Source organism: Rhodococcus sp. GXMU-t2271, from assembly GCF_041414735.1.
GTDB lineage: Bacteria > Actinomycetota > Actinomycetes > Mycobacteriales > Mycobacteriaceae > Rhodococcus > Rhodococcus indonesiensis.
On record NZ_JAUIZP010000009.1, the window covers coordinates 115,343 to 169,674 of the forward strand.

The following is a 54,332-nucleotide window of genomic DNA, read 5'->3' on the forward strand; positions in this document are numbered from 1 at the left end:
GGCGGACTCGGCCACCGTCTCGTTCTCGTCGCCCGACTCCGCGGTGGCCGCGCCCGGAGCACCGGAGGCGTCCTCCGCGGCTGCGTCCGACTGCTCCGGTTCCGACGGGGCCTCCTCGGCCTCGGACCCCGCCATCGCGTACGAGAACAGGGACGCATCCCCGTCGAACGCACCGTCGAAAGCCTTGCCGTAGGGGTCGAGCAGCAGCTTGCTCGGATCACAGCGCAGACCCTGCGCCGGATCGTAGGGGCCGTGGACCCGGTAACCGTAGCGCTGGCCGGGGGTCACCGTGGGTAGGTAGACGTGCCAGACGTTGCCGTCGACCTCCTCGATCGGCACGCGGGTCTCGGTGCCGTCCTTGGCGATCAGGCACAGTTCGACCTTCTCGGCGACCTCGGAGAAGAGGGCGAAGTTCGTCCCCGCCCCGTCGTAGGTCGCGCCGAGCGGATATGCGTTCCCCGGCCACACCGGGATCTCGGCCGGGAGGGCCTCGGTGGACGTGCTCGGCTCGGTGGGTTCCATGACCGCAACCCTAGCCGGATCCGCGGTCGTGCACGGACCGAGCGAGCCGGTCCGGCGCAGGTGCCGGCCGGGCCCGCGGCGCCGACGCCTACAGTCGATCCCCGTGACCGCCCGCCGCCTGAATCCCGACGAGGTCGCCGCGCTCGACGCGGCGCACCTGTGGCATCCCTACGGAGCCGTGCCCGCATCGACCGTCCCGCTCGTCGTCGACGAGGCACACGGCACCCGGCTGCGGCTGGGCGACGGCCGCGAACTCGTCGACGGCATGAGCTCGTGGTGGGCCGCCGTGCACGGATACCGCCACCCCGTCCTCGACGCGGCGGTCACGCGCCAGCTGGGGCGGATGAGCCACGTCATGTTCGGCGGGCTCACCCACGAGCCGGCCGCGCGACTCGCGGAGCTGCTCGTGCAGATCACCCCCGACGGCCTGGACAAGGTCTTCCTCGCCGATTCCGGGTCGGTGTCGGTGGAGGTCGCGGTCAAACTCGCCCTGCAGTACCAGCGCGCGGTGGGCCGGCCGGGGCGGCACCGGCTCATGACCTGGCGCGGCGGCTACCACGGCGACACGTTCGCGCCGATGAGCGTGTGCGACCCCGACGGCGGCATGCACTCGATGTGGACCGGAGTACTGCAGCGGCAGGTGTTCGCGCCGGCGCCCCCGCGCGAGTTCGACCCGGCGTACGTCGCCGAGTTCGAAGCCACGCTCGAGGCACACACCGACGAGCTCGCCGCCGTGATCGTCGAACCGGTGGTGCAGGGCGCGGGCGGCATGCGCTTCCACGATCCCCGCTACCTGACCGAGTTGCGCCGGATGTGCGACACCCACGGCCTGCTGCTGATCTTCGACGAGATCGCCACCGGGTTCGGCCGCACCGGCGAGCTGTTCGCCGCCGATCACGCGGCCGTCGCGCCGGACGTCATGTGCGTGGGCAAGGCGTTGACCGGCGGGTATCTGACGCTGGCGGCGGTGCTGTGCACCTCGGCGGTCGCCGAGGCGGTCAGCGCGGGCGAGGGCGGCGGCATCATGCACGGCCCGACGTTCATGGGCAATCCGCTCGCGTGCGCGGTGGCCGTCGCCGCCGTGGAGCTGCTGCTCTCGCGCGATTGGCGCGGCGAGGTGGCCGCGCTCGGCGAGGGCCTCGAAGCGGGTCTGGCGCCGGCGCGGGAGCTGCCGGGCGTGGTGGACGCGCGGGTGCTCGGTGGTATCGGCGTGCTCGAACTGGACCGACCGGTGGACATGCGCGCCGCGACGGCGGCCGCCGTCGCGGCCGGCGTGTGGCTGCGCCCGTTCCGCAACCTGATCTACGCGATGCCGCCGTACATCTGCACGGACGACGACATGCGGACGATCACCGCGGGGATGTGCGCCGCCGCCCGGACCTGACCCGGCGGCGGGGTGCCGGGCGAGCCGGTAACGCGCCCGCATTCCGACTTGAACAGTGTTCAGGTATGGTCTGCGGGCATGACCGTCTTCGCCAGCCTGGAATGGCTCGACGACGTCGCCGATGCCCGGCGCGCGGCGGGCCTGCGCCGCACCCTGCATCCGCGCACCCCGGCGCCGGGCATCGTCGACCTCGCCTCCAACGACTACCTCGGCCTCGTCCGGCACCCCGAGGTCCTCGCCGCCGCGACCGCCGCGCTGCGCCGCTGGGGCGGTGGCGCCACCGGGTCCCGCCTCGTCACCGGCACCACCAGCGAGCACGAACTGCTCGAGCGTGAACTCGCCGAGTTCACCGGCGCCGAGTCCGGTCTCGTGTTCGCCAGCGGGTACGCCGCCAACCTCGGCGCCGTCACCGCCCTCGCCGACCGCGACACCCTGATCGTCTCCGACGCGGGCTGCCACGCGTCCCTGGTCGACGCGTGCCGCCTCGCACGCGCACGGGTGCAGATCGCCCCGCACGCCGACGTCGACTTCGTACGGACGGCACTCGCGACCCGCATCGAGCGGCGTGCCCTCGTGCTCACCGACTCCGTCTTCAGCGCCGACGGGGACCTCGCGCCACTGCAGCAACTGCATGCGGCGTGCCGGGCGCACGACGCGCTGCTGCTCGTCGACGAGGCCCACGGGGTGGGAGTCCGGGGCGAGGGCGGCCGCGGACTCGTCCACGAGGCGGGGCTCGCCGGTGAACCGGACGTCGTGGTCACTGCGACGCTCTCGAAGTCCCTCGCGTCACAGGGAGGCGTGGTGCTCGCCGATGCTCGCGTGCGGGCACACCTGATCGACGCCGCCCGCACCTTCATCTTCGACACCGGTCTCGCGCCCGCCGCCGTCGGCGCCGCCCGCGGTGCGCTGCGCGTGCTGCGTGACGAGCCGCACCGGGCCCGAGCCGTGCTCGAGCGGGCCGCCGACCTGGCCAGGATCACCGGGGTCGCCACCCCCACGTCGGCGGTCGTGTCGGTGGTGCTCGGGGACCCACAGGTCGCGTTCGATGCCGCGCAGGCGTGCCGCAGCCGGGGAGTCCACGTCGGATGCTTCCGGCCGCCGTCCGTTCCCGAGGGCACGTCGCGGCTGCGGCTGACCGCCCGCGCGAACCTGGACGCCGACGAACTCGCCCACATCGACGACGTCCTCACCGATGTGCTGTCCGGAGCACGAGCATGACCGTCCTCTGTGTGACCGGCACGTCCACCGACGTGGGCAAGACCGTCGTCACGGCGGCCTACGCCGCGGTGGCCGCGGCGGCGGGGCTTCGGGTCGCCGTGTGCAAGCCGGCACAGACCGGAGTGGCCGACGACGCTCCCGGCGACCTCGCCGAGATCACCCGGCTCACCGGGGGCCGCGTGCACACCGTGGAGCTGGCCCGCTACCCGGAGCCCCTGGCGCCGGACACCGCGGCGCGGCGCAGCGGACGGCCGCTGCTGCGCCTGCCCGTCGTCGTCGCCGCCGTGCGCGCGCTCGCCGACGAGTACGACCTCGTTCTCGTCGAGGGCGCCGGGGGGCTGCTCGTCCGGCTGGGCAGGGACGGATTCACCCTCCTCGATGTCGCCGCCGCGGCGAGCGCTCCGGCCGTGGTGGTGGCGGCGCCCGCCCTGGGGACCCTGAACCACAGCGCGCTGACCGTCGCCGCGTTGAAGGCCGGAGGGGTCGACTGCGCAGGCGTGGTGATCGGTGCGTGGCCGGAGCAGCCCGGTCTGGCCGAGCAGTGCAATCTGCAGGATCTACCCGAGGTCACCGGGGTGCCCCTCCTCGGGCGCATTCCGGCGGGCAGTGGCGCCCTCGACGCCGTGTCCTTCGCCGAGCAGGCCACCCGCTGGCTGCCTGCCGACCGGCTCGGGATGCCGGTTCGGACCTGACCCCCTCCCCGCAGCGGCCGGCCTTGCGTACCGCCGCGCGTGCCGTAGGTGAACGAATGTGCGAAGACGGCGAGTTCGGGTAGGGTGTCCGATGCGGTTGAGACACCAGCCGTAGTGCCTGTGAGGACGCGTTCCGACGACGCGTCCCTACGTCAGTGCTACGCAGTGCTCGCCGCGTCCGGTGTCGACCGCTGCGTATCACCGACCGAGGCAGACCGGAAGTCGGTGTAGGAGACAGCGCAAGCGATGAGGGTGCTCGATCACCAGCAGTGCGGGACGGCCCACGAGCGGGCAGTCTCGCCCGACCACATTCTCGACGGCCCGCTCGGCCGGAACACCCCGTCCCGGTCCGGGACGCCGGGGGCAACGGTGTCGATCGTCGACGCCGACCCCACCACACCCGTCACCACCACGGACGGTCGCCGGCTCGGCACCGTCGCGCCCGATCGGCCCGGAGCCGGGGGAGGCCCTGTTGCTCCCCGCCGACGGGCTCACCCGGGCCGGCCCCGACGAACGGGAGAGATTCGGGGAAGAGAGCGACGTCGGATTCCCTGCGACGAGCGCGCCGGACTCCACCCCCGCCCGGCTCGTCGCCGAACTTTCGAAACCGGTTCCCGCCCGGCGCCCAGGACGACATCGTCCTGCTCGCCGTAGGTATACCCCCTCGACTCCGACCCTCGGGATCGGACCCGCTATCGCACAGGAGGACAGTGTCTTGCATGATGGACAGATGAACGAAGCGACTTCCGAACAGCCGATCATGGCCGTTTCCCAAGCGTGGAGCGGCGACATCGCGGTGCTGTCGGTGGCCGGTGACGTGGATCTGGTCAGCGCCCCGCAGCTCGAGGAGGAAGCCGTCGCCACCCTGGGCAACGACAAGTGCCGGGGCCTGATCGTGGACCTCGGTGCTGTGAACTTCCTCGCCTCGGTGGGCATCGCCGTACTGGTCGACCTGTCGAAGAAGACCGCGGGCACGACTCCCTACGCCGTCGTCGCGCAGGGTTCGGCCACCGCCCGGCCGCTGTCACTGCTCGGGCTGGACGAGGTGTTCCCGATCCACAGCCGCCTCGACGAGGCGCTGGCCGCTCTGCAGGCCGACAAAGCCGGCACGGAGGCGTGAGCCGGTCGAGCCGCGCAGGCTCGACCGGACGTGTCCGGGGCGTGATCCTGTCGGACCTGGCGACGACGAGGGAACGAGGATGCAGACGCGAGGCGTAGCACCGGCCTTTCTGGCGACCGGCCTGTATTTCCGCGGGGTCCGTGCCGAGGCCTCACAGGTGACGATGCTGCGGCAGGCGCTCGACCGCTGGCTCAGCGGCTTGCGGCTCGCCGAGGTCGGTGGTCAGGACGTGCTGCTGGCCAGTTACGAGGCGCTCGCGAACGCCGTGGAGCACGCGTACGTCGCGACCGACGGTGACGGCACGGTCGACCTGGAGGCGAAGTACTCGCCGCAGGACCGGTGTGTGGAGATCGTCGTCACCGATCACGGGCACTGGCGGGAGTCGGACACCCCGGCGGCCGGTACCTCCCGGGGACACGGCCTGGCTCTGATCCGGAATCTGGCCGCGGATACCGACCTGGCCGTCAACCCCGACGGCACGCAGGTGGCGATGCGCTGGCAGCTGCCCTAGGGGAGTTCGACGGTCACCGGCCGACGCGAGTCGGGTGGGCGCCCTCGTCACCACGAACGGATTCCGGCCCCGACGCTTCGCGCGTCGGGGCCGGAATCCGTTCCGGGAAGAAACCTCAGGCAGGTTGCGGGTGCCGACGGCTGCCGGCGTCGCCGCTCGCGGCGAACACCGAGGTGCACACGGTCCCGAGGGGGGCCGTCACGTCTCGCGCCGGAGAGGCCCCCACATCGGCCGGCACGCCGCGACCGGCGAGTGCGGCGAGTATCCGTTCGGGAGCGTCGTGCACGCAGACGCACGGAACGCCTGCGGCGCGCACGGCCTGCATCGTCATCGCCTCGGCAGCGGAGCACGCGCCGTCGAGCACTTCCTCGGCGACGATCGCGCACACCACCCGGCCTCCGGCGAAGGCATCGGTGAGTCCGAATCCGTGCTCCCGTGCCCAGCTCCGCAGCTCGGCCCCGCGGGCGCCGTCGAGCACCCGGGAGCAGTCGCCGACGATCAGCAGTTCGCCGGCCGATCCCCCCTCGAACGATCCTGAAGTCATCTGATCCCCTGCTTTCCGTATCGACGTCGTCGACCTCATGCGCGTCCGGTTCCGGCCGACTGCTCGTCGGTGCGTGGTTCGGCGAACATCGCCTCGATGTGGCGCTTGATCTCCTCGGTGCTCATGGCCGAGCCGGCAGTGGCCGTTGCTCGGCGGGAGGCGGCGGAGGCGAACAAGGTGGTCTGCATGACGTTTCTCTGTCCTAACTCTCTTCAGCGCGTGCTGCTTTCACAGTGGCATCCAAGTCTTCCCGGAGCGCGGGTTTTCGAAACCTGTAACGGACATTTCACATTTTCTGGCCCGTTCTGTCCGGATCCGGCTCGGCGCCCCGTGCGGTCACGACGCGTGCGCGTCGATGGCCGGATTCGCATGCGAGGCCGCACGAATGTCGTACTGTGATAGCTGTCACATCGAGTCGGCAGGTGTCGACGTGCCGACGACCTCTCGGAGGTACGAATGTCCACCACCGAAATGCAGGAACTGCACCGCACCATCGGTCACCTGCGGCACTGTCTGACCTCGCTCCGGTCGAGGTACGGCGACGCCGCCGCCGTGCGTCGTCTGGTCAACGACGTGGACCGGCTCGACATCGACGCGCAGGACCTGGCGGCCTCCCCACCGCGTGAGGCGTCTCGGCCGGTCGGCGAGCGGATCCCGATCCCCGACACCCCGTACGACGAGATCTTCCGCGGCGTCGACTGCGACGACGAGGGGCTCGGCGGCCTGCACGGCTCGCGGTGAGCGTGCCGGCGGCAGGCACCGGCGTGCGCTCCGCGACGCGGGCTCGGATCGCGGCGCGCACGCTACGTACCGACCGGTGGTGGCAACCGCCGCTGCTCACCACGCTGGGACTGGCCGTCTTCGTCGTGTACGCGACGATCCGGTCGTTCGTGCGCACCGCGTACTGGGTCGAGGAGTACCACTACCTCACGCCGTTCTACTCACCGTGCGTCAGTGCGTCGTGCGTGCCCGGCGCCCGGCACTTCGGCACATGGGTGGGTGAGCTGCCCATGTGGATCCCGCTGGCGTTCCTGTCGCTGCCGTTCCTGCTCGGGTTCCGGCTGACGTGCTACTACTACCGCAAGGCCTACTACCGCTCGATCTGGCTGGCGCCGCCGGCCTGCGCCGTCGCCGAGCCGCATGCCCGGTACACGGGGGAGACGCGGTTGCCGCTGCTGATCCAGAACTCGCACCGCTACTTCTTCTATGCCGCGCTCGTCATCTCGGCGATCAACACCTACGACGCGATCCTCGCGTTCCACGGCGCCGGGGGCGGCTTCGGGTTCGGGCTCGGCAACGTCATCCTGGTGGTGAACGTCGTACTGCTGTGGGCATACACCGTCTCGTGCCACTCGTGCCGGCACGTCACCGGCGGCCGGCTCAAACATTTCTCGAAACACCCGCTGCGCTACCGGATCTGGACGTTCGTCTCCAGACTCAACACCCGGCACATGCAGCTGGCGTGGACCACGCTGGGCACCCTGATGATCACGGATTTCTACATCATGCTCGTGGCGAGCGGCACCATTTCGGACCTGCGGTTCGTCGGCTGAGCTACGACGCCGGCCCGGGCGCCTGCCGCGGGCGGTTCGGCAGCAGAGGAGGACTGGATGGCGGACGTCGAACGGCACAGCTACGACGTAGTGGTCATCGGCGCGGGTGGGGCGGGGCTGCGTGCCGTCATCGAGGCGCGTCAGCGCGGACTGCGGGTCGCGGTCGTGTGCAAGTCGCTGTTCGGCAAGGCCCACACCGTCATGGCGGAAGGCGGCTGCGCCGCCGCGATGGGCAACGCCAACCCGCACGACTCGTGGCAGGTGCACTTCCAGGACACCATGCGCGGAGGGAAGTTCCTCAACAACTGGCGCATGGCCGAGCTCCATGCGCGCGAGGCCCCCGACCGGGTGTGGGAACTCGAGACCTACGGTGCGTTGTTCGACCGCACCCCCGACGGCCGGATCAGCCAGCGCAACTTCGGTGGTCACACCTACCCTCGGCTCGCGCACGTCGGCGACCGCACCGGGCTCGAGCTGATCCGCACGATGCAGCAGAAGATCGTGTCGCTCCAGCAGGAGGACTACGCCGCCACCGGCGACTACGACGCCCGTGTGCGGGTGTTCGCCGAGTGCACCGTCACCGAACTGCTGAAGGACGGCGAGGGCCGCATCGCCGGTGCGTTCGGGTACTGGCGCGAGTCCGGCCGGTTCGTGCTGTTCGAGGCCCCCGCCGTCGTCCTCGCCACCGGCGGGATCGGCAAGTCCTGGAAGGTCACGTCGAATTCGTGGGAGTACACCGGCGACGGTCATGCGCTTGCGCTGCGGGCCGGGGCCGCCCTGATCAACATGGAGTTCGTCCAGTTCCACCCCACCGGGATGGTGTGGCCGCCGAGCGTCAAGGGCATCCTCGTCACCGAGGGGGTGCGCGGTGACGGTGGGGTGCTGAAGAACTCCGAGGACGAACGGTTCATGTTCTCCTACATTCCGCCGGTGTTCAAAGGCCAGTACGCCGAGACGGAGGAAGAGGCCGACCGCTGGTACACCGACCAGGAGAACAATCGCCGCACCCCGGACCTGTTGCCGCGCGACGAGGTGGCCCGCGCCATCAATTCCGAGGTCAAGGCCGGTCGTGGCACCCCGCACGGCGGGGTGTTCCTCGACATCGCCTCGCGCATGCCCGCCGAGGAGATCGTCCGGCGACTGCCGTCGATGCACCACCAGTTCAAGGAACTCGCCGACGTCGACATCACCGCCGAGGCGATGGAGGTCGGTCCCACCTGCCACTACGTGATGGGCGGGATCGAGGTCGATCCCGAGACCGGGGCCGCGTCCGTGCCCGGCCTGTTCGCCGCCGGCGAGTGCTCCGGCGGGATGCACGGATCGAACCGGCTCGGCGGCAACTCCCTGTCGGATCTGCTGGTGTTCGGTCGGCGCGCCGGTCTCGGCGCCGCCGACTACGTGCAGGGCCTCGGACACCGTCCACGCATCGCGGAGGCGGACGTCGCCGCGGCGGCGCGCACGGCGCTGGCCCCCTTCGATCCCGCCGAGCCCGCGACGGCGGAGAACCCGTACACCCTGCACACCGGGTTGCAGCAGTGCATGCAGGACCTGGTGGGCATCATCCGGCGCGCCGACGAGATCGCCCGCGCCCTCGACGATCTCGCTGCGTTGCGGGCACGGATCCGCAGCGTCGCCGTGGAGGGTCACCGGCAGTTCAATCCCGGCTGGCACCTCGCGCTGGATCTACGCAACATGCTGCTGGTGAGCGAGTGCGTGGCCCGGGCGGCGTTGCTGCGCACCGAGAGCCGGGGCGGGCACACCCGCGACGACCACCCGTCGATGGACCCGAACTGGCGCCGGACGCTGCTGGTGTGCCGCACGGGCGACGGCGGCGGATCGATCCCGGATGTCACCGTCGCGCCCGAGCGTCAGGTGCCCATGCGTCCGGACCTGTTGGCACTCTTCGATGTCGAGGAACTCGCCAAGTACTACACCGACGACGAACTCGCGGAACATCCGGGACGGAGGCCGTAGCCATGGGCTACCGAGCGGCATTCAGGATCTGGCGCGGCGACGACGGGGGCGGCGAACTGCGCGACTACGCCGTCGAGGTGAACGAGGGGGAGGTCGTTCTCGACATCGTCCACCGGTTGCAGGCCACCCAGGCCCCCGACCTGGCGGTGCGATGGAACTGCAAGGCGGGCAAGTGCGGGTCCTGCTCGGCGGAGGTCAACGGCCGTCCACGGCTGCTGTGCATGACCCGGATGTCGGTCTTCGCGGAGGACGAGGTGGTGACCGTGACTCCGCTGCGCACCTTCCCGGTGATCCGGGACCTGGTCACCGACGTGTCCTTCAACTACGCCAAGGCCCGGGAGATCCCGGCGTTCGCGCCCCCGCCCGACCTGGCGCCCGGGGAGTACCGGATGCAGCAGATCGACGTGCAGCGGTCGCAGGAGTTCCGCAAGTGCATCGAGTGCTTCCTGTGCCAGAACGTCTGCCACGTGGTGCGCGACCACGAGGAGAACAAGGAGGCGTTCGCCGGGCCCCGGTACCTGATGCGGATCGCCGAACTCGAGATGCATCCGCTCGACGTGGCCGACCGGCGCACCTCCGCTCAGGAAGAGCACGGACTGGGGCTGTGCAACATCACCAAGTGCTGCACCGAGGTGTGCCCGGAGAACATCCACATCACGGACAACGCGCTGATCCCGATGAAGGAACGCGTCGTCGACCGTCGCTACGACCCGATCGTCTGGCTCGGAAACAAGCTGTTCCGGCGCTGAACGGCCCGCCCGAATGTCACATTCGTTCAGTTGGACTGCACCGGTGTGACATTCGGTCCGGGCGACGTGGCGCCGCCCGTGTGCAAGCGGGTGCGGATGCCGTCGACGAACAGGGTCAAGCCGAAATCGAAGCGCACGGCCGGATCCCCGTCCAGCAGGTCGTCGTCCGAACCGGCCGCGGTCTCGGTGGAGACGTCGGGGGAGACGGGCCTGCGGGTCAGTGCCCCGAGTTCGGCGAGTTGCAGGCGGGACTGCTCGTCGACGGTGTGGCCGAGGACGTAGTGCAGCAGCGCATAGCCGGCGAGTTCGGCGTGTGCCCGGGACAGCCGGGCGCGTAGACCCGCGGCGACGAACGCCTCGCGCACCCGCGCGGTGGTCAGGCGCGATGCGTAGGTCGCGGCGACGAGTTCCGCGCCGTCCCGGTGCGCGAGCAGTGCGGCGCGGAACCGATGCGCGAGTTCGGAGAGGGCGCCGTCCCAGGTGGGTGCGGTGGGCGGGGCCGCGACGCCGTCGAGGATGCGATCGGCCATCGCCCCGAGCAGGGTCTGCTTGTTCGGGAAGTGCCAGTACAGGGCGCCGGGTTGGACGCCGAGCGAGGTGGCGAGCTTGCGCATCGTCAGATCGCCGAGACCGTACTCGTCGAGGATCGCCATCGCGCCGTCGAGGACGTCGCCGCGTCGCAACTGCACCGTTCGCTCCCGTCTGGTTCCCGAGCATCCGTCGCGTTGACAGTAGACCACCGCCACCCTAGCCTGAACATCGTTCAAGTGAACGGTGTTCAAGTTTGCCGTGACCCGCATCCTCCAGGAGACTCCCGTGACCCAGGCCCCCGCCCGTGCCGACATCCTCGCCCTCGCCCGCGAACAGGTGCTGGGGCGCGGCGAGGGACTCGATCGCGAGCAGGTGCTCGAGGTGCTGCGGCTGCCCGACGACCGGCTCGAGGAGCTGCTCGGCCTGGCCCACGAGGTCCGGATGACCTGGTGCGGCCCCGAGGTCGAGGTCGAGGGCATCATCAGCCTCAAGACCGGCGGCTGCCCCGAGGACTGCCACTTCTGCTCCCAGTCGGGACTGTTCGCCTCCCCGGTCCGCTCGGCATGGCTCGACATCCCCAGCCTCGTCGAGGCCGCCAAGCAGACGGCCAAGACCGGTGCCACCGAGTTCTGCATCGTCGCCGCCGTCCGAGGGCCCGACGCACGCCTGATGGCCCAGGTCGCCGCCGGTGTCGAAGCGATCCGCAACGAGGTCGACATCCAGGTGGCCTGTTCGCTCGGCATGCTCACCCGGGAGCAGGTCGACCAGCTCGCCGCGATGGGAGTGCACCGCTACAACCACAACCTCGAAACCGCCCGCTCCTTCTTCCCCCAGGTCGTCACCACCCACACCTGGGAGGAGCGGTGGGAGACGCTGCGGATGGTCCGTGAGGCCGGTATGGAGGTGTGCTGCGGCGGAATCCTCGGCATGGGGGAGACGCTCGAGCAGCGTGCCGAATTCGCCGCCGACCTCGCCGCCCTCGAGCCCGACGAGGTGCCGCTGAACTTCCTCAACCCGCGCCCGGGCACCCCGTTCGGGGACCTCGAGGTCCTGCCGGCGGCGGAGGCGCTCAAGGCCGTTGCCGCGTTCCGGCTCGCGCTGCCGCGCACCATCCTGCGCTTCGCCGGCGGCCGCGAGATCACCCTCGGCGATCTCGGCGCCAAGCAGGGCATCCTCGGCGGCATCAATGCCGTCATCGTCGGCAACTACCTCACCACCCTCGGCCGGCCCGCCGAGTCCGACCTCGACCTGCTCGGCGAGCTGAAGATGCCGATCAAGGCGCTCGGCGAGACCTTCTAGGAGGCCGGCGTGTTCAATCCGTTCACCGGCCGGCCCGTCGACGAGGGCGCCCCGGTCCCGGCCGCAGCCCGGCTCGGTCTCGAGCCGCCCCGTTTCTGCGAGCAGTGCGGACGACGGATGATCGTGCAGATCGCCCCCGACGGCTGGTGGGCCCGGTGCTCACGGCACGGGATGCTCGACTCGAGCCTGACCGAACGTCGCTGAGGCGGACTCAGTCGAGGACGGCGGTCGCTTCGACTTCGACGAGTACATCCGGCTCGAACAAGTAGTCCACGCCGAGGAGGGAGGCCGGCGGCATCGGCACGGGAAATCCGATCTCCTCGGCGACCTGCTCGATGCCGGCCATGAAGTCGGTGATCTTCTCCGGCGCCCAGTTCGTGACGTAGAAGGTCAGCCGCAGGACGTCGCCGAACCCCGCCCCGGCACCGGCCAGTCCGGTTGCTGTGTTCCGTAAGGCCTGGGCGACCTGTCCCGCCAGATCGCCGGGTGAGACGGGGGTTCCGTCCGCGAGCCGGGCGATCTGGCCGGCGACGTGGACGTGGCGGGTGCCCGTGCCGACGGCGACGTGGTGGTACGGGGTGGGCTGCGTCATGCCTTCGGGGGTCAGGTATCGGACGGTCATAGGTGCTCCTCGATCATCGATCCGAACAGGTACCCCAGTGATACTTGGTTTCTGGCGGTCACTTCAACGAGACTAGGTGTCATGCGTGATACCGCCTCCGACGACGTCGGTGCATTCACCGTCACTGCACCGCATCGCGAGCTACTCGATCAGATCCTCGACAAGTGGTCGTTGGCGGTGTGCAACGAGCTGTGCGAGCGCCCGAGCCGGTTCAACGAGCTGCGGCGCGCGATCCCCGCGGTGACGCAGAAGTCGCTGACCGCGACCCTGCGTCGTCTCGAACGCAACGGTATCGTCGAGCGCACGCTCCTCAGCTCCCGTCCGGTCGCGGTCGAATACCGGATGACCCCGCTCGGCAAGACGCTCCGCCCACCGGTCGACGTCCTCCTCGCGTGGGCCGACACACACCTACCCGAAATCGACGCCGCCCGCGCACGCTTCGATACCGAGTCGGACCTCGCCTGAGGCGCCAGGTCCGGGGTCTCACAGATCAGGGGAGCGCCGGAGCGTGCCGACCGTGTGCTCGGCAGGGCACGTTGGCAAGGGGTCGTGGTGATCGGTCCGGTCCGGGGTCGCGCCGTCAGTCGTGGTCGGCGGCGGCAGAAGTGCGACGCCGGATGCCGTCGGGGATCGACGCGCGCGCTGCGTCCGACTCGTGCGCCGGGAGCGCGGCCAACGCTGCGAGGAGCTCGTCGGGGAGGGTCGTTCGGTTCCGATCCGGTCGCGCCGGCCCACTGGTCGGGCCAGGTGAACAGCGGCGCAAGGCGAGCAGCAGCGAGCGCGTGCTCGAACAGCAGCGGCGCGTACTGCTCGACCAGGTCCGCGGCCGGGTGCCACGCGGGCTTGCCCTGCGCGCTCGTCCACGACCCGGACGTGTCGTCGGTGCCGGGCGCGAGGACGTCGGCACCGTGCTCCCCGTGAACGAGTCGGACCCGGACCGACACTGAGAGCCGAACAGGCACCGGGTGTGCCCGGGCCGTCGGCACCGGTCAACCCGGCGGGCGCAGGGCGGCAAACTCATCGGTGACGCGCAGGCGCGACTCGGTGAAGCGGAACAGCGCCGGAGGGCGGCCGCCGGCCCGGCCGGACGGCGCGGTGGTGCCGGTGGGGGTCAGGACGTCGCGGCGTTTGAGTACGCGCTGCAGGTTCGTGGCATCCACCTGGTACCCGAGTGCCGCACAATAGATCTCGCGCAGCGTGGACATGGCGAACTCGGCCGGGGCCAGCCCGAACGCGATATTGGTGTACGAGAGCTTGGCGGCCAGTCGGGTGCGCGCGTTCTCGACCATGATTCCGTGGTCGAAGGACATCGCCGGCAGGTCCGAGACGGGATGCCAGGCGGTGTCCTCGGGCAGCCGGGGATCGGAGGAGATGGGCACCAGTCCGAGGTAGGTCGAGGCAATCGTGCGCGGTCCCGGCACGCGGTGCGGATCGGAGAACACCGACAACTGCTCGAGGTGCGCGACCTCGCGCACGTCGACCTTCTCGGCCAGCTGGCGACGCGCCGAGGTGGTGAGGTCCTCGTCGTGGTGGAGGCGGCCGCCGGGCAGCGACCAGGTACCCGCCTGCGGGTCGAGAGCGCGCTGCCACAGCAGCACTCCGAGCTCGGTCTTCGTGCCCCCGTGGGTGTCCGGGAAGCGGCGGACCTGGAACACGACGATGAGCACTTCGTGAAGGGTGCTACCATGTGTCATGTTTTCGATCCTAAGTCGAAAACCCTCGAAAACGGAAATCCGGGCACAGCCCGCCCGGTGCACGGCGAAGGAGCAGGCCATGACCACTACGACGTGGGCGGGCGCGCAGACCCCGATCCAGGACGGACCCGGCGGTTACACCGGTGTCGAGGCGACCCCGGAATGGGCCGCGGAGGTCCGGCGACTGGCGCGCGAACGCAACGCCACGCTGCTGGCGCACAACTACCAGCTGCCCGCCATCCAGGACGTCGCCGACCACGTCGGCGACTCCCTGGCCCTCTCGCGTATCGCCGCCGAGGCCGAGGAGGACACCATCGTCTTCTGCGGCGTGCACTTCATGGCCGAGACCGCGAAGATCCTCAGTCCCACCAAGACGGTCCTCATCCCCGACGAGCGGGCCGGCTGCTCGCTCGCGGACTCGATCACCGCCGAGCAGTTGCGCGAGTGGAAGGCCGATCATCCCGACGCGGTCGTCGTGTCGTACGTCAACACCACCGCCGAGGTCAAGGGTCTGACCGACATCTGCTGCACCTCCTCGAACGCGGTCGACGTCGTCGCCTCCATCGACCCCGACCGCGAGGTGCTGTTCCTGCCCGACCAGTTCCTCGGCGCCCACGTCAAGCGCGTGACCGGCCGGCAGAACATGCACATCTGGGCGGGCGAGTGCCACGTGCACGCCGGGATCAACGGCGACGAACTCGCCGCCAAGTCCAAGGCGCATCCCGACGCCGAGCTGTTCGTCCACCCCGAGTGCGGCTGCGCGACCTCCGCGTTGTACCTCGCGGGCGAGGGCTTCGTCGCCGACGACAAGGTCAAGATCCTGTCCACCGGCGGCATGCTCGACGCGGCCCGCGCCACCGGTGCCCGGCAGGTTCTCGTCGCCACCGAGGTGGGCATGCTGCACCAGCTGCGCAAGGCCGCCCCCGGCGTCGACTTCCAGGCCGTCAACGACCGCGCGTCCTGCCCCTACATGAAGATGATCACCCCGGCCGCGCTGCTGCGCTGCCTGCAGGAGGGCAAGGACGAGGTCCACGTCGATGCGGCTGTGGCCGAGCGGGCCCGGCAGTCGGTGCAGCGGATGATCGCCATCGGCAATCCCGGCGGCGGGGAGTGACCATGCCCGCCGGCGTCGGCGCGGCCCAGGCGGAGCGGCAGGACACGATCCGCTGGGAGGCCCGCGCCGACCTCGTGGTGGTCGGGGGCGGCGTGGCCGGCCTCACCGCCGCCCGCGCCGCGTCCCGGCGGGGACTGCGGGTGCTGACCGTCAGCAAGGGCGGCCCCACCGACACCGCCACCCAGTACGCGCAGGGCGGCATCGCCGTCGTCGCCCCGGGCCCGGCGGATTCCGTGGACGCCCACGTCGCCGACACGTGCGCCGCCGGGGCCGGTCTGTGCGACGAGGCGGCCGTGCGGTCCGTCGTCTCCGGCGGCCAGGATGCCGTCGCCGCGCTCACCGACCTCGGCGCCGTGTTCGACCGCGGCCGCGACGGCGGCATCGCCCGCACCCGCGAGGGCGGACACAGCACCCGGCGCATCATCCACGCCGGCGGCGACGCCACCGGCGCCGAGATCCAGCGCGCCCTCGGCGCCGCCGGCCTGCCGGTACTCTTCGGTGCCGCCGCCGCCCGCATCCTCACCGACGCCGGTGGTGTCACCGGCCTGCTCGTTCTCGACGACCGGGGCCTCGGTGTCGTCCACACCCCGGCCGTGCTGCTGGCCACCGGCGGCCTCGGGCAGCTGTATGCGTGCAGCACCAACCCGGCCGGGGCCACCGCCGACGGGATCGCGCTGGCGCTGGACGCCGGCGCCGCAGTCGCCGACCTCGAGTTCGTGCAGTTCCACCCGACCGTGCTGTTCGCGGCCGGATCGGTCGGCCGCCGCCCCCTCGTCAGCGAGGCCGTGCGCGGCGAGGGCGCCCGCCTCGTGGACAGCACCGGCCGCTCGGTCACCGCCGGAGTGCATCCCCTCGGCGACCTCGCACCGCGCGACGTCGTCTCCCGTGCCATCGCCACCCGGCTCGCCGAACTCGGCGACGACCACGTCCTGCTCGATGCGCGGCACCTGGAGGGATTCGCGCGGCGTTTCCCGACCGTCACGGCCTCCCTGGCGGAGGTGGGACTGGACCCGGCTCGGGACCTGATCCCCGTCGCCCCGGCCGCGCACTACTCGTGCGGTGGGGTCGTCACCGACGTGTACGGCCGCACCGGCGTGCCCGGGCTGTACGCGGCGGGCGAGGTCGCCCGTACCGGCCTGCACGGCGGCAACCGGCTCGCCTCCAACAGCCTGCTCGAGGGCCTCGTCGTCGGCGAACGCGCCGGACTGGCAGCGGCCGACGAACGCGGCGGGCTGCGCGTCGAAACCGCCCACGCCGACCTGCCTCCGCGGGCCCGCGCACCTCGGACGGCGTTGCAGCAGATCATGACCCGGCACGCCTCCGTCGTCCGCGACGCGGCCGGACTCGCCGTCGCCGGGGCGAACCTCGCTGCCGCCCCGACCAGCCGGTGCGCCGACGCGCCGGCACTCGAGGACGCCGCGCTCACCGTCGCGGCGCGGGCCCTGACCCTCGCGGCCGGTGCCCGCACCGAGAGCCGCGGTTGTCACACCCGTTCGGACCATCCCGACACCGACCCCGCGCAGCGTCGCAGCCTCGAAACGCGGCTCGACGGCGACGGCGAGCTCACGCTGCGCACACCACAACTCACAGGAGCGCACTGAATGGCCAGTACCGAGCTGCCTGCCGGACTCGATCGAGACGAGACGCTCGCGCTGGTGCGCGTCGCCCTCGACGAGGACCTGCGCTACGGCCCGGATGTGACCACCGACGCCACGGTGCCTGCCGACGCCGTGGCCACGGCCTCGGTGGTGCCGCGCAGCCCCGGCACCGTCGCCGGGATCGACATCGGTCTGCTGGTGCTCGACGAGGTCCTCGGCGCCGGCAACTACGAGGTGCTCGACCGTGCCGTCGACGGGCATCGCGCCGAGGCGGGGGAGACGGTCCTGACGGTGCAGGCACCCACCCGGGGCCTGCTCACCGCCGAGCGCACCATGCTGAACCTGATGTGTCACCTGTCCGGCATCGCCACCGCCACCGCCCGGTGGGTGGACGCCGTCGCCGGCACCGACGCGAAGATCCGCGACAGCCGCAAGACCTTGCCCGGTCTGCGCGCGCTGCAGAAGTATGCGGTGCGGGTCGGCGGTGGGGTCAACCATCGGATGGGTCTCGGCGATGCCGCACTGATCAAGGACAACCACGTCGTCGCCGCCGGTTCGGTCGTCGCGGCGCTGCGGGCCGTGCGGGCCCAGGCCCCCGACCTCGAGTGCGAGGTGGAGGTCGACAGCCTTGAGCAGTTCGACGAGGTGCTCGCCGAGAACGTCGAGCTGATCCTGCTCGACAACTTCCCGTTGTGGCAGACGCAGATCGCGGTGCAGCGGCGCAACACCCACGCGCCCCGGACCCGACTCGAGTCCTCCGGGGGCCTGACCCTCGACGTGGCCGCGGACTACGCCCGCACCGGCGTCGACTACCTCGCCGTCGGCGCGTTGACCCACTCGGTGAGCGTCCTCGACCTCGGTCTCGACATGTGACGCCACGCCGGGCCGCGCGTGGCGCCGGCCGCGCCGATCGCGTACAACTGGCTACGTATCCGCCGCCGTGAGGCAACTCACGGCGGCGGCGCGCGTCCGGCGGGTCACAGGGGGCCCACCACGAACGAGTTCCCCGGCGGGGGAGCGGAGAGAGTTCGCATGCGTCTGCCGATGGCACCGACCGATTCGATGTTCCTGCTCGGTGAGTCGCGTGAACATCCCATGCATGTCGGGGGACTGATCCTGCTGCAACCGCCCCCGGACGGCGACGCCCGCACCCTGCGCACCCTGTTCGACGCCGCCCTCGCCCGTGACGACGTGGCGTCCCTGTGGCGCCGACGTGCCGTGCGCTCGCTCACCACCTTCGGGATGTGGGCGTGGGAGGACGACCCGCACTTCGATCTCGAGTACCACGTCCGGCGCGACGCCCTGCCGCAGCCCGGCGGGAACACCGAACTGCGCGCGCTGGTGTCCCGGCTGCACAGCACCCTGCTCGACCGCAGCCGGCCGCTGTGGGAGATGCACCTGATCGAGGGCCTCGCGGACGGACGGTACGCGATCTACACGAAGATCCACCACGCCCTCGCCGACGGGGTCGGTGCCATGCGGTTGCTGCATCGGGCCCTGAGCGCCGACCCGGACCGCACCGACATGCCGGCGCCCTGGGCGCACTTTCCGTCCCCCGATCCGGTGCACTCCGCGGTCGGGACCGCGCTCGACCTGCCGAGCATGACGGTGCGCGCCGTGCGTGGTGTGATCGACGAGGCCGTCGGGATGGTGCCCGCCGTGGTGGGGACCGTGGACCGGGCTCTGCGCGGCCGCGGTGGCGCGGTGTCGCTCGCGGCGCCGCGCACGATGTTCAACGTCTCCATCGCCGGGGGCCGTCGCTTCGCCGCACACGACTGGTCGCTGGCGCGGCTGCGGCGCGTCGCCGAGGCGGCCGGCGCCACCGTCAACGATGTCGTTCTCGCGATGTCGGCGGGAGCGCTGCGCGCGTATCTGCTCGAACACGAGGCCCTGCCCGACGAGCCGCTCGTCGCGATGGTGCCGGTCTCGCTGCGGCGCGAGAAGACCACCGAGGGCGGCAACGACGTCGGCGTCCTGATGTGCCCGTTGGCGACCCACCTCGACGACTCGGCGGCTCGCCTGCTCGCCGTCAGGGACGCGATGGTCGACGGCAAGCAGTCCCTGCGGGGCCGCTCCCAGACGGCGCTGCTGACCGTGAGCGCCCTGGGCATGGCTCCCCTCGCCGTCGGGGTGCTCACCGGCAACCGGGCCGTGGTGCGGCCGCCGTTCAATGTGATCGTCTCCAACGTGCCCGGCCCGGCCGGGCCGCTGTACTGGAACGGTGCCCGCGTCGACGCCCTGTACCCGCTGTCGGTGCCGGTCGACGGGCAAGCCCTGAACATCACCTGCACCAGCACTGCCGACCGGATCGCCTTCGGTCTGACCTCGTGCAGCCGCAGCGTCCCGCGACTCGATCGCCTCCTCGGGTCCCTCGACGACGAACTCGCCGCCCTCGAACGCACCTTCGGGGTGCCGGCCGCCGGTGACGATCGGTCGGGCTAGGCTCGCCGGCGTGACTTCCTTCGACCCCGCCGTCGTCGCGGCCGTGACCCGGCACATGAACGACGACCACGCCGACGACAACCTGCTGGTGGTCCGTGCTTTCGCCGAACCCACAGCCGACGTCGCGCGCATGACCGGCGTGCACACCCAGTTCGGCGAGTGGGTCGCCGAGGTGGGTGGCGCCGAGACGACGGTGCGGGTGCCGTGGCTCGAACCCGTCGCCGACCGGGCGGGGATCCGCACCGCGGTCGTCGCCCTCTACCGCGCCGCGTGCGAGCGGCTCGGAGTGCCGCCGCGACAGCACTGACGCTAGGCTGCGGCGGCCGTGCGGCGCACGGTGGCGAGGAACGCGGCGGCGGTGAAGAACAGCCCGGCGAACACCCGGCCGGTGAGCCGCTGCTGGTGTGGCGAGCGCAGCAGCGTCAGCACCCGTGCCGCCAGACCCGTGTATCCGGTCATGACGATCATGTCGACGGTCACCATGGTCGCCGCGATGATCAGGTACTGCTGCAGCAGCGGAGCCCCGGGATCGAGGAACTGCGGCAGCACGGCCAGCATGAACACCACCGCCTTCGGGTTGCTCGCGTTGATCAGGAAGCCGCGTGCCACCAGGACCGGCACCGAGCCGAGGCCCGGCGCCGCATCGGGTGCGACCTCGGTGGGCCGCGTGCGCCACTGGCGCACCCCCAGATAGACGAGATAGGCGACGCCGAACCACTTGATCACCGTGAAGGCGGCAGCGGATCCGGCGAGGATCGCGCCGACGCCGGCGGCGACCACCGCGATCTGCAGCAGCAGGCCGAGTTGCAGCCCGACGATGTTCCACCAGCCGCGCCGCAGCCCGTGGGCGAGTCCCGACGACATCGATGCGATCGCGCCGGCGCCGGGGGAGAGGCTGATCACCCAGGAGGCGCCGAGCAGGGCCACCCACGTCTGCCAGGTCATCGTGCGATTCTACGATCGGGCCGGACCGGTCATCTCGGCACCGGCACCGGCCACGGTTCGCCGGTGACGGCCCGGTAGGCGGCGACTCCGTCGGTCGGACGGCGCGTCAGAGTCGGATCCGTGCGCACGTCCACGGTGTAGAGGCCGAAACGTGGTGTGTAGCTTCCCCACTCGTAGTTGTCGGTGAGCGACCAGTAGTTGTATCCGAAGACGGGGGCGCCGTCGGCCGCGGCTCGGCGCACCCGGTCGACGTGCTCGTGCAGGTGTCGGGCCCGGGTCCAGCCGTCGGCGCGGGGCGCCCCGTCGGCGGTGGGCATTCCGTTCTCCACCACGTAGAGCGGCAGCCCGGGGTAGCGGTGGGTGTAGTGCATCAGCGCCTCGTACATCCCCTCGGGGTGCGGAACGATCGAGGCGAAGTCGTCGGTGAGCGCGTGGATCGCGCTCGGATTTTCCGGGGTGGCGCCGTAGTAGTAGTCCAGGCCGAGGAAGTCGAGGGTGTCGCGGACCCGGTCGACGAACAGGGTGTCGAGTCCGGTCTGCACGCCGGGGATGTACGCGGTGTTCGACGTCACGCGCGCACCCGGATCCAGTGTGTGGATCCGGCGGTAGATGGCGCGGTGCGCGACGACCAGGGCGTCGAACATGCGGGGGATGTCGCCGGCGTCGATCCCGCCGAAGGCGAGCTCCTTCTGGACGTAGATTGCCGGTTCGTTGATCGTCACCCACAGCACCCCCTGCCCGGCGTACCGGGCGACGACCCGCTCGGCGTTGGCAAGCCACGCCTCGATGGTGGCGGGATCGCGCCAGCCGCCGCGGTCGGCGATCCACCCGGGATACACCCAGTGGTCCAGGGTGATCATCGGGATCATGCCGTGCCCGCGCACTGCCGCGACCACGTCGTCGTAGTAGCGCAGTTCGGTCTCGTCCCAGCCGGCCGGGGTGGGTTGGATGCGGGACCATTCGACCGAGAACCGGAACACGTCCACCCCGAGGTCCGCGGCCGCGGCGATGTCCTCGCGGTAGCGGTGCCGAAAATCCACCGAGGTGCCGACAGGTTCGCGGGTGCGGCCCGCCGCCGCGTACCGGGTCCAGTTGCTGTCCGGCGGTGAGCCTTCGGACTGGAATCCGGAACTCGACACGCCCCACAGGAACCCGTCTGCCGCGGCGGAGGCGGGCGCCGCCGACCCCACCGCGGCGGAGGCGGGCGCCGCCGACCCCACCGCGGCGGAGGCTGCGACGACGACGGTCAGTGCTGTCGCCACCGCAGCCCTCGATGCCGCCGCGCTCGCCCGGACTGCGATGGCGGAGAGCCTCATCGGGAGTGCGCGGCGATCTCGGCAGCGAGCCGTGGCCACAGGTCGGCGAGGGCGCGCCGGCCGACGAACAGCCCGAGGTGGCCGGCATCGACGTCGTGCACCGTGATGTCACCCGCGGGGGTGCTCACATGGTCGGCGAGGGCGAGGACCTGTCCCGGCGGCACCACGAGGTCGTGTCGACCGAGGACGATGCGCACAGGGCACTCGACGGCGGTCAGGTCCACTGGGCCGGCAGCGGTGGTGACGGCACCGGCGACGAGGTCGTTGCCGATGAACAGGTGCTCGAGGATCCACGTCCGGAACGCCGCAGGGATCTCCTGGCGCCAGAGGAACCACCGGCGTTCCTCGATCGCCTGTGCGAGGGTCTCGGGGTCGTCGAGCAGACCCAGCAGTTCGAGGCTGCGTTCGACCTCGCTCACCGGGTCGGTGGGCAGCACCCCGAACAGCCGGCCGGTGTCGTACCACAGGTTCAGCACGGACGCGGAAACCGCGCGGGGCAGGTGGTCGAAGGCGACGGCAGCGGGACGGTCGGCGTGGAAGTCGATCGGCGCCCCCGCGACGGTGAGGCTGTGCACGGTCTGCGGGTGCAGTGCGGTGTGCATCGCCGCGAGCCAGCCGCCCTGGCTGCCGCCGATGAGGTTGACCCGTCCGCCGAGCAGGTCGACAGCCTCGGCCAGGACGGCGAGATGGTCGTCGAGGGCGGCGCTGTCGGTGGCCGGGCCGGCGGGGGCCCAGTCCAGGCAGTACAGCCGTGTCAGCCCGCCGGCGCGCAGCGCGGAGACCTGACTGCGGTCGGGGGAGAGATCGACGATGCACGAGTGCGACCCGGACTGCGGCGGCAGCAGCAGGGTCGGCACGGCCTCCGGGTCGCGGGCGTCGGGGTCGCTGCAGTCACGCAGCCGGGCGAGCGGCCAGGTGTGGGCGACGGGCCACGGATGCGCCCAGTGCGGCGGTTCGCGGTCGGTGAGCGCCCGCCACCAGTCGGCGATGTCGGTCGCGACGTCGAGTGGATGCGCGCCGCGCCGGGCCAGGGTGGCCAGGTAGGTGCTCCAACCGGCGATCGCCGCCGCCCCGAGACGGAACGGGGCGGCGGCGATCGCGGCGGTCTGCAGGGCGTCCATGGGGTTCATTGAACCGGCGCCCGGCGTCGTGGTACGGCTCCTCCGTCGTGATCGCGACGGAAAAGACGCACAATCGATCACTTGAGGAGATCGCGTGCGGTGGTGGTGACCGTGGCGGTCAGCTCACGGGCGAAGGAGACCTGCGCCTTGGTGAGGTCCTCGACCCAGCCGATGGGGCTCGCGGAGGCGAGCTTCTCCTGCAGGTCGAGCAGGCTCGTCACGGTGCGCTCGTAGGTGTCGACGGTCAGGTTGCCGCTCTGCTTGGCGGCGTCGACGACCTTGTCGTTGAACTCGCTCAGGCGGGCGGCGCTGTCGTCGAGGGCCTTGGTGAACTCGGCGGTGGCCTGGTTGGCGGCGGCGGTGGCCGACTCGGCGATCTTCTGAGCGGCGGCGGTGGCGTCCGCAGTGGCCTTCGCAGCAGCCTCGTTGGCCTTGGCGGTGTCGGCGGTGGTCTTGGCGACGGCGGCGTCGACCGGGGTCTTGGCGGTGGTCATGGCGTTCCTTCCGTTCGAGTGTGCGGCAGCGCCCGGAGGACGCTGTTAGCAGGTTAGCAAAATGATTGCTAACGGACAAGTCCTCAGCTGAAGACGTACGTGCCCGGAGCGTCCTCGAGCGGGGGATGGGCCGCACTGCCCATCGCCGGCGGCGCCACCAGGTCGCCCGCGCGCTTGTTCGACCAGGCCGTCCAGTCCTCCCACCACGAGTGCTCGTAGCGGGTGGCGGCCTCGTCCCAGACCTGCGGATCCGCAGGCAGGGGGGTGCCGGCCTCGGTGTCCGGTGAGCCGACGGCCTTGAACCACACCCGCTTGCCCGGGGGGTTGACCGCACCGGCGACGTGCCCGCCGTTGGTGAGCACGTAGCGCACGTCGCCGCCGAGCAGGTTCACCGCCTGGTACGACGACGTCCACGGCACGATGTGATCGTTGATCGCGCCGACGACATAGGTGTCACACGTGATGTCGTGCAGATTGAGGGGCTGTCCGTCGAGCACGTAGAGGCCCTCGGCGAGCTCGTTGCGGCCGTAGAGCGACCGGAGGTAGTGCGAGTGCATCTCCGCGGGCATGCTCGTGCTGTCCTCGTTCCACGCGAGGATGTCGAAGGCCGCCGGCTTCTCGCCCTTCATCCACCGCGAGACCCAGTAGTTGAAGACGAGGTCCTTCGCGCGGATCATGTCGAAACTGCCGGCCATCTCCTTGCCGGCCAGGAAGCCCTGCTGCCGCATCCGGAACTCGACGAGGTCCAGCGTCGCCGGGTCGGTGAGCAGACCCAGTTCCCCGACCTGGCTGTAGTCGAGCAGGGTGTTGAGCATCGTGAAGGCGCTCACGCGCTTGTCCCCGACGGCGAAGGCGCGGGCCGCGGCCATCGCGGCCATCGCCCCGCCGAGGCAGATGGACAGCACCTCGATCTTCGGGGACCCGGTGATCTCCTCGACCACGTCCAGCGCCGCGGCGATGCCGTCGACGTAGTAGTCGTCCATCGTGATGTTGCGCATCGACTCGTCCGGGTTGCGGTACGAGATCATGAACACGGTGCGGCCGTGCTGGACCGCCCACTCGGCGAGGCTCCGGCCGGGGGCGAGGTCGAGGATGTAGTACTTGTTGATCCACGGCGGCGCGGCCAGGATCGGCACCGCGTGCACCTGCTCGGTCTGCGGCGTGTACTGGATCAGCTCGATCAGGTTGTTGCGGAAGACCACCTTGCCGGGAGTGGCCGCGAGGTTCTCGCCGACCGCGAACGCGTCCGAGTCCACCTTCAGTGGCAGGCCACCCCGGTTGAGCACGTCGTGCACGGCGTAGCGGGCGCCGCGCAGCAGGCTCGCCCCGCCGGTCTCGAAGGCGCGGGTGACGACACCGGGATTCCACAGGAAGTTCGACGGTGCCAACGCGTCGAACATCAGGTTCGCGAACTGACGTGCCTTGCCGTCCTGCAGCGGATCGCCCGCGCCGGCCTCGGTGAGTTCCTCGACGTAGGCCCGCGTGGCCAGGTAGCTCTGCAGGAGCGAGAAGTACGCGGGGTTCTCCTGCCATGCGGTGTCCGAGAAGCGGCGGTCCCGCGGGTCGACCGGCATCGGTGCGTCGGGATCGCTCGCGTTGAACACGCGGGTGGCTGCGGCGGGGATCTTCGCCAGCCTGCCTGCGTACTCCGCCGTCGCGGCGGTGACGGCCTGGGGGTTGCGGACCGCGCGTCCGGCCACCGACGTCACTGCGGGACCCCAGCCGATCGGGTCCAGGGTCGACTTCAACTTCTTGTGCACGTGGTCGAGCAAGGGACATCTCCAGATGGGGAAGAAGGGGTGTGCCCCGAGGGTGACACCGCGTGCCGAGCCGCGCACCTTACCGCGAGGTACATGCGAGCTGCACGTCCCGGGTGCGATCCTGGGCGAGCCCCCTCACCAGCCGAAACATGAGGAAGGCTCACATTGACCGGTGTGGTGTGAACTTGCTCACTCGGTGTCCTCGTCGAGGCGCGCGCCACGTCGACGTTTGCCCACCGTCACCTCCCGGAACGCCTCGTACATCTCCACCAGCGACCGCCGCTGCGCATTCGTCAGATCCGGATCCTCCCGGATCGCGCGCACCACCGCCGACTCGCCCGGATCCGGCCGTCCCACCTCGGCCGTCAACGCATCGGCCGACAGATGCAGCTGCTCGGCGATCGCCTGCAGCACGCGCTCGCTCGGTGCGCGCAGGTTCCGTTCGATCTGCGACAGGTAAGGGTTCGAGATCCCCACCATCGCGGCGAGCTGCCGCATGGGCAACTCGGCGAGCTCGCGCTGCCGCCGGATCAGCTCCCCCAACGTCGGGGGATGCGACGCATCGTCCTCCATGGGGTCAGCATAGGTCCGGCCGCCCTCGCCCCGGGGGCGCGCCGACGGCGCGTTCGGGGAGTGCCGTCGAGGGTGATCGCCGCCATCACGGATAATGGAACGGACCCCCGTTCGCGAGAGAGGACACCTCATGCTTGCCCGCACCGACCTGCGCGGTCGAACCCCCACCACTGCGGAGCTGAGGGGCGCGCTGCCCCGCGGCGGAGTGGATGTGGACGCGGTGCTGCATCAGGTGCGGCCCGTGGTCGAGGACGTGCGCGACCGAGGCGCCGTCGCGGCCCTCGATTACAGCGAGAAGTTCGACGGGGTGCGCCCCGACCGCGTGCGGGTTCCGAAGGCCGAACTCGACCGGGCGCTCGACGAACTCGATCCCGCCGTGCGTTCGGCGCTGGTCGTGGCGATCGAACGGACCCGCACGGTGCACCAGGACCAGCGTCGCACCGACACCGTCACCGAGGTCGTGCCCGGCGGCACCGTCACCGAACGCTGGGTGCCGGTCGAGCGGGTGGGGCTGTACGTGCCGGGAGGCAACGCCGTCTACCCCTCGTCGGTCGTGATGAACGTCGTGCCCGCCCAGGCGGCCGGTGTCCAGTCGCTCGTCGTCGCCTCCCCGCCGCAGGCGAACTTCGGGGGCCTGCCGCACCCGACCATCCTCGCCGCTGCCGCCCTCCTCGGCGTCGACGAGGTGTGGGCCGTCGGCGGGGCCCAGGCCGTGGCGCTGCTCAGCTACGGCGGAACCGACGCGACCCAGGACGGGGACGCCGAACTGGCCCCGGTCGACATGATCACCGGCCCGGGCAACATCTACGTCACCGCCGCCAAGCGCCTGTGCCGCGCCGTCGTCGGCATCGACGCCGAAGCCGGCCCCACCGAGATCGCCATCCTGGCCGACCACACTGCCGATCCGGTGCACGTCGCCGCCGACATGATCAGCCAGGCCGAGCACGACGTCATGGCGGCCTCGGTGCTCGTCACCACCAGCGCCGAGCTCGCCGACGCCGTCGACGCCGCCGTCGACGCCCAGCTCGAGCGCACCAAGCACCGCGAACGAGTACGGACCGCGTTGTCGGGCAGCCAGTCCGGGATCGTCCTCGTCGACGACCTCGACCAGGGCCTGCAGGTCGTGAACGCCTACGCCGCCGAGCACCTCGAGATCCAGACCGAGAACGCGTCCGCGGTCGCGGCGCGGGTGCGGGCCGCGGGCGCGATCTTCGTCGGCCCCTGGGCGCCGGTCAGCCTCGGCGACTACTGCGCGGGTTCGAACCACGTGCTGCCCACCGCCGGCTGCGCCCGGCACCAGTCCGGTCTGAGCGTGCAGACGTTCCTGCGGGGCATCCACGTCGTCGAGTACACCCGGGAGGCGCTCGAGGACGTCGCGGGACACGTGATCACTCTCGCCACCGCGGAGGACCTGCCCGCCCACGGCGAGGCGGTCCGGCTGCGCTTCGAGGACCTGCAGTGAGCGCGCCGGGAGCCGGGATCACCGTCGACGACCTGCCGCTGCGGGAGAACCTGCGCGGCAAGTCCGCCTACGGTGCGCCGCAGCTGACGGTGCCGGTGCAGCTGAACACCAACGAGAACCCGCACCCCCCGACGCAGGCACTGATCGACGACGTCGCCGAGTCGGTGCGCGCGGCTGCCGCGCAGCTGCACCGCTACCCCGACCGTGACGCCGTCGCGCTGCGCACCGACCTGGCCGACTACCTCACGCGGCAGACCGGTGTCGCCGTGAGCGTCGAGAACGTCTGGGCCGCCAACGGCTCCAACGAGATCCTGCAGCAGATCCTGCAGGCCTTCGGCGGGCCGGGACGGTCCGCGATGGGGTTCGTGCCGTCCTACTCGATGCACCCGATCATCGCCGACGGCACCCAGACCGAGTGGCTGCCCACGTACCGGGGCGAGGACTTCACCCTCGACGTCGACTCGTCGGTCGCCGCCATCCGCGTGCAGCGCCCCGACGTGGTCTTCGTCACCAGCCCCAACAACCCGACCGGGCACAGCATCCCGCTGGACGAGCTGCGGGCGATCTGCGCGGCCGCGCCCGGCATCGTGATCGTCGACGAGGCCTACGCCGAGTTCTCCGCCGCCCCCAGCGCGCTCGCACTGATCGACGAGTTCCCGGCCAAGGTGATCGTCTCGCGCACCATGAGCAAGGCGTTCGCGTTCGCCGGCGGCCGGCTCGGATACCTCGCCGCGGCGCCCGCCGTGGTCGAAGCCCTGCTGCTCGTGCGGTTGCCCTACCACCTGTCGGTGCTCACCCAGGCCGCCGCCCGGGCCGCGCTGCGGCACGCCGACGAGACCCTCGGCTCGGTCGCGCGGCTGTGCGCCGAACGCGACCGCATCGTGACCGAGCTGACCCGATTCGGCTACCACGTGGTGCCCTCGGACGCGAATTTCGTCCTGTTCGGCCGCTTCGCCCACGCCGCCGCCACCTGGCAGCACTACCTCGACGAGGGAGTGCTGATCCGGGACGTCGGGATCCCCGGGTTCCTGCGCACCACCGTGGGCCTGCCCCACGAGAACGACGAACTGCTACGGGTGAGCGAAAAGCTCGCCGCCACCGAGATCGAGGACGCGCGATGAGCGAGCAGACCACCCCCACCCCGCGCACCGCGCGGATCGAACGCACCACCAAGGAGTCGTCCATCGTCGTCGAGCTGAACCTCGACGGCACCGGCCGCACGGACATCGCCACCGGTGTCCCGTTCTACGACCACATGCTCACCGCACTCGGTCAGCACGCCAGCTTCGACCTGACCGTGCGCGCGCAGGGCGACATCGAGATCGAGGCGCACCACACCGTCGAGGACACCGCTATCGTCCTCGGCCAGGCCCTGAACCAGGCGCTCGGGGACAAGCGCGGCATCCGCCGCTTCGGCGACGCCTTCATCCCGATGGACGAGACCCTCGCGCACGCGGCGGTCGACGTCTCCGGCCGTCCCTACTGCGTGCACACCGGCGAACCGGACTACATGGTCCACTCGGTGATCGGCGGTTACCCCGGCGTGCCGTACTCGACCGTGATCAACAAGCACGTGTTCGAATCCCTCGCCTTCCACGCCCGCATCGCCCTGCACGTCCGCGTGCTCTACGGCCGCGACCAGCACCACATCACCGAGGCCGAGTTCAAGGCTGTCGCGCGAGCGTTGCGCCAGGCCGTCGAACCGGATCCCCGGGTCAGTGGCGTGCCGTCGACCAAGGGCACCCTGTAGTGGACGTCGTCCTGACGTACGGCCTGTTCATGGTGGCCGGCCTCGCTGCAGGTGGCACCTGGTCGATGTGGCGGGCCGGGAACACCCTCTTCGCCGGGGTGCTGCTGGCGCTGACCCTGCTCGCCGCGATCGCCGGCGTGCTGAGGCTGCTCTGAGCTCCTCAAACCGGCCGGGCCTGCTCGCGGTGCCCGGCCTGCCCGCCGCCTGGGCGATGGCGGCGGGCGCGTTCGCCGGGTTCTCGCTGCTGCTGCCCGTGGTGCCGCAGGCCGTCGCCGACGCCGGCGGCAGCGGCACCCTCGCCGGTGCGGTGACGGCGGTGTTCATGGCCGCGACGGTGCTCACCCAGCCGGCCGTGCCGCGCCTGGTGCGGGCCCGCGGCTACCGCACCGTGCTCGCCGCCGGGTGCCTGCTCCTCGGGCTGCCGTCGCTGCTGCTCCTGCTGTCGCTGCATCCGGCCGTGGTGCTGCCGACCTCCGCGGTGCGGGGCATCGGCTTCGGCATGATTACCGTGGCCAGCGCCGCGCTCGTGGCCGAACTCGCCCCCGCCCGGCTGCTCGGTCGCGCCACCGGGGCACAGGGCATCGCCATCGCCGCGGCGCAGATGGTCGGTCTGCCGCTGGGCCTGGCCGTCGCCGAGCGGGCCACCACCGCGCCGGTGTTCGTGCTCGGCGCAGCGGTGCCCACGGTCGCGCTCCTCGCGATAGCGCGCCTGCCGCGAGTGGTCGCGCGCCGGCCCGGCGCGGCCGGCAGCCGCATCCCGCTCGGGGCACTGGCCCTGCCGGCGGTGGCGATCGCCGCCGGTGCTGTCGCCTACGGTGGCCTCACCTCGCTGCTGGCGATCGCCGTGCCCGCGGCCGCCGGGTACGTGGCGGCCGCGTTGGCGCTGATCAGTGCGTCCACCCTCGTCGGCCGCTACGGCGCCGGTGCGGTCGCGGACCGGATCGGTGCGGGCCGGCTCCTGCCGGCCGGGCTCGGTCTGGTCGCCGTGGCGATGGTGCCGTTCGCGCTCGCCGCGGACGAGCGCGGTGGCGCGGCGGTGCTGCTCGGTGCGGCCGTGGCATTCGGTCTCGGTTTCGGGATCGTCCAGAACGATGCACTGATGCTGGCGTTCCGTCGCGCCGGACCCGCTCACATCGGCGCCGCGAGCGCCGCCTGGAACATCGGCTTCGACGCGGGCACCGGGGCCGGATCCCTGCTGCTCGGCGGGATCGCCACCGTCGCAGGTTATCCCGCCGCCTTCGCCACCGTCGCGCTGCTCGTGCCCCTCCTTCCACTGTGCGCCCGGATCGCCGGGCCGTCGGAGCGGCGCGGCGCAGCCCCATAGAATCGAACTCATGAGCACAACCAAGGTCGCCGTCCTCGACTACGGCTCCGGCAATCTGCATTCGGCGACGCGCGCGGTGGCGCGCACCGGCGTGCAGGTGGAGGTGACCGCCGACCCGCAGGTCGCGCTCGCCGCCGACGGCCTCGTCGTGCCCGGTGTCGGTGCGTTCGCGGCGTGCATGGCGGGGCTGAAGGCGGTGCGCGGGGACCGGATCATCGGCCAGCGACTCGCCGGCGGCCGCCCTGTGCTCGGCATCTGCGTCGGCATGCAGATCCTCTTCGACAAGGGTGTGGAATTCGGCGTCGAGACCGACGGTTGCGGCGAATGGCCGGGCACCGTCGAACGTCTCGATGCGCCGGTGCTGCCGCACATGGGCTGGAACACCGTCGACGCCCCCGACAACAGCGTGCTGTTCGCGGGCATGGACCGCGACACCCGGTTCTACTTCGTGCACTCCTATGCCGCGCAGAAGTGGGAGCTGCCGCCCTCGGAGCTGATCGCTCCGCCCGCGCTGACCTGGGCCGAGCACGGCGTGCGGTTCCTCGCCGCGGTCGAGAACGGCCCGCTTTCGGCGACGCAGTTCCATCCCGAGAAGTCCGGTGACGCCGGAGCCGAGCTGCTGCGCAACTGGGTCGGCAGTTTGTGAACCGTGGCGCGGGCGGCGACGACCCGGCCCGGCCGGACTTCTCGCTCGGCCGGCTCGCCCTGACGGCATTGGGTGCCGCCACCGGGGTGCTCCTGCTCGCCACCGCGGTGATCGTGGTGCTGCAACCGGGGCCCGTCGTCGCGTTGATCGTCGCCCTCGCCGGAGTGGTCGGCGCGATCGCCGCGATGGGCGTCGTCTCGACGCGGACGACGCGCCGCGCCTTCGGCCGCGGCGGTCACGATGCGCCGCGCCGCGACGGTCACGATGCGTCGCGCCGCGACGGGGACGCCGCGCCGCGCCGCGACGGTCACGATGCGCTGCACCGCGGCGGTCACGATGCGCCGCACCGCGACGGGGACGCCGCGCCGCGCCGCGACGGGGACGCCGGGCCGCGCCGCGACGGGGACGCCGGGCCGCGCCGCGACGGGGACGAATGACCGTCGGGGCCGGTGCTCGGCGGCCGCCGCGACCCGCTAGCATGGGCGCAGTGAGCCTGGTCCTTTTGCCTGCAGTCGATGTCGCCAACGGTGAAGCAGTTCGCCTCGTCCAGGGAGAGGCGGGCAGCGAGACCAGCTACGGCTCTCCCCGCGATGCCGCCCTCGAGTGGCAGAACGCCGGCGCCGAATGGGTGCACCTCGTCGATCTCGACGCCGCCTTCGGGCGCGGCTCCAACCGCGAGCTCCTCGCCGACGTCGTCGGCGAGCTCGACGTGAAGGTGGAACTGTCCGGCGGTATCCGCGACGACGAATCCCTCGAAGCGGCGCTCGCCACCGGGTGCGCTCGTGTCAACCTCGGGACCGCCGCCATCGAGGATCCCGACTGGTGCGCCCGCGCCATCGCCGAGTACGGCGACCGCATCGCCGTCGGACTCGATGTCAAGCTCATCGACGGACAGTGGCGCCTGCGGGGCCGGGGCTGGGTCTCCGACGGTGGCGACCTGTGGGAGGTCCTCGCCCGGCTCGACCGCGACGGTTGCAGCCGGTACGTCGTCACCGACGTCACCAAGGACGGCACGCTCACCGGCCCCAACCTCGACCTGCTCGCCCAGGTCTGCGCCGCCACCGACGCTCCCGTCGTCGCCTCCGGCGGCGTGTCCGCCCTCGACGACCTGCGGGCGATCGCCGGTCTCGTCGACCGGGGCGTCGAGGGCGCCATCGTGGGCAAGGCGCTGTACGCCGGCCGGTTCACGCTCACCGAGGCACTCGACGCGGTCTCGCGCTGATCCGATGACCGTGCCCGCCGACCTGTCCAGCCTGCTCGCCGTCGCCGGCGAGGTGCTCGACGTGGCGTCGGAACGGTTCGTCGCCGGTCGCGGGGCGCCGCGCTCGGTGGACAAGGGCCCCAACGACTTCGCCACCGATCTCGACCTCGAGCTGGAACGGAGCATCTCCTCCGAACTCGAACGGCGCACCGGCATCTCCGTGCACGGCGAGGAGTTCGGCGGCCCCGAAGCCGATTCGGGCACGGTGTGGCTGCTCGACCCGATCGACGGCACCGTCAACTACTCGGCCGGGCTTCCCACCGCGGGAATCCTGCTCGCGCTCGTCCGGGACGGCGACCCGGTCCTCGGGCTGACCTGGTTGCCGTTCGTCGGCGACCGGTTCGCGGCCGCCGTCGGTGGACCGCTGCTGCGCAACGGCCGTCCCCAGCCGCCGCTGCAGCGCGCGACGCTCGCGGAGGTGATGGTCGGTGTCGGCAGTTTCGACATCGACAGCCGCGGGCGCATCCCGGGCCGGCGCCGCCTCGACGTCATCACCGAGCTGAGCCGCCGGGTCTCGCGCCTGCGCATGCACGGATCGACCGGAGTGGACCTGGCCTACACGGCGGCCGGGGTGCTCGGCGCGGCCGTCGTCTTCGGGCACCACCCGTGGGACAACGCCGCCGGCGTCGCTCTGGTGCGGGCAGCCGGTGGGCGCGCCACCGACTTCGCCGGCGAGCCCTGGCGCATCGGCTCCGGTTCGGTGGTCGCCGGAGCGCCGGGTGTGCACGAGGAGATACTCGACATCGTGGGATCGCTCACCGGTCCCGTCCCCGAGGAGGACCGAATTACATGACCCTGGCAGTGCGGGTGATCCCGTGTCTGGACGTCGACGCCGGCCGCGTCGTCAAGGGGGTGAACTTCGAGAACCTGCGCGACGCCGGTGATCCCGTCGAACTCGCCGCCGCGTACGACCTGCAGGGCGCGGACGAGTTGACCTTCCTCGACGTCACCGCGTCCAGCGGCGACCGCGGCACCATGCTCGACGTGGTCAGCCGCACGGCCGAGCAGGTGTTCATCCCGTTGACGGTGGGGGGCGGGGTGCGCACCGTCGAGGACGTGGATCGGCTGCTGCGTGCCGGCGCGGACAAGGTCAGCATCAACACCGCGGCCATCGCCCGCCCCGAGGTGCTGCGCGAGATGTCCGAGCGGTTCGGATCGCAGTGCATCGTGCTGTCCGTCGACGCCCGCACCGTGCCCGACGGTGAGGACGACACCCCGTCGGGATGGGAGGTCACCACGCACGGCGGTCGTCGGGGTACCGGCATCGACGCCGTCGAATGGGCCCGCCGCGGCGCGGAACTCGGGGTGGGGGAGATCCTGCTGAACTCGATGGACGCCGACGGCACCAAGTCCGGTTTCGACCTGCCGATGATCCAGGCGGTGCGCGCCGCGGTCCACGTACCGGTGATCGCCAGCGGCGGCGCCGGAGCGGTGGAGCACTTCGCGCCGGCCGTGCACGCCGGCGCCGACGCGGTGCTCGCGGCCAGCGTGTTCCATTTCGGGGAGCTCACCATCGCGCAGGTGAAGGCGGCGATGCGCGCAGAAGGGATCGAGGTCCGATGAGCAGTCTGGATCCGGCGATTGCGGCGCGGCTCAAGCGCAACGAGGCGGGGCTGTTCGCCGCCGTCGCGCAGGAACGCGCCACCGGCGACGTGCTGATGATGGCATGGATGGACGACGAGGCCCTCGCCCGGACCCTCGAGACCCGCACCGCGACCTACTTCTCGCGTTCGCGCGGACAGTACTGGGTCAAGGGCGAGACCTCCGGCCACACCCAGCACGTGCACGAGGTGCGCCTCGACTGTGACGGCGACACGGTGTTGCTCGTCGTCGACCAGGTCGGGGCCGCGTGCCACACCGGCACCCACACGTGCTTCGACGCGGACGTCCTGCTCGCCGCCGAATAGGCGCCTCCGGCGTCGGTGTGTCGTTTGGGTGGCTGGGTCAGCCCAAATGGCACACCGGCCGCGGAGCGACCGAAGGGGATTCGACCGACCGGATTGTTTCGTTACGCCTCGACGTCCGGCTCCGTGGGCGGTGCGGCACAATCTCACCCATGCCCCTCATCCAGATCAGCCAGACCCCCGGTCTCACCGTCGAGCAGAAGCGCGCCACCATCGAGGCGGTGACCAGGGCCTACGCGGAGGCGACCGGCAAGGACGCGAAGTCGGTGTGGGTGACCATCACCGAGGTGCCGCGGGAGCAGTGGGGCGTCGGGGGGGTCCCGCTCGGGTGAGGCGCGCCGCTCCCCGAGCGGCCCGCCCCGCAGCGGGTGCCGCCGGCCGACGGTCCCGCTCAGCGGATCCTGGCAGGATCGGCGTATGCCGTCCGCGAACCTGACCCGTGCCGAAACCGCCGAGCGTTCCCGGGCCGTATCGGTCCGCAGCTACCACGTCGACCTCGACCTGCGTGGCGCCCCGGACGCCGGGAACCCCTGCTTCGCGACCACGACGACGGTCGAGTTCACCGCCACCACGGACGCGACGTGGCTCGACTTCCTCGGCCCCCGGGTGGAGTCGGTCGCGCTCAACGATGCGGCGGTGCCCGTCCGGTACGACGGCGCGCGCATCGGGCTGAGCGGTCTGCGCGCCCACAACGTCGTCACCGTCGTCGCCACCGCGGACTACAGCAGGTCCGGCGAGGGTCTGCATCGGTACGTCGATCCCGCCGACGGACAGACCTACCTGTACACGCAGTACGAACCCGCGGACGCGCGACGAGTGTTCGCGTGCTTCGAACAGCCGGACATGAAGGCGCCGTTCACCTTCGTCGTGTCCGCCCCGGCGGGCTGGCAGGTGCTGTCCAATCGACATGTCGCCGAACGCGAATCGCTCGGTGACGCACAGACGGTGAAGTTCGCGCCGACACTGCCGATCTCCACCTACATCACCGCGGTCGTGGCGGGCCCGTACCACCGCGCCGAATCCTCATGGAGCCGCGACGAACTCACCGTTCCCCTGGCCGTGTCGTGCCGCGCCTCACTGGCGCAGTACCTCGACGCAGACGCGGTCTTCGCCGTGACGCGGCAGGGGATGGACTTCTACGCCGAGCATTTCGGCTACCCCTACCCGTTCGGCAAGTACGACCAGGTGTTCGTGCCGGAGTACAACCTCGGTGCGATGGAGAACCCGGGGTGCGTGACCTTCACCGAGGCGTACGTGTTCCGCGGCGCCGCCACCGCCGCGCAGTACCAGGCCCGCGCGAACACGATCCTGCACGAGATGGCGCACATGTGGTTCGGCGACCTCGTCACCATGACGTGGTGGGACGACCTGTGGCTCAAGGAGTCCTTCGCGGACTACATGGGCGCGCTGGTCAGTGCCGAGGCCACCGAGTTCACCGACGCGTGGGTCGCCTTCGCGAACCGGCGCAAGGCATGGGCCTATCTGCAGGACCAGTTGCCCACGACCCACCCGATCGTCGCCGACATCGTCGACCTCGAGGCCGCCAAACTCAACTTCGACGGCATCACGTATGCGAAGGGGGCGAGCGTCCTCAAGCAGCTCGTCGCCTTCGTGGGGCGGGACGCCTTCTTCGAGGGCGCGCGGCGCTACTTCCGCAGGCACGCCTTCGGGAACACCACCCTCGCGGATCTGCTCACCGAGTTGTCGGCGACGTCGGGGCGAGACCTGTCGGAGTGGGCGCGCGCCTGGCTGCAGACCAGCGGCGTGTCGACCCTGACGCTCGAGGACTCGGGGGAGGGGAGGTCCGCGATCGTCCAGCGGCCGGCGCGGCCCCACCGGCTGGCCGTGGGTCACTACGACTTCGACGAGCACGGGGACCTGGTCTGCCGGCGGCGCGTCGAGGTCGATCTCGAGGCCGAGCGCACGTTGTTCGAGTCCGCGCCCGCACCGCTGATCCTGCTCGACGATGCCGACCTGACCTACGCCAAGGTCCGTCTCGACCCACGCTCCCTCGAGACGGTGGAGCATTCGCTCGACCGTGTCGTCGACCCGCTGGCGCGGGGATCGATCTGGTCGGCACTGTGGAACGCCACCCGGGACGGCGAACTGACCGCGGCGCGGTATCTGGCCGCGGTCCGCAGGTTCGCAGTGGCCGAACCGAATCCGGCCCTGCTGACCGCTCTGTTGACGAACGCGCCCTACGCGATCGAGCACTACCTGCCGCCAGCGAGCCGGCCCGAGCAGCGTCGTCGCTGGCTGGAGGCGGCCTGGACGGCCGTGTTCACCACCGCCCCGGGATCCGACGAGCAACTCGCCTGGGCCCGCGCGGTCGCCGTGGCCGCGGCAGTCGACGACACCCGTGCCGCCGAGGTGCGGGCGATCCTCGACGGGACCGGGAAGACGCCGGACGCACTGCGGTTGGATCCGGACCTGCGCTGGCAGCTGTGGAGCGCACTGGCGGCCACCGGGCACGCGGAGTCCGCCGATCTCGACGGGGAACTCGCCCGCGACGACACCGGTTCCGGGCGGACCGCGCGGCTGCGCGCCCTGGCCGCGCGGCCGCTCCCCGCGGTCAAAGATCAGGCGTGGACCGCGATCTTCACCGACACGGCGCTGTCGAATGAGCACCTCGACGCCACCATCGCCGGGTTCCGGGCCGGAGCGCACCGGGAACTGATCGCCCCGTTCGACGACGACTACTTCGCCGCGATCCGGACGGTGTGGTCCGAGCGCAGTATCGAGATGGCGCGCCGGATCGTCGTCGGGCTGTTCCCGGCCGGGAACACCCTCGAGCCGAGCGACCGGTGGCTCGAGGCGCACGCCGACGCCCCGGCGGCCTTGCGGCGCCTGGTGATCGAGCAGCGCGACCACCTCGCCCGTGACCTGCGGGCCCAGGCGCTCCGCTGAGCGGCGGCTCCGCCGGACCGGGCGGTCGACGGAGTCAGGCCTTGCCGGTCCCGGCGGCGATGCCCCGGTCGAGTTGCCCGAGCAGTGCGGTGCCGAGCTCGGTGAGCGCGGCTACCTGTTCGTCGTCCAGCCCCTGGAACACCAGGGCCTGAACGGTTGCGACGTGACCGGGCGCCGCCTCGACGAGCTTGGTCATGCCGGCGTCGGTGAGCACCGCGAACGAGCCGCGCGTGCCGGGCACGCTCTGCCGGCGCACCCATCCGGCATGTTCCAGCTTGGTCACCACGTGGGACAGCCGCGAGAGCGACGCGTTCGACAGCTGCGCCAGCTCGGACAGGCGCAGTTGCCGGCCGGGTGCCTCGGACAGCTCCGCGAGGACCGAGTAGTCGAAATGGGTGAGCGCCGAGTCCCGCTGCAGCTGCGTGTCGAGCGCGGCCGGCAATCGGGTGATCAGTGCCACCAGTTTCCGCCAGGCCCGCTGCTGGGATGCGGTCAGCCACTCGGTGTCGTCGATCTGTGCGGAGCCCACGGGTGCACCGTCCTTTCTCGATCGTCCACATTATCGGGACGGCCGGTGCGAGAGGACGGCGTCCCGTCGGAGCCGACGGTCAGGGGCGCCGTCCCATGCCGGTGGCGACCTCGTGCAGTCGGCCGCCCACGCTGTCCGCCGTCAGTGGCGGCGTCGGCAGTCCCGCGCCGTCGCGCAGGCCCGTCACGAACTCCTCGAGGGTGGCGCGGGGGGAGAACCGAGGGACCCACTCGAGGTCGGTGCGGGCGCGGGTGCAGTCCATGAGCGGCAGCCGCAGCACGGTGTCGAGCAGCCCGGGGGAGGCGGGGGCGAGCCGGGCGTGCCAGGCGGCGGCGACGGCGGCGTGCAGCGCCGCGGCCGGGACGGGCACCGTGCGGGCGCCGAGGATCTCGGCGAGGGTCTCGGCGTCGACGGGGGGTTCGGCGGCGAGGTTGAAGGCGCCCCGCACCGGCCGCAGCACGGCCCGCACGTACGCGTCGGCGGCGTCCTCGGTGTGCAGTACCTGCATCCGCAGCCCGGCGGTGCGGGGGACGACGGGCAGGGCGCGGACGAGGCGGCCGGGGACGAACGGTCCGGCGAACAATCGGCGCTGGGCGGTGGCGGACTCGCGCTTGAAGATGAACCCGGGCCGCATCCGGACCACGCGGAGGTCGGGGTGCCGCAGTTCGAACGCGTCGAGCCAGCGTTCGAGGTACGCCTTCTCCCGCGGGTACGCCGCGCCGGGCCAGCCGTGGGTGGGCCAGCGTTCGTCGACCCGTTCGTGCTGTGGTCCCGGCGAGTAGGCGCCGACCGACGACGCGTGGACCACGGCGGGGACGCCCGCCGCGGCGGCGGCCTCGAACACCCGGATCGATCCGAGAACATTGTTGCGCCAGGTGATCTCGGGTTTGTGGGTGGGCTGGAAGAGCCAGGCCAGGTGGACGACCGCGTCGGCACCCCGCAGCAGCTCGTGCAGATTGTCGTGGACGACGTCGGCGACCACGAAGTCGGTCTTGGGGCAGCGCAGGTCGGTGGGGCGGCGGGCGATGCCGACCACCGACCCGACGGTCTCCTGGGCGGCGAGTGCCGCCGTGACGCTGGTGCCCACGTTTCCGGTCGCGCCCGTGACGACCACCTTCGGGCCCTGTATTCCGGTCATGAGCGGGGGATACCCGCGCCTTCGTCGATCCATCCCCGCCGGCCGGGAACATTATGGAGGCCGCCGACGCTGCATCGGGTAGCATGGTTGAAGCTTCAACTTTAGGAGTTCGTGTGAGCCGCATGCCCGCCCTGTTCCTCAGCCACGGGGCACCGCCCCTCGTCGACAGTGCTGCGTGGGTGGCGCAGCTGCAGCGCTGGGCTGCCGACCTGCCGACCCCCACCGCGATCCTCGTGGTCTCCGCGCACTGGGAGTCCGCACCGTTGACGATCGGTGCCACCACCACCGGCACCCCGCTCGTGTACGACTTCGGCGGCTTCCCCCGCCGCTTCTACGAGGTCACCTACCCGGCGCCCGGTGCCCCCGGCCTCGCCCGCACGGTGGCCGCGCTGATGCCCGACGGCGAACCGGTCGTGCAGCAGCCGCACCGCGGACTCGACCACGGCGCGTACGTGCCGCTCACCGTCATGTACCCGGATGCGGACATCCCGGTCCTGCAGATCTCCCTGCCCACCCTCGATCCGGCACGGCTGCTCACGCTCGGCGCGCGGCTGCGTCCTCTCCGGGAGCAGGGCGTGCTCGTCGTCGGTTCCGGCTTCACCACGCACGGCCTGCCGTTCCTGCGCGACCCGCGTCCCGAGGCCGCCGCGCCCGGCTGGTCCGCCGAGTTCGACGCCTGGGCCGCCGAGCGGCTCGCCGCCGGGGACGTCGACGGTCTGCTCGACTTCCGCACCCGGGCGCCCGGCATGCCGTACGCCCACCCGACGGTCGAGCACTTCGCCCCACTGTTCGTCACCCTCGGCGCATCGAGCGATCCGGAGCAGGCACCCCGGCAGGTGATCGACGGGTTCTGGATGGGATTGGCCAAGCGCTCCGTCCAGGTGGACTGATCGTCAGTCCCGGGCCGCGCGCCGCGCCCGCAGCGCCGCGAGGGCGCGGTTCGCGTGCACGTCGGGGCGCACCTCGCTGGCGATCACCGCGAGCACCGTGCGGTCGGTGTCCAGCACGAACGTGGTCCGCTTGACCGGCGACAGCCGGGCGAGCAGCCCCCGGCGCACCCCGAACCGGGCTGCCACCTCGCCGTCCGGGTCGGACAGCAACGGGAAGTCGAACGACTGGCGCGTCGACCATGCGCCCAGCCGGTCCACCGGGTCGGTGCTGATACCGACCCGGGTCGCGCCGACGGCCGCGAACTCGGCCGCCAGATCCCGGAAATGGCACGCCTCGGCCGTGCACACCGGGGTGAACGCGGCCGGGTAGAAGAACAGCACCACCGGCCCGTCCGTCAGCAGCGCGGACAGGGTCCGCGGACGCCCGTCCTGGTCGTTCACCGTGAAATCGGGCGCGGTGTCACCGGCTCTCATGTCGGGTGACGCTACCGCGACCGCGCTCGCCGCGGCAGGCCCTGGGATGATGGGCGCCATGTCCGGCGAGCCCACCACCATCCCCGCAGCGGCGTCCGACCCCACCGAGGGCGGCCGACCCGACCCCACCACCACCCGCGAGCAGTTCCGGCTCCTCGCCGCCGAGCACCGGGTCGTCCCCGTGACCCGCAAGGTCCTGGCCGACGCGGAGACTCCGTTGTCGGCGTACCGCAAGCTCGCCGCCGACCGGCCCGGCACCTTCCTGCTCGAATCCGCAGAGAACGGCCGGTCCTGGTCCCGGTGGTCGTTCATCGGCGCGGGCAGCCCCGCCGCGCTCACCGTGGTCGACGGCGAGGCCACCTGGTACGGGCACGTGCCCGCGGGTGCCCCCACCGGCGGCAACCCCCTCGACGTGCTGCGGCAGACGTTGCAGCTGCTGCACACCGAGCGGCTGCACGGCCTGCCCCCGCTCACCGGTGGCATGGTCGGCTACCTCGGCTACGACGTCGTGCGCCGGATCGAACGGCTGCCCGAGCACGCAGTCGACGACCTGCACGTCCCGGAGACCGTGATGATGCTCGCCACCGACCTCGCCGCCGTCGACCACCACGAGGGCGCGATCACCCTCATCGCCAACGCCGTCAACTGGGACGGCTCCGACGAGCGCGTCGACGAGGCATACGACGACGCCGTCACCCGGCTGGACCGGATGACCGCGGCGCTGGCCGCGCCGGCCCCGTCGACCGTCTCGACGTTCGACCGCCCCGCCCCGGACTACCGGCGCCAACGCACCACCGACAGCTTCGGCGCCGACGTGCGCCGGCTCATCGGCGAGATCGAGGCCGGCGAGGCGTTCCAGGTGGTGCTGTCCCAGCGCTTCGAGATCGACTGCCACGCGGCGCCGATCGACGTGTACCGGATGCTGCGGGCCTCGAATCCGAGCCCGTACATGTTCCTCATGCACGTCCCCGACGGCGACGGCGGCACCGCGTTCTCCGTCGTCGGCTCGAGCCCGGAAGCGCTGGTGACCGTCGCCGACGGCGTCGCCACCACCCATCCCATCGCCGGCACCCGCTGGCGCGGCACCAGCGAGGAGGAGGACATCCTGCTCGAGAAGGACCTGCTCGCCGACGAGAAGGAGAACGCCGAGCACCTCATGCTCGTCGACCTCGGTCGCAACGACCTGGGGCGGGTGTGCGAGCCCGGCACGGTCAAGGTGCACGACTACCGGCACATCGAGCGTTACAGCCACGTCATGCACCTCGTCTCGACCGTGACCGGCCGCCTCGCCGAAGGCCGGCACGCCCTCGACGCGGTCACCGCGTGCTTTCCCGCCGGCACCTTGTCCGGTGCCCCCAAGGTGCGGGCGATGGAGCTGATCGACGAGCTCGAACCGACCCGGCGCGGCATCTACGGCGGCATCGTCGGCTACCTCGACTTCGCCGGTGACGCCGACACCGCCATCGCGATCCGGTCCGCCCTGGTCAAGGACGGCGTCGCCTACGTGCAGGCCGGTGCCGGCGTCGTGGCCGACTCCGACCCGGTCTACGAGGACACCGAGGCGCGCAACAAGGCCATGGCGGTGCTCTCCGCCGTCGCCGCCGCCGGCACCCTCACCCCGTACGAGGGGGACCGGCGGTGAGCGCTCCCGGCACCTCGGGGCGGCGCCGCGGCGTGATCGCCGCGCTGCTCGCGACCGCCGCCGCCGCGCTGTGGGGTGCGAGCCGCCTGACCTGGGTGACCGTCACCTCCTCCGACGGCCTCGGTGAGGACCGGGTCATCGAACTCGCCGGGGGCACGTGGGCAGCTGCGCTGACCCCGCTCGCCCTGGCGCTGCTGGCGGCGGTCGCGGCGTCCTTCGCGGTGCGCGGGTGGGCGCTGCGGGTTCTGGCGGTGCTCGTCGCGGTGGTCGCAGTCGCCGCCGCCGTCCCGGCGGTGGGACTGCTCACCGGAAGCGCCGACGACGCGACCGCGGCGCGCATCGCCGAGTTGCCGGTACGCGCCGAGGTCACCTCCCTCTCGGTCACCACCGGCCCGGCGCTGCTCGCCCTGGCCGGCGCCGTGGCCGCGCTGGCCGCCGCGGTGCAGGTGTGGCGCACCCCGCGGGCGCGGGCCGGGCTGTCGTCGCGCTACGACAGCCCCGCCGCCCGCCGGGAGGCCACGGCCCGCCGGGACACCGCCGACGAGCCGGTCACCGAACGCACGCTGTGGGACGCGCTCGACGCGGGCGAGGACCCCACGGTCGATGCCGCCGACGACCGGTCCACCGATCGAGGCGGGGAGGGCGGCACCGACGATTCGGGGACCCGCCGGACGGGTCGGTGAGGGCGCACACTACCCTTCAAGAAACTCCGATGAGCTTCCTCACATCGGATTGACAGGGGCGAAAGGACTTCGAGCCACGATGACTGTTCTCGACTCGATACTCGAAGGGGTGCGCGCCGACGTCGCCGCCCGGGAAGCGGTCCTCGACTTCGCTGCGGTCAAGGCCGCGGCCGCCGCCGCGCCCCCGTCCCTCGACGCCAAGGCCGCGTTGCTCGAGCCGGGAATCGCCGTGATCGCCGAGGTCAAGCGGGCGAGCCCGTCGAAGGGTGCGCTCGCCGACATCACCGATCCCGCCGAACTCGCCAAGGCCTACGAGGCCGGCGGTGCCCGCGCGATCAGCGTGCTCACCGAGCAGCGCCGGTTCCAGGGCAGCCTCGAGGACCTCGACGCCGTGCGGCGCGCGGTGCGGATCCCGGTGCTGCGCAAGGACTTCATCGTGGGGCCGTACCAGATCCACGAGGCGCGTGCGCACGGCGCCGACATCGTGCTGCTCATCGTCGCCGCCCTCGAGCAACCCGTGCTGCACTCGCTCGTCGACCGGGTCGAATCCCTCGGGATGACGGCACTCGTGGAGGTGCACACCGAGGAGGAAGCCGACCGGGCGCTCGAGGCCGGCGCCACCGTCATCGGGGTCAACGCCCGCAATCTCAAGACCCTCGAGGTCGACAAGAGCACGTTCGCCCGGATCGCACCGGGGTTGCCGACCGAGGTCGTCAAGATCGCCGAGTCCGGTGTGCGCGGTCCCTCCGATCTGCTCACCTACGCCGGCGCGGGCGCCGACGCGGTGCTCGTCGGCGAGGGTCTGGTGACCAGCGGCGACCCGCGCCACGCGGTTGCCGAACTGGTCACCGCCGGCACCCATCCGTCCTGCCCCAAGCCCGCGCGCTGAGCGCATTCCCGTACACCGCCGACGGGCCGGACCCGGCGACGAGGCGGGGTCGAGGTTGGGGCAGACTGGACGGGTGAGCACAGACGATCCCGTACTTTCCGCCAAGGGCCGCGGTCTGCCCCGCATGAGCGCCGCAGTGGCCGAGCACAGCGCGCACGAACCCGACCCCGGCGGCCACTTCGGGGTCTTCGGCGGGCGGTTCGTCCCCGAGGCGTTGATGGCGGTCATCGAGGAGGTCACCGCCGAATACGACAAGGCGCGGGTCGACAACGGGTTCCTCGACGAACTCGACCGGCTGCAGCGCGACTACACCGGCCGGCCCTCCCCGGTGTACGAGGCCAAACGGCTGAGCGACCACGCCGGCGGCGCCCGGATCCTGCTCAAGCGCGAGGATCTCAACCACACCGGCTCACACAAGATCAACAACGTGCTCGGGCAGGCCCTGCTCGCCAAGCGGATGGGCAAGACCCGGGTCATCGCCGAGACCGGCGCCGGGCAGCACGGCGTCGCGACCGCCACCGCCTGCGCGCTGCTCGGCCTCGACTGCGTCGTCTACATGGGCGAGGTCGACACCGAACGACAGGCGCTCAACGTCGCCCGGATGCGCCTGCTCGGCGCCGAGGTCGTCGCCGCCACCAGCGGCTCGCGCACCCTGAAGGACGCGATCAACGAGGCGATGCGTGACTGGGTCACCAACGCCCACAACACCTACTACTGCTTCGGCACCGCCGCCGGACCGCACCCGTTCCCCATGATGGTGCGCGACTTCCAGCGGATCATCGGCCTGGAGGCGCGCGCACAGGTGCAGGCGCTCACCGGACGGTTGCCCGATGCCGTCACCGCCTGCGTCGGCGGCGGATCCAACGCCATCGGCATCTTCCACGCCTTCATCGACGACCCCGGCGTCCGCCTGGTCGGCTTCGAGGCCGGCGGCGACGGTGTGGACACCGGCCGGCACGCCGCCACCATCACCGGCGGCACGCCCGGCGCGCTGCACGGCGCCTACTCCTACCTGCTGCAGGACGAGGACGGGCAGACCATCGAGTCCCACTCGATCTCCGCCGGCCTGGACTACCCCGGCGTCGGACCCGAGCACTCCTACCTCAAGGACATCGGCCGCGCCGACTACCGGCCCGTCACCGACACCGAGGCCATGGACGCGTTCTCGCTGCTCTCGCGCACCGAAGGCATCATTCCCGCCATCGAGTCGGCGCACGCCGTCGCCGGAGCCCTGAAACTGGGCCGCGAACTCGGCTCCGGCGCGATCGTACTGGTCAATCTGTCCGGCCGCGGCGACAAGGACGTCGACACCGCCGCGCGGTGGTTCGGGCTCCTTCCCGCCGACCCCGCCACCCCCGACACGACGGAAGGATCCGCGCAGTGAGCGCCCAGCAGTCGCAGTCCCGCCTCGGCGAGGTCTTCGCCCGATGCAAGGCCGAGAACCGGGCCGCGCTCGTCGGCTATCTCCCCGCCGGATACCCCGACCTGCCGCGCTCGATCGAGGCGTTCGAAACGCTCGTGCAGGCCGGGTGCGACATCGTCGAGGTCGGCATCCCCTACAGCGACCCGGTGATGGACGGCCCCACCATCCAGGCCGCCGCCGACGAGGCGCTCACGGCGGGCTTCCGGGTGCGGGACGTGTTCCGGGTCGTCGAGGCCGTCGCCGCCGCCGGCGGCCACGCCGTCGTGATGACCTACTGGAACATCGTCCTCAAGTACGGGATCGACGAGTTCGCCCGCGACCTCGCCGCCGCCGGGGGACTGGGCATCATCACCCCGGATCTCATCCCCGACGAGGCAGCGCAGTGGATCGCGGCCGCGGACCGGCACGGGCTCGACCGAATCTTCCTCGTCGCCCCGTCCTCGACCGCCGAGCGCCTCGCCACGACCGTCGACTCCTGCCGCGGATTCGTCTACGCCACCTCCACAATGGGCGTGACCGGCGCCCGCGACGCCGTCTCCGACATGGCGCCCGAACTCGTCGCCCGGGTGCGCGAACACTCGCAGATTCCCGTGGGTGTGGGCCTGGGTGTGCGGTCGCGGGACCAGGCCGCCCAGATCGCCGCCTACGCCGACGCGGTGATCGTCGGCTCGGCGCTGGTGGCCGCCGTGGCGCAGGGCGCCGACGCGTTGCGCGCCCTCACCACGGAACTCGCGGAGGGCGTGCGCTCGGCTAGCGTGGCCACGTGACCTCCACCGCCGTACCCGCCGCCGCCACCGTCCTGGCGTATCTGCCCAGTCCACCACAGGGGGTGTGGTACCTCGGGCCGATCGCGCTGCGGGCCTATGCCCTGTGCATCATCGTCGGGATCGTCGTCGCGATCTTCTGGGGCGACCGCCGCTGGGTCGCCCGCGGCGGTGAGCCCGGCACCGTGCTCGACGTCGCGGTGTGGGCCGTTCCGTTCGGCCTGATCGGTGGACGCCTGTACCACGTCGCCACCGACTGGCAGAAGTACTTCGCTGCGGGCGCCGACCCGGTCGACGCGCTGAAGATCTGGCAGGGCGGGCTGGGAATCTGGGGGGCGGTCGCCCTCGGCGGGGTCGGTGCCTGGATCGGGTGCCGTCGCCGCGGCATCCCCCTGCCCGCCTTCGGTGACGCGCTGGCCCCGGCGATCCTGCTGGCACAGGCCATCGGCCGGCTCGGCAACTGGTTCAACCAGGAACTCTACGGCCGGGAGACGACCGTGCCGTGGGGCCTCGAGATCTACGAGCGCCGCAACGACGCGGGACTCACCAGCCCGGACCTCATCGACGGAATCTCCACCGGGCAGGTCGCAGCGGTGGTGCACCCGACGTTCCTGTACGAGCTGGTGTGGAATCTGCTCGTCGTGCTGCTGCTCGTGCTCGTCGACCGGCGATTCCGCATCGGACACGGCCGGCTGTTCGCGCTCTACGTGGCCGGATACAGCGCGGGCCGGTTCTTCGTCGAACTCATGCGGTCCGATCCGGCCACCGAGATCGCCGGGATCCGGATCAACTCCTTCACCTCCGCCATCGTGTTCGCCCTCGCCCTCGCCTACGTCGTCGTCGCGCGCAAGGGCCGGGAAGCGCCGGAGGAACTGAAATCCCGCCGTCCCGGCCGCGCAGCCGAGGCCGCCGCGGCCGGTGGCGCCGCCGGGACCCCCGACGACGAGCACCGCGACGGTGCGCCCGGGTCCGTGGCACCGGCCGAGGCCGGCGGTAAGGTCGAGTCAGGCATGCGCAGCGAGAACGAAGGGGACAAGTCGTGACCACATCCGACCCGGGATCCCCGGAGCCCACATCCCACGCCGGATCCCCGGAGCCCACCTCCGATCCGGGATCCCCGGAGCCCACGGGCCCGGATCTGCGGAAGAAGGACGAGACCTCCGCGGGACCGGACCTGCGCAAACAGTCCGACGCCGCGGACGCTCCCGCGGCCGGTGCGGGCGCCGCACCACGCACCGGCGAGCCGTCCTCCACAGAGGAACTGCCCACGTTCGGGGGCACCGCCGACTACGATCCGACCGCTCAGGCGTCGCTGTCCGTTCCGCCGCCCACCACCGAGTCGACCGCGTCCACCTGGGGTACGGCGGGACCGGGCTGGAACACCTATGCGGGCATGGGCAACGGCCCGGGCTGGGGCACCACGCCGAGCTATCCGCCGCCGTCGAGCGATGCGCAGCAGTACGGCACCGCGCACGAGTCCGAGGCACAGACCGGCGGACAGTACGGCGGCACCGGCCCCGTCTACGGCACGCCCGACCCACAGTTCCAGAGCGCCCCGGAGTTCCAGAGCGCCCCGCAGTACCCACCGCCCTCCTCGCAGGGTTACGGGCCCTCCGGCTACGGGCCCTCCGGCTACGGGGCACCCGGATACGGTGCCTACGGCGATCCCTCCGCCCCGTACGGACGGGACCCGGCGACCGGCGAACCGTACTCGGACAAGTCGAAGACCACCGCGGGCCTGCTGCAACTGCTGCTTCCCTTCGTCGGGATCTGCGGTGTCGGTCGGCTCTACCTCGGGAGCACCGCTGTCGGCCTCATCCAGCTGCTCGGGCTGTGGATCGGTGGCCTGCTGGCGATCGTCCTGATCGGCTTCGTGATCATGCCGGTGATCTGGGTGTGGTCCGTCATCGACGGGATCATGATGCTCACCGGTAGCGTCCGGGACTCCGACGGCCGTCCGCTACGGCCCTGACCCACCCGTCCGGCGGCCGGGCGCGCATCTCGCGCGGCCGGCCGCCGCGCGCGTAGACTGACCGCCACCGGGACCGATCCCCGGTTCGATCGTCGGGCGGACCTGGTCCGGCCACCCGCACCGCAGCGCACGCCCGTCGTGGCGACCCCGTCGGGGCCGCTCATCCGACGACGCGTGACGTCGCCCCACACCGGCGACGTGGAGGTGGACCGGTGCGGCATTCCGGGATGCCCGAGGCCCGCGGACTCTACGACCCCGCCCGCGAATCGGATTCCTGTGGCGTGGGCGCGGTCGTCGACCTGCGCGGCCGCAGCACACATCGCACCGTCGCCGACGCGCTCACCGCGTTGCGCAACCTCGGCCACCGCGGCGCCAGCGGCCGGGAACCCGCCAGCGGGGACGGCGCCGGCATCACCCTGGCCCTCCCCACCGCGCTCTTCGCCGCCGTCGCCGGCGTCGAGCTGCCGCCGCCCGGGGACTACGCCACCGGTCTGTGCTTTCTGCCGCGCGACCCACGCGCCCGGGCGACGGCGCGCGACCGGATCCACGCGCTCGCAGCCGAGGAGGACCTCGAGATCCTCGGGTGGCGTGAGGTTCCCGTCGACCCGACGGGCCTCGGCCGCACCGCCGAGGCGTGCCGCCCTCACATCAGCCAGCTGTTCGTCGTCGCCGCAGGTACGGGCGGCGCCCGGCCTGCCGGGGTGGACCTCGACCGGCGGGTGTATCCGTTGCGGCGCCGCGCCGAGCACACCGGCGACGTCTACTTTCCGTCGCTGTCCGCCCGCACCGTCGTCTACAAGGGCATGCTCACCGCACAGCAACTGCCGGGGTTCTACCCCGACCTGCGCGATCGGCGCTGCGCCAGCGCGATCGCACTCGTGCACAGCCGCTTCTCCACCAACACCTTCCCGTCGTGGCGGCTCGCGCAGCCGTTCCGGTACAGCGCCCACAACGGCGAGATCAACACCATCCGCGGCAACCGCAACCGGATGCGCGCACGGGAGGGGCTCCTGCGCAGCGGCCTGCTCCCCGGCGACCTGACCCGCCTGTTTCCGCTCTGCACCCCCGAGATGTCCGACTCCGCCACCCTCGACGAGGTCCTCGAACTGCTCCACCTCGCCGGGCGTTCGCTGCCGCACGCGGTGACCATGCTCGTCCCGCCCGCCTGGGAGAACGCGCCCGACCTCGATCCCCGGCGCCGTGCCTTCCACCGCTTCCACGCCGCACTGCTCGAACCGTGGGACGGGCCGGCGTGCCTGCCCTTCACCGACGGCCGGTTGTTCGGTGCCGTGCTCGACCGCAACGGGCTGCGGCCGGGCCGGTGGTGCCGCACCGTCGACGACCGGGTCCTGTTCGGCAGCGAGACCGGAATGCTCGACGTGCCACCGGAACACATCGTGCACAAGGCCCGGCTCGAGCCGGGCCGGATGCTCCTCGTCGACACCGACACCGGGCGCATCGTCCCGCCCGACGAACTGATCGACACCCTCGCCGCTGCCGGCCCCTACGACCGGTGGCTGCGCGACGGGCAGATCGACCTGGCGGATCTGCCCCGTCCGGCGGGCAACCGCACCGCGGACCGCGACCCGGACCGCGACCACCGGCTGTTCGGCTACACCCGCGAGGACCTCGAGGTGCTGCTCGAACCGATGGCCGCGACCGGTGCGGAACCGCTCGGTTCGATGGGCGCCGACATCGCCCCCGCGGTGCTGTCGCCGCGCCCCCGGCTGCTCTACGACTACGTCGTCGAGTTGTTCGCCCAGGTCACCAACCCGCCGTTGGACGCCATCCGCGAACGCGTCGTCACATCGATGCGGCGCATCGCCGGCCCGGAGGACAACCTGTTCGACGCGTCCGCGAAGTCGTGCCGGCAACTGGTACTTCCCGGTCCGGTGCTCGACTGCGAGGAACTCGCCGCCGTCGCGGCGCTCGGCCCGGGCGGGCCGCGTCCGGGCCTCGCCTCGCGGGCCCTGCCCGCGCACTTCGCGGCCGGCGGCGACCCCGGCGAGGCCCTCGCCGCGGGACTCGCCGCTCTGCGCCGCGCCGCCGACGCCGCCCTCGGCGACGGCCGCGGCATCCTGATCGTCACCGACCGCGGGTGCGGTCCGGACCGCGTTCCGATCCCGTCGCTGCTCGCCGTCTCCGCCGTGCACCACCACCTCGTCCGCACCCGGCGGCGCACCCGCGTCGCGCTGATCGCCGAATCCGGTGACGCGCGCGAGGTCCACCACGTGGCCGCACTCGTCGGGTTCGGCGCCGCGGCGGTCTGCCCGTACGTGGCCCTCGACACCGTGCGCGCACTCGCGGCCGCCGGGCGCATTCCCGGCACGGACCCGGCGGCGGCCGCGGCGAACTACCGTCGCGCCCTCGTCGGAGGTGTCCGCGAAGTGATGGCGAAACTCGGCATCTCGACCGTCGCCTCGTACACGGCGGCGCAGACGTTCGAGGCTGTCGGCCTCGCCAGGGAGGTCGTCGACGAGTACCTGCCCGGCACCGTCTCCCGCCTCGGCGGCGCCGGGCTCGCCGACCTGGCCCGCGACGCCCGTCGCCGGCACCGGCACGCCTTCGGGAACCGTTGTGCCGACACTCTTCTCGACGCCGGCGGCGTATACCGGTACCGGCGCGACGGTGAACCCCACCTGTTCACCCCCGAGACGGTGTTCCTGCTGCAGCACGCGACCCGGACGGGACGGGCGGACGTCTACGCGCGCTACTGCGCCGAGGTCGACCGTCTCGCCGCCGCGGGCGCCACGCTGCGGGGACTGCTGCGCACCGTCGCCGCGGAGCCGATCCCCCTCGACGAGGTCGAGCCGGAGGAGGAGATCGTGCGCCGCTTCGCCACCGGGGCGATGAGCTACGGGTCGATCTCCGGGGAGGCACACGAGGCCCTCGCCGTCGCGATGAACCGGCTCGGTGGCCGCTCGAACTCGGGGGAGGGCGGGGAGGACCGCGACCGGCTCGGGGACCCGCTGCGGCGCAGCGCCGTCAAACAGGTCGCCAGCGGACGCTTCGGTGTCACCGCCGGCTATCTCGCCGACGCGACCGACCTCCAGATCAAGATGGCGCAGGGAGCGAAACCCGGTGAGGGCGGTCAGCTTCCCGGCCACAAGGTGTATCCGTGGATCGCCCGCACCCGGCATGCCACAACGGGCGTCGGCCTGATCTCCCCCCCGCCGCACCACGACATCTACTCCATCGAGGACCTCGCCGAACTCGTCCACGACCTGCGGTGCGCCAACCCGCGGGCCCGCATCCACGTCAAGCTGGTCAGCGGTGTCGGCGTCGGGATCGTCGCCGCCGGTGTCGCCAAGGCCCAGGCCGACGTGGTCCTGATCTCCGGCCACGACGGTGGCACCGGGGCCGCCCTGCTCACCGCCCTGCAGCACGCCGGCACCCCGTGGGAGATCGGGCTCGCCGAAACCCAGCAGACCCTCGTGCTGAGCGGTCTGCGCGACCGCATCACCGTGCAGTGCGACGGCGGTCTGCGCACCGGTCGGGACGTGCTGATCGCGGCTCTGCTCGGCGCCGAGGAGTTCGGGTTCGCCACCGCGCCGCTGGTGGTCCTCGGCTGCATCCTCATGCGGGTGTGTCATCTCGATACGTGCCCCGTCGGGATCGCCACCCAGAATCCCGAGCTCCGGGAGAAGTTCACGGGCAGAGCAGAATTCGTGGAACAGTTCTTCCGGTTCGTCGCCGCGGACGTGCGCCGGCGACTCGCGGCGCTGGGCCTGGCCCGCCTCGACGACGCCGTCGGCCGGGTCGACCTGCTCGAACCCGACGCGGCGCTCACGCACTGGCGTCGCCGCGGCCTCGATCTCGCGCCGCTGTTCACCCTGCCGGCCGACGCCCTCGGTGCGCCCCCGCAGCGCCGCCGCACCCGTCCGGCCGCCGGACCACCCGACGCGCCGCTGGACCGGGAACTGATCGCCCGCGCGGGACCCGCCCTCGACCACGACCGGACCGTGCATCTGACCGGGACCGTCACCAACCGCGACCGCGCCGTCGGCACCCTGCTCGGCTGGACCGCCGGCCGGCGGCGCCCCGAGGGTCTGCCCGACGACACCATCCGGATCGACCTGCACGGCAGCGCCGGACAGTCCCTCGGCGCCTTCCTTCCCGCCGGGATCACCCTCACCGTCACCGGCGACGCCAACGACTATGTCGCCAAGGGCCTGTCCGGCGGGCGCGTGGTGGTGCGCCCCGACACGTCCGCGCCGTTCGACCCGCACGAGCAGATCGTCGCCGGCAACACAGTCCTGTACGGGGCGACCTCCGGCGAGTTGTTCCTGCACGGGCGGGTGGGAGAGCGCTTCGCCGTGCGCAATTCCGGCGCCGATGCCGTGTGCGAGGGCACCGGCGACCATGCCTGCGAATACATGACCGGCGGCCGCGTCGTGATCCTCGGACCCACCGGCCGCAATCTGGCCGCCGGCATGACCGGCGGCCTGGCCTACGTCCTCGACCTCGACCCCGTCCGCGTCAACACCGACTCGGTGCAACTGCAACCGGTCGACCCCGCCGATCTCACGCAGGTGCGCGACCTGATCGCCCGCTACCGCGCACGCACCGGATCGGCAGTCGCCGGGCAGCTGCTCGCCGACTGGGCAGACAGCGCGGGGCGCTTCACCGCGGTGGTGCCCGAGGACCTGCTCCGGATCCGCGCGGCCGCTCGCGAACGACCCGCCCCGATCGGAGCCGACGGTGCCTGATCCCCGCGGATTCCTGCGCTACGACCGCTGCGACCCGCCGCGCCGGCCGGCCGACGAACGCGTGCGCGACTGGGCCGAGGTGCACCGCGCGCAGTCCCCGGACGAGGAGCTCCGCACGATCCGGGAACAGGCCGCCCGCTGCATGGACTGCGGACTCCCGTTCTGCCACAGCGCCGGCACGGGCTGCCCGCTCGGCAACCTGATCCCCGAATGGAACGACCTGGTGCGCCGCGACCGCTGGGCCGAGGCCGCCGACCGGCTGCACGCCACCGACAACTTCCCCGAGTTCACCGGCCGGCTGTGCCCGGCGCCGTGCGAATCCGCCTGCGTGCTGGCCCGGGACGACCACGCCGCCGGTGTGACCGTCGAACGGATCGAGCGGGCGATCGCCGACCGGGCGTGGGCCGACGGCCGCGTGCCGCCGCGTCCCCCGGTCCACCGCACCGGCAGACCCGTCGCTGTCGTCGGCTCCGGGCCGGCGGGTCTCGCCGCGGCTCAGCAACTCACCCGGGCCGGACACGCCGTGACCGTCCTCGAACGCGCCGACCGGCTGGGCGGCCTGCTGCGCTACGGCATCCCGGCGTTCAAGATGGACAAGGCCCTCGTCGACCGGCGCCTCGCGCAGATGCGCGCCGAGGGCACGGTGTTTCGCACCGGCACCGAGGCCGGGATCGATCCGGATGTCGCCGCTCTGCGGGCCGAATTCGACGCCGTGGTTCTCGCGGTCGGGGCCGGACGCGCCCGCGACCTGCCCGTTCCCGGGCGCGAACTCGCCGGGGTGCATCCCGCGATGGAGTTCCTCGTCGCCGCCAACCACGAGTGCGCGGGCGACGGCCCCACTCCGATCAGCGCCGCCGGGCGGCACGTGGTGATCGTCGGTGGCGGGGACACCGGCACCGACTGCTTCGGCACCGCGCTGCGGCAGGGCGCGCGGTCCGTCACCCAGCTCGACTACCGGCCCCGCCCGCCCGGCCGCCGCGACGAGGACGTCACCCCGTGGCCGCTCGTGCCGTGGGTGCTGCGGACGGCACCGGCACACGAGGAGGGCGGGACCCGCCGGTTCGAGGTGACGGTGCAGCACTTCCTCGGGTCCGGCGGGCGGGTCCGGACGCTCGAACTGGCGGAGGTGGACGCGCGCCGCACCCCCCGCGGGGATACCTTCGAAATCCCTTGCGACCTCGCACTCCTTGCAGTCGGTTTCGAAGGAGTGCAGCGCGGACCACTCCTCGAGGCCTTCGGCCTGGTCCCCGGCGAGCGGGGCACCCTCGGTTGCGACGACCACTGGCAGACCGCGACCCCGGGGGTATTCGTGTGCGGCGACGCTCACCGTGGTGCGTCGCTCGTGGTGTGGGCGATCGCCGAGGGGCGTGCGGCGGCGCATGGGGTGGACACCTTCCTGACGGGGGAGTCGGAGTTGCCGGTGCCGGTCCGTCCCGGCTCGTTGCACCTGGGCTTCCCGCGTTTTCCGCCCCGCCGGACGGGGTAGGCCCCACTGGTGAGCGACCGCGCCGGTCGCGGCAGGAAGGAACGTCATGAGCACGATCATCGAGTCGGTCGACGTCCACGTCCCGATCCGTACGGCCTACGACCAGTGGACACAGTTCGAGGAGTTTCCCCGCTTCATGGAGGGCGTCGAGCAGGTCCGCCAGATCGACGACACGCACACCCACTGGGTCGTCAAGGTCGCCGGCGGAACCCGGGAGTTCGACGCGACGATCACCGAGCAGCATCCCGACGAGCGGGTCGCGTGGAAATCCGATGCCGGTCCGGACCATGCCGGTGTGATCACCTTCCACCGGCTCGACGAGTCCACCACGCGGGTCACCGCTCAGATGGATGTCGACCCCGACGGAGTCATGGAGAACGTCGCCGACAAGCTCGGCCTGCTCGATCTGCGCATCAAGGGCGACATGCAGCGCTTCAAGGAGTTCATCGAGAAGCGCGGCGTCGCCGACGGCGGCTGGCGCGGCGACGTCGATCGTCCCGGCTCGTGAGCGCAACCCCGAGGGAGAGGAAGTCGTGACGGAGAAGAAGTCGAGGGACGAGGACGACGAGCCCAAGGGCGGCCGCCCCGGCCCGGTGGACGAGGGCAAGGACGGCGGCATGGCGACACGGGAGAACGCCCCGGAGATCGCGGAGAATTCCCCAGGCGACTGACCGGGGAACCGGGAAGGGGGGGGGGGGGGGGG

The 54,332-nt window shown here is 71.8% G+C and carries 57 protein-coding genes (1 of these 57 cut by a window edge); 42 read left to right on the forward strand and 15 right to left on the reverse strand.

What is annotated here, in order from left to right; translation table 11 throughout:
* Nucleotides 1-522: the 5' end (the start) of a glycogen debranching protein GlgX gene (glgX, locus tag QYS60_RS04705; RefSeq protein ID WP_289378333.1), read on the reverse strand. The gene continues 1,782 nt to the left of window position 1, outside the view; 522 of the gene's 2,304 nt are visible here — the first part of the coding sequence; its start codon is at nucleotides 520-522; its stop codon lies beyond the left edge, outside the window.
* Nucleotides 523-625: 103 nt separating this feature from the next.
* Here glgX and QYS60_RS04710 point away from each other — a divergent pair, with 103 nt between their 5' ends.
* The 5 genes from QYS60_RS04710 to QYS60_RS04730 all read left to right on the forward strand — a co-directional run bounded on the left by QYS60_RS04710 (nucleotide 626) and on the right by QYS60_RS04730 (nucleotide 5,447).
* A complete protein-coding gene (locus tag QYS60_RS04710) occupies nucleotides 626-1,906 on the forward strand; it encodes an adenosylmethionine--8-amino-7-oxononanoate transaminase (protein WP_371382548.1) in 1,281 nt (426 codons plus the stop codon).
* Between the two features lie 78 nt (nucleotides 1,907-1,984).
* Nucleotides 1,985-3,124 (forward strand): 8-amino-7-oxononanoate synthase, encoded by a 1,140-nt coding sequence (locus QYS60_RS04715; protein WP_371382549.1) that lies wholly within the window; start codon nucleotides 1,985-1,987, stop codon nucleotides 3,122-3,124.
* The gene (bioD, locus tag QYS60_RS04720; protein ID WP_371382550.1) at nucleotides 3,121-3,816 is read left to right on the forward strand and encodes a dethiobiotin synthase; all 696 of its coding nucleotides are present in this window, start codon (nucleotides 3,121-3,123) and stop codon (nucleotides 3,814-3,816) included. The genes QYS60_RS04715 and bioD overlap by 4 nt, the downstream gene beginning before the upstream one ends.
* A gap of 730 nt (nucleotides 3,817-4,546) precedes the next feature.
* The gene (locus tag QYS60_RS04725) at nucleotides 4,547-4,936 is read left to right on the forward strand and encodes an STAS domain-containing protein (protein ID WP_003935836.1); all 390 of its coding nucleotides are present in this window, start codon (nucleotides 4,547-4,549) and stop codon (nucleotides 4,934-4,936) included.
* A gap of 79 nt (nucleotides 4,937-5,015) precedes the next feature.
* Nucleotides 5,016-5,447, forward strand: a complete 432-nt coding sequence (locus tag QYS60_RS04730) for an ATP-binding protein (protein WP_054374699.1) — start codon at nucleotides 5,016-5,018, stop codon at nucleotides 5,445-5,447.
* Nucleotides 5,448-5,562: 115 nt separating this feature from the next.
* Here the strand turns inward: QYS60_RS04730 and QYS60_RS04735 are convergent, their stop codons facing one another.
* Complete coding sequence (locus QYS60_RS04735; RefSeq protein ID WP_371382551.1) at nucleotides 5,563-5,991, reverse strand: hypothetical protein; 429 nt, start codon at nucleotides 5,989-5,991, stop codon at nucleotides 5,563-5,565.
* A 35-nt stretch (nucleotides 5,992-6,026) separates the two neighbouring features.
* Nucleotides 6,027-6,179, reverse strand: coding sequence for a hypothetical protein (locus QYS60_RS04740; protein WP_003935833.1), 153 nt, complete (start codon nucleotides 6,177-6,179; stop codon nucleotides 6,027-6,029).
* A gap of 268 nt (nucleotides 6,180-6,447) precedes the next feature.
* Between QYS60_RS04740 and QYS60_RS04745 the strand changes: the two genes are divergently transcribed.
* The 4 genes from QYS60_RS04745 to QYS60_RS04760 are packed head-to-tail and all read left to right on the forward strand — an operon-like array spanning nucleotide 6,448 to nucleotide 10,267.
* Nucleotides 6,448-6,732, forward strand: a complete 285-nt coding sequence (locus QYS60_RS04745; protein WP_003935832.1) for a hypothetical protein — start codon at nucleotides 6,448-6,450, stop codon at nucleotides 6,730-6,732.
* Entirely contained in the window at nucleotides 6,729-7,544 is an 816-nt protein-coding gene (locus QYS60_RS04750; RefSeq protein WP_371382552.1) for a hypothetical protein, read from the forward strand. The genes QYS60_RS04745 and QYS60_RS04750 overlap by 4 nt, the downstream gene beginning before the upstream one ends.
* 57 nt (nucleotides 7,545-7,601) lie before the next feature.
* Entirely contained in the window at nucleotides 7,602-9,518 is a 1,917-nt protein-coding gene (locus tag QYS60_RS04755) for a fumarate reductase/succinate dehydrogenase flavoprotein subunit (protein WP_371382554.1), read from the forward strand.
* A gap of 2 nt (nucleotides 9,519-9,520) precedes the next feature.
* Entirely contained in the window at nucleotides 9,521-10,267 is a 747-nt protein-coding gene (locus QYS60_RS04760) for a succinate dehydrogenase/fumarate reductase iron-sulfur subunit (RefSeq protein WP_003935829.1), read from the forward strand.
* Nucleotides 10,268-10,293: 26 nt separating this feature from the next.
* Here the strand turns inward: QYS60_RS04760 and QYS60_RS04765 are convergent, their stop codons facing one another.
* Nucleotides 10,294-10,956 (reverse strand): TetR/AcrR family transcriptional regulator C-terminal domain-containing protein, encoded by a 663-nt coding sequence (locus tag QYS60_RS04765; protein ID WP_289378323.1) that lies wholly within the window; start codon nucleotides 10,954-10,956, stop codon nucleotides 10,294-10,296.
* A 127-nt stretch (nucleotides 10,957-11,083) separates the two neighbouring features.
* On the opposite strand from QYS60_RS04765, the gene bioB reads away from it, so the two are divergent.
* Entirely contained in the window at nucleotides 11,084-12,097 is a 1,014-nt protein-coding gene (bioB, locus tag QYS60_RS04770; protein WP_289378322.1) for a biotin synthase BioB, read from the forward strand.
* 9 nt (nucleotides 12,098-12,106) lie between these two features.
* Complete coding sequence (locus QYS60_RS04775) at nucleotides 12,107-12,301, forward strand: hypothetical protein (protein ID WP_003935826.1); 195 nt, start codon at nucleotides 12,107-12,109, stop codon at nucleotides 12,299-12,301.
* Nucleotides 12,302-12,308: 7 nt separating this feature from the next.
* Here the strand turns inward: QYS60_RS04775 and QYS60_RS04780 are convergent, their stop codons facing one another.
* Complete coding sequence (locus tag QYS60_RS04780) at nucleotides 12,309-12,719, reverse strand: RidA family protein (RefSeq protein WP_003935825.1); 411 nt, start codon at nucleotides 12,717-12,719, stop codon at nucleotides 12,309-12,311.
* 81 nt (nucleotides 12,720-12,800) lie between these two features.
* Here QYS60_RS04780 and QYS60_RS04785 point away from each other — a divergent pair, with 81 nt between their 5' ends.
* Complete coding sequence (locus QYS60_RS04785; RefSeq protein WP_289378320.1) at nucleotides 12,801-13,184, forward strand: helix-turn-helix domain-containing protein; 384 nt, start codon at nucleotides 12,801-12,803, stop codon at nucleotides 13,182-13,184.
* A 524-nt stretch (nucleotides 13,185-13,708) separates the two neighbouring features.
* On the opposite strand, the gene QYS60_RS04790 is transcribed toward QYS60_RS04785, so the two are convergent.
* Nucleotides 13,709-14,413, reverse strand: coding sequence for an NUDIX domain-containing protein (locus QYS60_RS04790; protein ID WP_371382555.1), 705 nt, complete (start codon nucleotides 14,411-14,413; stop codon nucleotides 13,709-13,711).
* Between the two features lie 79 nt (nucleotides 14,414-14,492).
* On the opposite strand from QYS60_RS04790, the gene nadA reads away from it, so the two are divergent.
* The 5 genes from nadA to QYS60_RS04815 all read left to right on the forward strand — a co-directional run bounded on the left by nadA (nucleotide 14,493) and on the right by QYS60_RS04815 (nucleotide 19,874).
* Complete coding sequence (gene nadA / locus QYS60_RS04795) at nucleotides 14,493-15,527, forward strand: quinolinate synthase NadA (RefSeq protein ID WP_054374927.1); 1,035 nt, start codon at nucleotides 14,493-14,495, stop codon at nucleotides 15,525-15,527.
* A gap of 2 nt (nucleotides 15,528-15,529) precedes the next feature.
* Nucleotides 15,530-17,128 (forward strand): L-aspartate oxidase, encoded by a 1,599-nt coding sequence (locus QYS60_RS04800; protein WP_371382556.1) that lies wholly within the window; start codon nucleotides 15,530-15,532, stop codon nucleotides 17,126-17,128.
* Nucleotides 17,129-17,998, forward strand: coding sequence for a carboxylating nicotinate-nucleotide diphosphorylase (gene nadC / locus QYS60_RS04805; protein WP_371382557.1), 870 nt, complete (start codon nucleotides 17,129-17,131; stop codon nucleotides 17,996-17,998).
* 159 nt (nucleotides 17,999-18,157) lie between these two features.
* Nucleotides 18,158-19,567 carry a wax ester/triacylglycerol synthase family O-acyltransferase gene (locus QYS60_RS04810; protein WP_003935818.1) on the forward strand — a complete coding sequence of 470 codons (1,410 nt, stop codon included), beginning with the start codon at nucleotides 18,158-18,160 and terminating at the stop codon, nucleotides 19,565-19,567.
* A 10-nt stretch (nucleotides 19,568-19,577) separates the two neighbouring features.
* Nucleotides 19,578-19,874, forward strand: coding sequence for a DUF2470 domain-containing protein (locus QYS60_RS04815; RefSeq protein ID WP_054374929.1), 297 nt, complete (start codon nucleotides 19,578-19,580; stop codon nucleotides 19,872-19,874).
* Between the two features lie 2 nt (nucleotides 19,875-19,876).
* Here QYS60_RS04815 and QYS60_RS04820 read toward each other — a convergent pair whose 3' ends face one another.
* From QYS60_RS04820 to QYS60_RS04845, 6 genes are all read right to left on the reverse strand, one after another.
* The gene (locus QYS60_RS04820; protein ID WP_003935816.1) at nucleotides 19,877-20,512 is read right to left on the reverse strand and encodes a LysE family transporter; all 636 of its coding nucleotides are present in this window, start codon (nucleotides 20,510-20,512) and stop codon (nucleotides 19,877-19,879) included.
* A 29-nt stretch (nucleotides 20,513-20,541) separates the two neighbouring features.
* The gene (locus tag QYS60_RS04825; RefSeq protein ID WP_371382558.1) at nucleotides 20,542-21,774 is read right to left on the reverse strand and encodes a family 1 glycosylhydrolase; all 1,233 of its coding nucleotides are present in this window, start codon (nucleotides 21,772-21,774) and stop codon (nucleotides 20,542-20,544) included.
* A gap of 50 nt (nucleotides 21,775-21,824) precedes the next feature.
* Nucleotides 21,825-22,949, reverse strand: a complete 1,125-nt coding sequence (locus tag QYS60_RS04830; RefSeq protein WP_003935814.1) for an alpha/beta fold hydrolase — start codon at nucleotides 22,947-22,949, stop codon at nucleotides 21,825-21,827.
* A gap of 77 nt (nucleotides 22,950-23,026) precedes the next feature.
* The gene (locus tag QYS60_RS04835; RefSeq protein WP_003935813.1) at nucleotides 23,027-23,443 is read right to left on the reverse strand and encodes a hypothetical protein; all 417 of its coding nucleotides are present in this window, start codon (nucleotides 23,441-23,443) and stop codon (nucleotides 23,027-23,029) included.
* A gap of 83 nt (nucleotides 23,444-23,526) precedes the next feature.
* Complete coding sequence (locus QYS60_RS04840; RefSeq protein WP_003935812.1) at nucleotides 23,527-25,215, reverse strand: alpha/beta hydrolase; 1,689 nt, start codon at nucleotides 25,213-25,215, stop codon at nucleotides 23,527-23,529.
* A gap of 177 nt (nucleotides 25,216-25,392) precedes the next feature.
* The gene (locus tag QYS60_RS04845) at nucleotides 25,393-25,776 is read right to left on the reverse strand and encodes a helix-turn-helix domain-containing protein (protein ID WP_054374932.1); all 384 of its coding nucleotides are present in this window, start codon (nucleotides 25,774-25,776) and stop codon (nucleotides 25,393-25,395) included.
* 130 nt (nucleotides 25,777-25,906) lie between these two features.
* Between QYS60_RS04845 and hisD the strand changes: the two genes are divergently transcribed.
* The 13 genes from hisD to pepN all read left to right on the forward strand — a co-directional run bounded on the left by hisD (nucleotide 25,907) and on the right by pepN (nucleotide 37,030).
* Entirely contained in the window at nucleotides 25,907-27,238 is a 1,332-nt protein-coding gene (gene hisD / locus QYS60_RS04850) for a histidinol dehydrogenase (RefSeq protein ID WP_054374933.1), read from the forward strand.
* Nucleotides 27,235-28,359 carry a histidinol-phosphate transaminase gene (locus QYS60_RS04855; RefSeq protein ID WP_003935809.1) on the forward strand — a complete coding sequence of 375 codons (1,125 nt, stop codon included), beginning with the start codon at nucleotides 27,235-27,237 and terminating at the stop codon, nucleotides 28,357-28,359. The genes hisD and QYS60_RS04855 overlap by 4 nt, the downstream gene beginning before the upstream one ends.
* Nucleotides 28,356-28,988, forward strand: coding sequence for an imidazoleglycerol-phosphate dehydratase HisB (hisB, locus tag QYS60_RS04860; RefSeq protein WP_010595263.1), 633 nt, complete (start codon nucleotides 28,356-28,358; stop codon nucleotides 28,986-28,988). The genes QYS60_RS04855 and hisB overlap by 4 nt, the downstream gene beginning before the upstream one ends.
* On the forward strand, nucleotides 28,988-29,143 hold the full coding sequence (locus QYS60_RS04865) for a hypothetical protein (protein WP_193788849.1): 156 nt from the start codon (nucleotides 28,988-28,990) through the stop codon (nucleotides 29,141-29,143). Before hisB ends, QYS60_RS04865 begins: the two co-directional genes overlap by 1 nt.
* Nucleotides 29,144-29,172: 29 nt before the next feature.
* Complete coding sequence (locus QYS60_RS04870; RefSeq protein WP_289378308.1) at nucleotides 29,173-30,312, forward strand: MFS transporter; 1,140 nt, start codon at nucleotides 29,173-29,175, stop codon at nucleotides 30,310-30,312.
* 10 nt (nucleotides 30,313-30,322) lie between these two features.
* Nucleotides 30,323-30,958: an imidazole glycerol phosphate synthase subunit HisH gene (gene hisH, locus QYS60_RS04875; protein ID WP_371382559.1), complete on the forward strand. Its 636-nt coding sequence runs from the start codon at nucleotides 30,323-30,325 to the stop codon at nucleotides 30,956-30,958.
* Nucleotides 30,955-31,395, forward strand: coding sequence for a hypothetical protein (locus QYS60_RS04880; protein ID WP_371382560.1), 441 nt, complete (start codon nucleotides 30,955-30,957; stop codon nucleotides 31,393-31,395). The genes hisH and QYS60_RS04880 overlap by 4 nt, the downstream gene beginning before the upstream one ends.
* A gap of 50 nt (nucleotides 31,396-31,445) precedes the next feature.
* A complete protein-coding gene (priA, locus tag QYS60_RS04885) occupies nucleotides 31,446-32,180 on the forward strand; it encodes a bifunctional 1-(5-phosphoribosyl)-5-((5-phosphoribosylamino)methylideneamino)imidazole-4-carboxamide isomerase/phosphoribosylanthranilate isomerase PriA (protein ID WP_003935804.1) in 735 nt (244 codons plus the stop codon).
* 4 nt (nucleotides 32,181-32,184) lie between these two features.
* Nucleotides 32,185-33,012, forward strand: a complete 828-nt coding sequence (locus tag QYS60_RS04890; protein ID WP_003935803.1) for an inositol monophosphatase family protein — start codon at nucleotides 32,185-32,187, stop codon at nucleotides 33,010-33,012.
* Nucleotides 33,009-33,782 carry an imidazole glycerol phosphate synthase subunit HisF gene (hisF, locus tag QYS60_RS04895; protein ID WP_054375298.1) on the forward strand — a complete coding sequence of 258 codons (774 nt, stop codon included), beginning with the start codon at nucleotides 33,009-33,011 and terminating at the stop codon, nucleotides 33,780-33,782. The genes QYS60_RS04890 and hisF overlap by 4 nt, the downstream gene beginning before the upstream one ends.
* Nucleotides 33,779-34,126, forward strand: a complete 348-nt coding sequence (gene hisI, locus QYS60_RS04900) for a phosphoribosyl-AMP cyclohydrolase (RefSeq protein ID WP_003935801.1) — start codon at nucleotides 33,779-33,781, stop codon at nucleotides 34,124-34,126. Before hisF ends, hisI begins: the two co-directional genes overlap by 4 nt.
* Nucleotides 34,127-34,275: 149 nt before the next feature.
* The gene (locus QYS60_RS04905) at nucleotides 34,276-34,455 is read left to right on the forward strand and encodes a tautomerase family protein (protein ID WP_003935800.1); all 180 of its coding nucleotides are present in this window, start codon (nucleotides 34,276-34,278) and stop codon (nucleotides 34,453-34,455) included.
* An 85-nt stretch (nucleotides 34,456-34,540) separates the two neighbouring features.
* Entirely contained in the window at nucleotides 34,541-37,030 is a 2,490-nt protein-coding gene (gene pepN, locus QYS60_RS04910) for an aminopeptidase N (protein ID WP_371382561.1), read from the forward strand.
* Nucleotides 37,031-37,064: 34 nt separating this feature from the next.
* On the opposite strand, the gene QYS60_RS04915 is transcribed toward pepN, so the two are convergent.
* Together QYS60_RS04915 and QYS60_RS04920 are read right to left on the reverse strand one after the other, a co-directional pair.
* A complete protein-coding gene (locus QYS60_RS04915) occupies nucleotides 37,065-37,559 on the reverse strand; it encodes a MarR family winged helix-turn-helix transcriptional regulator (RefSeq protein ID WP_371382562.1) in 495 nt (164 codons plus the stop codon).
* Nucleotides 37,560-37,638: 79 nt separating this feature from the next.
* On the reverse strand, nucleotides 37,639-38,697 hold the full coding sequence (locus QYS60_RS04920; protein ID WP_371382563.1) for an NAD-dependent epimerase/dehydratase family protein: 1,059 nt from the start codon (nucleotides 38,695-38,697) through the stop codon (nucleotides 37,639-37,641).
* 122 nt (nucleotides 38,698-38,819) lie between these two features.
* Here QYS60_RS04920 and QYS60_RS04925 point away from each other — a divergent pair, with 122 nt between their 5' ends.
* Complete coding sequence (locus tag QYS60_RS04925; RefSeq protein ID WP_371382571.1) at nucleotides 38,820-39,587, forward strand: dioxygenase; 768 nt, start codon at nucleotides 38,820-38,822, stop codon at nucleotides 39,585-39,587.
* A gap of 3 nt (nucleotides 39,588-39,590) precedes the next feature.
* Here the strand turns inward: QYS60_RS04925 and QYS60_RS04930 are convergent, their stop codons facing one another.
* Nucleotides 39,591-40,061, reverse strand: a complete 471-nt coding sequence (locus QYS60_RS04930) for a peroxiredoxin (protein WP_371382564.1) — start codon at nucleotides 40,059-40,061, stop codon at nucleotides 39,591-39,593.
* A gap of 58 nt (nucleotides 40,062-40,119) precedes the next feature.
* On the opposite strand from QYS60_RS04930, the gene QYS60_RS04935 reads away from it, so the two are divergent.
* From QYS60_RS04935 to QYS60_RS04985, 11 genes are all read left to right on the forward strand, one after another.
* A complete protein-coding gene (locus tag QYS60_RS04935) occupies nucleotides 40,120-41,703 on the forward strand; it encodes an anthranilate synthase component I (RefSeq protein ID WP_371382565.1) in 1,584 nt (527 codons plus the stop codon).
* Complete coding sequence (locus tag QYS60_RS04940) at nucleotides 41,700-42,386, forward strand: TIGR02234 family membrane protein (protein ID WP_371382566.1); 687 nt, start codon at nucleotides 41,700-41,702, stop codon at nucleotides 42,384-42,386. Before QYS60_RS04935 ends, QYS60_RS04940 begins: the two co-directional genes overlap by 4 nt.
* Nucleotides 42,387-42,465: 79 nt before the next feature.
* A complete protein-coding gene (gene trpC / locus QYS60_RS04945; protein ID WP_003935792.1) occupies nucleotides 42,466-43,275 on the forward strand; it encodes an indole-3-glycerol phosphate synthase TrpC in 810 nt (269 codons plus the stop codon).
* A gap of 124 nt (nucleotides 43,276-43,399) precedes the next feature.
* The gene (gene trpB / locus QYS60_RS04950) at nucleotides 43,400-44,659 is read left to right on the forward strand and encodes a tryptophan synthase subunit beta (protein WP_052033944.1); all 1,260 of its coding nucleotides are present in this window, start codon (nucleotides 43,400-43,402) and stop codon (nucleotides 44,657-44,659) included.
* Nucleotides 44,656-45,465: a tryptophan synthase subunit alpha gene (gene trpA, locus QYS60_RS04955; RefSeq protein ID WP_003935790.1), complete on the forward strand. Its 810-nt coding sequence runs from the start codon at nucleotides 44,656-44,658 to the stop codon at nucleotides 45,463-45,465. Before trpB ends, trpA begins: the two co-directional genes overlap by 4 nt.
* Nucleotides 45,462-46,505 carry a prolipoprotein diacylglyceryl transferase gene (gene lgt / locus QYS60_RS04960; protein ID WP_289378295.1) on the forward strand — a complete coding sequence of 348 codons (1,044 nt, stop codon included), beginning with the start codon at nucleotides 45,462-45,464 and terminating at the stop codon, nucleotides 46,503-46,505. Before trpA ends, lgt begins: the two co-directional genes overlap by 4 nt.
* Nucleotides 46,502-47,434 (forward strand): TM2 domain-containing protein, encoded by a 933-nt coding sequence (locus tag QYS60_RS04965; protein WP_289378292.1) that lies wholly within the window; start codon nucleotides 46,502-46,504, stop codon nucleotides 47,432-47,434. Before lgt ends, QYS60_RS04965 begins: the two co-directional genes overlap by 4 nt.
* Before the next feature lie 212 nt (nucleotides 47,435-47,646).
* Nucleotides 47,647-52,143, forward strand: a complete 4,497-nt coding sequence (gene gltB / locus QYS60_RS04970; RefSeq protein WP_289378291.1) for a glutamate synthase large subunit — start codon at nucleotides 47,647-47,649, stop codon at nucleotides 52,141-52,143.
* On the forward strand, nucleotides 52,136-53,629 hold the full coding sequence (locus tag QYS60_RS04975) for a glutamate synthase subunit beta (RefSeq protein WP_289378290.1): 1,494 nt from the start codon (nucleotides 52,136-52,138) through the stop codon (nucleotides 53,627-53,629). The genes gltB and QYS60_RS04975 overlap by 8 nt, the downstream gene beginning before the upstream one ends.
* Before the next feature lie 46 nt (nucleotides 53,630-53,675).
* Nucleotides 53,676-54,137, forward strand: a complete 462-nt coding sequence (locus QYS60_RS04980; protein ID WP_003935785.1) for an SRPBCC family protein — start codon at nucleotides 53,676-53,678, stop codon at nucleotides 54,135-54,137.
* 25 nt (nucleotides 54,138-54,162) lie between these two features.
* A complete protein-coding gene (locus QYS60_RS04985; RefSeq protein WP_003935784.1) occupies nucleotides 54,163-54,300 on the forward strand; it encodes a hypothetical protein in 138 nt (45 codons plus the stop codon).
* Nucleotides 54,301-54,332 lie beyond the last annotated feature (32 nt).

Bases quoted from the DNA above. Each gene is read 5' to 3' on its own strand.
- QYS60_RS04715 (WP_371382549.1), top strand. From the start codon at position 1,985: ATGACCGTCTTCGCCAGCCTGGAATGGCTCGACGACGTCGCCGATGCC.
- bioD (WP_371382550.1), top strand. From the start codon at position 3,121: ATGACCGTCCTCTGTGTGACCGGCACGTCCACCGACGTGGGCAAGACC.
- QYS60_RS04725 (WP_003935836.1), top strand. From the start codon at position 4,547: ATGAACGAAGCGACTTCCGAACAGCCGATCATGGCCGTTTCCCAAGCG.
- QYS60_RS04730 (WP_054374699.1), top strand. From the start codon at position 5,016: ATGCAGACGCGAGGCGTAGCACCGGCCTTTCTGGCGACCGGCCTGTAT.
- QYS60_RS04735 (WP_371382551.1), bottom strand. From the start codon at position 5,991: ATGACTTCAGGATCGTTCGAGGGGGGATCGGCCGGCGAACTGCTGATC.
- QYS60_RS04740 (WP_003935833.1), bottom strand. From the start codon at position 6,179: ATGCAGACCACCTTGTTCGCCTCCGCCGCCTCCCGCCGAGCAACGGCC.
- QYS60_RS04745 (WP_003935832.1), top strand. From the start codon at position 6,448: ATGTCCACCACCGAAATGCAGGAACTGCACCGCACCATCGGTCACCTG.
- QYS60_RS04755 (WP_371382554.1), top strand. From the start codon at position 7,602: ATGGCGGACGTCGAACGGCACAGCTACGACGTAGTGGTCATCGGCGCG.
- QYS60_RS04760 (WP_003935829.1), top strand. From the start codon at position 9,521: ATGGGCTACCGAGCGGCATTCAGGATCTGGCGCGGCGACGACGGGGGC.
- QYS60_RS04780 (WP_003935825.1), bottom strand. From the start codon at position 12,719: ATGACCGTCCGATACCTGACCCCCGAAGGCATGACGCAGCCCACCCCG.
- QYS60_RS04785 (WP_289378320.1), top strand. From the start codon at position 12,801: ATGCGTGATACCGCCTCCGACGACGTCGGTGCATTCACCGTCACTGCA.
- QYS60_RS04790 (WP_371382555.1), bottom strand. From the start codon at position 14,413: ATGACACATGGTAGCACCCTTCACGAAGTGCTCATCGTCGTGTTCCAG.
- nadA (WP_054374927.1), top strand. From the start codon at position 14,493: ATGACCACTACGACGTGGGCGGGCGCGCAGACCCCGATCCAGGACGGA.
- QYS60_RS04800 (WP_371382556.1), top strand. From the start codon at position 15,530: ATGCCCGCCGGCGTCGGCGCGGCCCAGGCGGAGCGGCAGGACACGATC.
- nadC (WP_371382557.1), top strand. From the start codon at position 17,129: ATGGCCAGTACCGAGCTGCCTGCCGGACTCGATCGAGACGAGACGCTC.
- QYS60_RS04810 (WP_003935818.1), top strand. From the start codon at position 18,158: ATGCGTCTGCCGATGGCACCGACCGATTCGATGTTCCTGCTCGGTGAG.
- QYS60_RS04820 (WP_003935816.1), bottom strand. From the start codon at position 20,512: ATGACCTGGCAGACGTGGGTGGCCCTGCTCGGCGCCTCCTGGGTGATC.
- QYS60_RS04830 (WP_003935814.1), bottom strand. From the start codon at position 22,949: ATGGACGCCCTGCAGACCGCCGCGATCGCCGCCGCCCCGTTCCGTCTC.
- QYS60_RS04835 (WP_003935813.1), bottom strand. From the start codon at position 23,443: ATGACCACCGCCAAGACCCCGGTCGACGCCGCCGTCGCCAAGACCACC.
- QYS60_RS04845 (WP_054374932.1), bottom strand. From the start codon at position 25,776: ATGGAGGACGATGCGTCGCATCCCCCGACGTTGGGGGAGCTGATCCGG.
- hisD (WP_054374933.1), top strand. From the start codon at position 25,907: ATGCTTGCCCGCACCGACCTGCGCGGTCGAACCCCCACCACTGCGGAG.
- hisB (WP_010595263.1), top strand. From the start codon at position 28,356: ATGAGCGAGCAGACCACCCCCACCCCGCGCACCGCGCGGATCGAACGC.
- hisH (WP_371382559.1), top strand. From the start codon at position 30,323: ATGAGCACAACCAAGGTCGCCGTCCTCGACTACGGCTCCGGCAATCTG.
- QYS60_RS04890 (WP_003935803.1), top strand. From the start codon at position 32,185: ATGACCGTGCCCGCCGACCTGTCCAGCCTGCTCGCCGTCGCCGGCGAG.
- hisF (WP_054375298.1), top strand. From the start codon at position 33,009: ATGACCCTGGCAGTGCGGGTGATCCCGTGTCTGGACGTCGACGCCGGC.
- hisI (WP_003935801.1), top strand. From the start codon at position 33,779: ATGAGCAGTCTGGATCCGGCGATTGCGGCGCGGCTCAAGCGCAACGAG.
- QYS60_RS04905 (WP_003935800.1), top strand. From the start codon at position 34,276: ATGCCCCTCATCCAGATCAGCCAGACCCCCGGTCTCACCGTCGAGCAG.
- pepN (WP_371382561.1), top strand. From the start codon at position 34,541: ATGCCGTCCGCGAACCTGACCCGTGCCGAAACCGCCGAGCGTTCCCGG.
- QYS60_RS04920 (WP_371382563.1), bottom strand. From the start codon at position 38,697: ATGACCGGAATACAGGGCCCGAAGGTGGTCGTCACGGGCGCGACCGGA.
- QYS60_RS04925 (WP_371382571.1), top strand. From the start codon at position 38,820: ATGCCCGCCCTGTTCCTCAGCCACGGGGCACCGCCCCTCGTCGACAGT.
- QYS60_RS04930 (WP_371382564.1), bottom strand. From the start codon at position 40,061: ATGAGAGCCGGTGACACCGCGCCCGATTTCACGGTGAACGACCAGGAC.
- QYS60_RS04935 (WP_371382565.1), top strand. From the start codon at position 40,120: ATGTCCGGCGAGCCCACCACCATCCCCGCAGCGGCGTCCGACCCCACC.
- trpC (WP_003935792.1), top strand. From the start codon at position 42,466: ATGACTGTTCTCGACTCGATACTCGAAGGGGTGCGCGCCGACGTCGCC.
- trpB (WP_052033944.1), top strand. From the start codon at position 43,400: ATGAGCGCCGCAGTGGCCGAGCACAGCGCGCACGAACCCGACCCCGGC.
- QYS60_RS04980 (WP_003935785.1), top strand. From the start codon at position 53,676: ATGAGCACGATCATCGAGTCGGTCGACGTCCACGTCCCGATCCGTACG.